Below are 57,671 nucleotides of genomic sequence, written 5' to 3'. Positions count from 1 at the left end.
ATGCAGCACACCGGGACTGTTCCCGCCATCACTCGTGTCATCCACGCCGCGGAGAAAGTGTCCCGGCATGTGGAAGGAACGATCCGACACGGCGTTCGCGCGGTGTGCGAATGCTCCCGTTTCCGGGGAGAAGCCCCAGCTGAGGTTTTGGATGGGCTCGACTCCCGGCTGCCGCAGACCGATCAATCCGCCATCACGCGTGAAGTTCAGCACACGATTGGATAACGTCAACGAGAGGGAGTTTGTCGTTGCAGCGTCATCGCAGCCTGCGCAGCTGCCTAGATAAGACTGTGTGATGCCTAACACTCCTTCCAGGCGGCTGTCGACACCTGGTGTCACGCTGTTGTTGTCCACTTCCTGACGTCCGCCGTTCGTCCAGACGATGGCAGGGCCGGCTGGGAAATGCGGATGAAACGAGCCGCTCTTGAACGTGGCGATGTAGCTGAGTTGCGCCACTCCCTGAGCGGAGGCCGTGAGTGTGATGTTTCCGTCGAAGCCGTCGATCGCCTGATAATAGCCATCGTTCGCTCGTTTGATCGCAAGCGATGCGGAAGCGAGGGAATTGCTGGCCGTCCGAAGGAATCCCTCATCCAGGGCACGCGTCCCCAGGACGGGCAGGCCTGCGCTGGGCGTGAGGGTGAATCGATGTGTGGTCCGGCTCCACGACAAACGCTCCCCCACGATCAGCATGGGTTTGGATTCGCTACTTGCGACGAAAGAGCCCGCATGGACGAGGTTCGTGCGAGGTTCGAGCGCGTCATTCAATCCCACATCCTGAAAGACGAACTGCGATTCCAAGGTCCGGGTCGCACCGTAGTTGGTAGAGAGACCGAATCCTGCGGGTAGAAAGAAGCGCAGGTCTGCGGTGGCACCGCTCGGACTTACCGTGACGGTGTGGCGTCGAATCCTGAAGTTGCCGTTGGTGAAGTAGTCCCCTCCCGATTGGGCGGGCACTATAAGACTGCCACCAGCCAGGCTGGCATCGCCATCAGCACGAAGGAGGAAGAGGCGAGGCCCCGACAGATCAAAGTCGCGTTCTGGCGCCCCGTTCAGCACCGCCCGCCCGTCAAGGTTGACGTTCAGGTAGTCTGCCGCGGACGGGGTGGGAAGGGCGACCGGTTCGCCGATCAGATTCGTGAGGGTCGCGGTCACATCCCCGAACCGCAGCGTGCCACTAAGATGGCGCAGCCGGGTGGCGGAGGTCGTCCATGCGGGAAACTCCGTCGCCGCCTGTCCCGCCACATTCGTCAGGGACAACGTGACTTCCAACCGGTAGCGGTTGCTCACCGAGTCCAGCTGCTGTCTCGGTCGGAACGAAATGGTCCTTCCGAATGTCTGGTCGTGAGGCTCCCGGGGAGAAGAACTCTGAAAGTTCAACATGCTAACCGTGAAATTGGTGGAGGATGGAGTTGTCGCGACCGCAGCGCCATTGGTGTCCAGCAGTCGCCATGAGAGACGGACTGGAACGTTCCCCGCGACCTGGGACGCATTGAAGTCGTCATACCTCACCAACTGGAACCTGTTCGTGACTTGGAATGTTTGCTCCCCACCGATCGAATCGATCGCGTAGGTCTTCTTCCACGCAGTGCTCTCCACGGCGCCCAGTACGTTCAGGGCGGCATCGCCGCTGACGAGATTTGTGAAGTGCCAGAACTGACGCGGAGGGGTGTTGCTGGAGTTGTTGCGTGAGATGCCCCCGACACCCACTTGGAGGCGAACCCGGTAGTCTGTGAGCGGCTGCAGGGCCTCGGCCGGTCTGAGGGAAAAGACGTTGGTCCGGCTCAGCCGACCACCGCTTAGCGCTCCGGGTACGGAGACCGAGTTGGTGAAGCGATAAACAGTTCCTGGAACGCCAGCTTCGTTGAAAAGGCTGACCGGCGTTGACCCATCCAGCAGCTGCAACTGGTACTCGGTAACCCGGGGCGATGGGAGGACGGCGTCGTTGCTCCATTGAACCACTGATCGAACCTGCACCGCGTCCCGGTCCGTTCCTGCAGCATTCGTAAGGGCATCAGAGGCAATGAGGTATGGACTCGTCTGGGGGATGGACAGGGAAGTGATTCCCTCCGAGACCGCGGCAAACAATGGCGTTACGGCCCCCAACCCCATGAGGACAATAACACATAACTTCATCCTGACAGGATTTTGCTTTTTCAAAGCGTAACAACCATAGCGGTCCGGAGAGGGTGGGGCAATGAGAATCCTCCCCAGCCCGGCCAGACAGAGCACGGCACTTTGCTCGGATTGGGGATTATTCGTTACAGACTGTCACAACCCCTTTTTAATCCGTGTCATCCGTGAAATCCGTGGTTGGTCCATTCCCGCTTTTTGGCTAAACCTAACTCTCGAAGTATTGTCACGAGCGTCATTCGGCGCGACGACGTGACCTCAGCCCTGTCCGCCAGCGAGCTCGATCCGAACTCGGAACAGGATGAGTCCATCCGATCGGACGGGATGCACAGAGCGAGCCGCCAGCCCGTCGCCGGTCCGCTCGGATTCGGGGCGCCATTCGCTGCCTGGCAGTAGACTACGGGTCTCGATGAGATATCTCCTCCCGATCGCGGTCGCGAATTCAAAGGACAGCATCCCGCCCTCGAGTCCAAGGGCTACCAGCCTGAACCTCGACGCCGGGTCACGCGGATCGGTGTCGGCCACATACTCGGCCCAAGCCGTGGCGTTGTCCCCGTCAAGATCGGAGTCGGCGTCAGAAGCATCATTGGGGTTGAGTCCGGTGGCTCTTTCCCAATCGTCTGGCATGAGGTCCCCGTCCGTGTCCGCACTCAGCGGTGCAGCCGGTAAGGCCTCGAAGGCACCAACGGATGGGACATCGGCATAGCAGGCCATCAGGAGATCGCTCTTCAGAAAACCAAGCTTCAGACCCTTGGCTGCGGCGGGGCTATTCGTCGGCACCGAATAGTCCTGGGCTGTAGCATCTCGAAAACGAGGGTCCGCCCCATAAATCCCATTCCGTTCACCGACGGGAAGTGCGGGTCGTGATTGAGAGGGCTGGTTGAACGCATACCAGAGATTGTTCTCGAAGGTGAATGTGGCGGGTGCCGTGTTGCCCCCGACGTTCACATGCGTGCTGATGACGGAGCGATCATAGAAGATGAGGTTGTTGACCACACGGTTGCTGGCGGAAGGCAGGAAGGTGTATCCGCCTGATGAGACCGTCTCCTGCAGGATCCGGACAACCCATCGGCTCGGCGAGACAACTGTGTTATTGGCCGCGACGCAGTCCACCGCTCCCACGAAGGCGAGTGGGGCATCCGATCCGATGAACAGATTGGCCAGGACACGAATATTCCGGGCCTCAACATTGGCGCCCGGCTGCACAAGCGGCGGGCGAAAGAACTGAAATCCGGTCGAGCCCCCAATGTTCACTGCCCTGCCCCCTCCATTCAGAATTCGGTTGCCTCGGATCTCGATATCCTCGCTCCCACCCTTGCATTGAATCGCATTGCTCCCCATATCGACGAAGGAACAACCGACAATCAGACCGCGGTGGCAACCCACATGATCGATGCCGCTGCCTCCCGCGCTCATTCTCTGAAACGCGCACCCAACGACAAAATAGTCATTGATGCCGGACAGCTTCAGACCGTCATGGTTGCCGCCGGTTCCGATATCTTGAATCTGCAGGTTCCTGAACAGGAGATGGCGGCTGGCATCCGGGTTGCCATAATCGCCCCCATCATCACAGTTTATCCCATTCGCCGTCGCACCAATGACGGAAAGGTTCTCGAGCACCAAGTAGCTCACCCGGGACATTTGCAGCCCGGTCGTTCCCCCGCGGAGGACAGGAAGCGCTTCCCCCGGGACACCACCGATCCAGATGGGTGCAGCCGGTGTGCCACGGACATTGCTAAGCGACAAGCCGCCGTTGTAATTGCCGGGCAGCAATCGGATCGCATCGCCCGGCCGCCATCCCTGCAATGCGCGCGTGAGGGTCTGAAACGGCTTCGTTCGACTGCCGTCGCCAGTGGTGTTACTCCCAGAAGGCGCTACGAAGAGCTCACGAAGCGGCAGTCGGTCGTCAGCGAAGGTGCGGATCGGGTCACAGGGGACAGCGCCTTCAACGGTTGCCGCCCCCAGGAAGGCAGCCAGCAGCCAAGCCATCTGCCGCCAGCTAGTCTGCCGCCGGGCAGTCCCACCCTCGGCAATCCAGAGGCGCTTACTTCGTTCAGAGCTTGGTTGCAATTCCTTTTGAGAGCTCCTGACTTTGGGGTTCGGGGTCATTCTAAACCATGGGCTGCACAGCATCGGGTGTCAAAATAGATCTTGGTGCACTCGCTCGCTGGGGTGTGATTAGAAGCGGGTGAGATTTAGTTTGAACTCAGCGGGCACTGCCGTGCGATGGTGCGGACTTTCAACCCTCAGCGTGTGTGGGGTGACGAAACCTGGGGTTGTCAGCCCAGGTAACGACCCCCTCCCATCAAGTGCTGAAAGCCCAGCATAAGGCCGTCGAGTCCGTCAGGACTTCACCACCTTTTTGTCTCTTGACACAATGCACCAATGGGCGACCCCAACGGCTTTACACCAGGGTGGCAAAGGGATTTCGCGAAAGAGTGCGCCGGCGAGGACGCAACCGTTTTACGGGCTTGTTGTCCACACCGACGCGGCACGGGAGCAAACAACACTCCAATGCAAGAGGGGCACACCAGTCAATCTTGATGGGCATCGTTTGTGTGATAACCTCATGCTATCCCACGGGTGGAAGTGGCGGCTATTGGCAGGACTGCCATTCGAGCCTCAGTGAAACGACTAGCCGAGGATTGCCAGCGATGGAGGAGAGCGGCTACAACTCCGTGGTAATTGGCGCGGCGACCGCATTCCGGCGATGCGACCGCGCCAATCCTGATGAACAATATCGAGATCATCATCTGTCTGGTCCTGCTCTTCATGGCGGTGCCGGACGCGTGCAAGAAGCTGGGTCGCCCGGCGCTGGCGTTAGTTCACGCTTCGGTTCATGATGGGAAACGTCTGGAAGAGTACGTGGCGCCCATCAGCCATCGCTTTCTCATCCCGGTGTTCTTCGTGGCCTTGGGGTTGGAAATCAACTGGCGCTTGTTCCTGGACGAACCTGTGCTTCTGGCGGTCGCCACCGCGTTTGTGCTGCTCGCCGCGCGCGAGGTGTTGCATCGCCGCTGGCTCAAGACCGACGGCGACGGGCGTGCGTTCCTCCTACTCTGTCCAAACCTGACGATTGTGGCGCTCGCCGCCAAAGCCATGCTCGACCATGGCACCGATGCGCGCCTCACGGCGTGGCTGGTAATCACTGGATTGTTCATGACGATCTCGGCAATCCTGGTGCTGCCAATGGGGACGGAGGCAAGAACTGCCAGCGACGATCCGCATCAGGAAGGCCCCGTCATCAACTCTGTGGCATCGGGCGCCGCCTCCACTGCTTCGGTGAGAGAACTCAAGGGTAATGGCTAAATCTACGCCCCAAGCCACTTCAACCCCAGCGCCGCCAGCCCGAGGAAAAAGAAGAACCCGGCCACATCCGTCACGGTCGTGAGGAAGATGCTGGAGGCGAGGGCGGGATCGAGCTTCACGGATTTCAATCCCAACGGAATCATCACGCCGGCGACCACGGCGGCGAGTTGGTTTAGCACCATCGCCACACCCGCCACGAGGCCGAGCGTCGTGCTTCCTTTCCAAAGCCATCCGATGAGGCCGACGACCAGACCGATGGCCACCCCGTTGACCAGGCCGAGGATGATTTCTTTGGTCAGCGCCTTGCGACCGTCGCCGGGTGCGAGTTCGCCCAGCGCCAGGTCACGGATGATGATGGTGAGGGTTTGCATCCCTGCGTTGCCGCCTTGTCCAGCGACAATCGGCAGAAAAACAACCAGTGCGGTCCATTGGGCAATGGTGCTCTCGAACAGGCCGACGGTGAAGGCCGCGAGAAACGCTGTGCCAAGATTGATGTAGAGCCACGGGAGGCGCCGCTTCACGGACACTTGCCACGGCGTAAGCGCGCGTTCCTCGCCGGAGAGACCGACCATCAACTGCATGTCTTCGGTCGCTTCCTTGCGCGCGATCTCCAGCGCGTCACTCGCCTTCACGACACCAACGAGTTTGCCTTCCTCGTCGAGCACGGGCAGGCCGAGGTAATGGTAATGCTCGAAGGTGCGCGCCAGTTCCTCTTGGTCGTCCGTCACGCGGACGAACTTCACTTCGCGGTTCATGATTTCGATCATACGCCGCTCGGCTCGACGGAAAACTAGGTCACGTAAGCTCACGATGCCTACAAGGCGCTGCGTGGTATCGGACACGTACAGGTAGGCGATGTCCTCCGTGCGCTCCTCCTGCGCGCGGGCGCGGAGCAGTTCACGCACTTGTTCCACCGTCATGTAATCTCGCAGCATGATGAAGCGGTTCGACATGATGCCGCCGGCGGTGTCCTCGGGATACTTGAGCAACGTTCGGATGGCGGCGGCCGCATCCGCGGAAAAGGCGGCGAGGGTCTCGCGGCGCTGCGCCGGCGCCAGGTGTTGGAGCACATCTGCCGCGTCCGACGCTGCGACATGTTGGAGCAGGTTGGCAAGTGATGGCGGTGCCATCGCGCCGAGCAGATCAGGCAACCGTTCCTCCTCCAGATCGGCCAGGGCGGCGGCGGCTGTCTCCGGCGGCAGTTGCTGGAGCAAGGCACGGGCCTCGCGGGGATCGAGGCGTTGCAACCGGTCCGCCAGATCCGCGGCGTGCAGGCTTACGTATTCGTCGAGGAAGACAGGTGTAGTCTCAGGCATGGCGGTGCGAAGTTTAGGATGTATGTATCCGCGAGGAAGGCGGCGTTCTGCCGCCGTAAAAAGTTATTCACCGTCCGCCAGCCGTTCTGAGGAAAAGTCCAGCTGGTCGCCCAACGGGCCGTCCTCGCGCGACGGCGGCGCGGCCACTGCTGGCTGGAAGCTGGTGACGAATTGGAACAGATCCGGCCGGCGATCCAGCCGGGGGGTGACGGTACCGCTGCTGCGCGAATCGTGCAGGCTGTCGAGATCTAGGTCACAGATCAGGACCGTCTCCTCGTTCGAGTCGGCAAATCTTCAATGACGGCGACAACCGTGTGAAAGTTAGCGAGCTGGCTGCTCAGGTCGGGCCACGCTAGTAGGGTGCCAGGCCGCGCCGGCTGAGGCTTGGCCGCTTGCTTCACCCCATTCGAGCGCCGCGCACTCGGCAGCTTTGCCAGCATGTCCAGTATTCGTGGCACGCAAGAAGCGTAGAATGGAGCAAAAATAAATGCAGCAACGAAATGCTGGCTTCTAATCGTTTCACTGAGGCCGGCGTGGGAGTGCAGCGAATTGCCAGGGGCTGGACAGGGGAGGGTATTTTCTCAGACCATGGCACCCGCACTGTCTCAATTGAAGGGTTGGCTTCCCAGACGCTTGATTCTGGAACAAACCGATGAACATTCACTGCGGACACACCTGCGCGAGCGTGGACTCAAAACAGTACTGGAAGACGGCTTGGCCAAAGTCTTCGAGGGCGTGACCTCGCTGAGCGAGATCCAACAAATGGGCGCGCATGCCGGGTTTCAGCCCGCGAACCGAGAATCAACCAAGCGCAGACGGGAGAAACGCCAAAGACCGCGTAACGAAGGAAGGCAACACTGAGTTTATGGTTACCAAAGACAACCTGCGAGTCTATCTCGCCATCAAGAAGGCCGACGAGCGCTCGCACATCGAGGACACAATGGTGCTCGACGGCATCGAGGTGCGAACATTCGGCAGCGCCGGCGACCTCTGGCTGGCGTTTCAGGAGAAACCCGCGCGGCTCATCATCAGCGACCGACGGTTCATTGATGGCTTCAGCGGCCTGGACCTCGCTCAACAGATTCGCAAACACCACATGCTGCCCTATGTCTATGTCGTGGTGTTGAGCAGCCTGAGCCATCTCAAAGAAATCAAGGATGGGCTGGTTGCAGGCGTCGATGACTACCTGGTCAAGCCCTACAACCGCTTTCAACTCCGGACGCGCGTGCTCGTCGGCATGCGCTGGCTCAACTACATCGACTCGCTCTACGAAAGCAAACCTTCAAAGCAGTGAACAGGACAGCAGACAATCAAAGTAACGGCGGAACTGCACGAATCCGCGCCCACTTGGAGTCGCTTTACGGCGCACACGCGGCCAGTGGCGTCACGGCGCAGGTCTTGCAGTTGCTTGATGAATTCCGGCCTCGTCTGCCGCAGCTTGTCGCACGGATTGGACAGTCGTTCGACCTGATGTTCGACGCGGTCTTCAACCACATGTCCGCGCAGGGCGAGTGGTTCTTAAAATTCCCCGCGGACACTTCGGTTTACCGAAACTTCTTTGTGACGGACGAAGGCAGCCCGGATTTCTCGCAAGCCGTCCGCACTCGCGCACTGCCATTGCTTGCCGCGTTTCAGAGTGCCACCGGACTGCGCAAGGTTTGGACGACGTTCAACGCGGACCAGGTTAACTTGAATTTCAAGAACCCGGAGGGGCTGTTGGCCACACTCCGCGCGCTGCTGTGCTACGTGGAGGAAGGCGCACGGTTCATCCGGCTCGATGCGATTGCCTATCTATGTAAGAGCATCGGCACCTCGTGCATTCATTTGCCGCAAACACACTACGTCGTCCAACTATGGCGCGCGGTGCTTGATGAAATCGCCCCGCACGTCCTGCTGATCACGGAAACGAACGTGCCGCACACCGACAACATTTCCTACTTCGGCAACGGCACGAACGAGGCGCAGTTGGTTTACAACTTCGCGCTGCCGCCACTGGTGCTCCATGCGCTCCTGCGCGCGCGACGCCAACACCCCGCATTTCATCCGAGTGGAGCCCAGCAAGTGCTGTCTGGCGACCCGAGTATGTTCGCCGTGTTTCGGATTTCACTCGACCGTAGCGAGCGCGTGTTATGCTTGCACAATCTTGCGAACGAAACGCTCGAAATCTCGCTGCCTTCGGAAGAATTGGGGGGAGAGCGATTGTGGGTGAACCTGATTAGCGAACGTGTTCATCGAGCCACTTACCGAGGCGATTTGTCGTTTACACTGCGTCCTTATGATGTCCTCTGGCTCAACGCAGGCTGCATCGGCACCACAGACCGTGACCAGTTTTTTCTTTGCGCATGAAACTCACCATAGAACATCTAATGGCCCGCAGCGGCGTGAAGTTCGGCACCAGCGGCGCCCGTGGGCTTGTCGCTCAGATGACGGACCTGGTCTGCTATGCCTATACGCGCGGCTTCATCCAATACCTCGAAAGCTGTGGCGAACTAAAGAAACAGCGCGAAACCGTGGCCGTGGCCGGCGACTTGCGTCCGAGCACCAGCCGGATCATGGAGGCGGTGCTTCGCGCCGCGGAAGACGCCGGCTATACTCCCGTCAATTGCGGCGAGATCCCGTCGCCAGCAGTAGCGTATTACGGCCTGCGCCGAGGCGTTCCCGCCGTGATGGTCACCGGAAGTCACATTCCCGCCGACCGCAACGGCATTAAGTTCAACAAATGCTCCGGCGAAGTTCTCAAAGACGATGAAGCCGGAATCACCGGCCAGGCCGTCGAAGTGGACGACGCTCTATTCGACGCATCCGGCGCGTTCCGGGAACCCGCAGTCCGTCCGCGCCCGATGCAAGCCGAAGCCGAGAACGCGTACCTCGCACGTTACTTGGATTTTTTCCCCGCCGATGCCCTGAATGGATTGCGCCTGGGCATTTACGAGCACTCGGCCGTCGGACGCGATCTGCTGGCGAAGATTTTTGGCCGACTCGGCGCAAAGCTCTGGGCACTGCATCGCTCGGACGAATTCGTCCCCGTTGACACCGAGGCCATTCGCGACAAGGACGCCCGCCTGGCCCGCGATTGGGCGAAGGAATTTCAGTTCGATGCCATCGTCTCGACGGATGGCGACAGCGACCGGCCACTGCTTGCCGACGAGCATGGCGAATGGCTGCGAGGTGACATCCTCGGAATTCTCGCGGCGAAGTTCGTCGGGGCCGATTCGGTGTCCACTCCCGTCAGTTCCAACACCGCCGTCGAAAGGTGCGGCTTCTTCAAACAAGTCCTGCGCACGCGCATCGGTTCGCCCTACGTGATCGCCTCCATGTTGGAGGAGACGGCCAGGGGGGCGAAATGCGTCGTGGGCTACGAGGCCAACGGTGGCTTCCTGCTCGGGAGTGCTGTCACGTGGCCGGATTCCGGAGCTCCGCTTCTGCCGTTGCCGACGCGCGACGCCGTCCTGCCCATTCTCGCGTGCCTCGTCGAGGCGCGACGCCAGGGGAAAACTCTCTCCACGCTGGTGGGATCGCTTCCACGCCGCTTCACCGCCAGCGGGCTGCTTCGCGGTTTTCCGGTCGAGCAGAGCCGGGCGGTCATCGGTTTGTTTGAGGCCGGGCATGAACGCGCCGCCGCCAGACACTTCGGCGCGAAGTTCGGCGAAGTGGCATCGCTGGACCTCACCGACGGCACGCGCATCACCTTCGCGAGCGGCGACATCGTGCATCTGCGTCCGTCCGGCAACGCGCCCGAGTTCCGGTGTTACACCGAGGCTGCGTCGCCGGAACAAGCGAAGGAGCACAACGAAACGGCGCTGCACATCGTCCGCTCCTCCCTCCTGACCGAAGCCCGGTCGAGCGCCAGTCACAAACCGAAACCCTGATTCCTATGTCCGACTTTTTTCAAACCGGCGCCATCGCCACGCTGCACCACCTCGGCAAGCCCGATGTCTTCCGGCTCGAACGGGAGCTAGAGGAGTTCAAACAAGGAGACGCCCATTGCGCTCATCCTGCCGTGCCACATCGAGGAACTGGGGACGACCGCGCTCCGTTTCATCAAAAAGCACGGGCTGAACGACGAATTCATCGACAGCCATTATCAGATGGCCGATTATTATCGCGCCGCCGACTTGTTCGTCCTCTCCAGCTGTTACGAGCCGTTTGGAATGACAGCCATCGAAGCGATGGCGTCGGGCACTCCGACGGTGGTGACCGTCCACGGCGGATTGTATCGCGCGCTGACCTTTGGTCGGCACGCGCTCTTTACCGATCCGTTAGACAAAGAGGATCTGGGCATCACCATGATCAACGCGTTCCGGCACCCGCGGCTGCGCAACCGCATGGCCCGGATGGGCGCTCACAAGGCCCGCAGTCTTTTCACGTGGACGGGCATTGCGCAGCAACTCATCGCGACCGTGGAGCAGCGCCCCGGCGCAGCGCTCGTGCTCGCCTGCAATGAATGGGATGAACCCTGGAATGACGCCGATTAAACTCTTCTGTTCGGACCTCGACGGCACGCTGCTCGGCAATCCCGAGTCCACGCGCCGATTCAAGGATGCGTGGGATTCCCTGCCGAAAACCACGCGCCCACGTTTGTGCTACGCCACGGGGCGGCTGGTGCAGGATGTGATCGACTTGTTGGCGACGCGCGTTCTGCCGTGGCCGGATTACATCATCGGCGGTGTCGGCACGCAGATTTACGACGGCCAGCGCAAACGTTCGCTGAACGAGTTCAACCAGCGATTCCGGCAAGGATGGGATTTGCAGAAGATCGAGGTGATCGTCGGCAACTTCCCCGGCGTCTCACGCCAGCCGCCGCAATTCCTGCACCCTTACAAGTCGAGCTGGTATCTACATCAGGCGACACCTCAAGTCCTCGCCACGCTGGAAAAGCAACTGGCCGAAACCGGGCTGCACGTCACCGTGGTCTATTCCAGCGCGCGCGATCTGGACGTGCTGCCGATGGATACAAACAAGGGCGCGGCCCTGGCCTGGCTGTGCGAACGAATCGCGGTGGATCCCGCAACGGCGCTCGTCGCCGGCGACACGGGAAACGACGCCAGCATGTTCCTCCTGCCCGGCGTGAAGGGCATCATTGTTGAGAACGCCCAACCGGAGTTGATTGAGGCCGTCGTCAAAATTCAGACCTTTAATGCCACGCGGGTCATGGCGGAAGGGGTGCTCGAAGGTCTGCAACACTTCGGAGTCATTCCCGAAACGCCGCGAGCGCAGTCGTCCTCGCTGGCCGCCGGGGAAATGGACCCGACACTGCGCATGTTGTTCACCGACGCCGCGCTCGGCTCACTCACGTCGGAGGAGCGCGACCTCATCGCCACGGGTTATCGCCACGCGCTCCTCACCGTCCGGAAAAACATCACGCCGCTCGGATTCTCCGCCTGCTCGCTCGCGGACAACGAAGTTACCGGCACCGATGTGAACTATCGCAGCGTATGGGCGCGCGACGGCGCCATCACCATCGTCGGCACGATTGAACTGGATGATCCCGACATCCGCGGCGCGCAAAGGGACACCCTGCGCACCCTTTTCACCCATCTCGCCGCCAACGGGCAGATGCCGGCCAATGTCCGCATCGACGACGGCACGCCGGATTACAGCGGCGTGGGCGGCATCTGCTCCATCGACAGCGCGCTGTGGGCCATCGTTGCCTTTCACGCCTACGTGCGGAAGACCGGCGACCTCGGCTTTCTGGCTGAATACAGCGAGCGGCTCCGGCGCGTGATGAACTGGCTCGGCGCGCTCGACAGCAATAACGACGGCCTGCTCGAAATCCCCGAGGCCGGCGACTGGACCGATCTCTTCGGACGCAGCTATCACGTCCTCTATGACGAAGTCCTGTGGTATCGCGCCACGGTGGCCTACAGCCGGTTGCTCGAACTGGGGAGATGCTTCGATGAGGCGACTGATTATCTGCGACGCTCGCAGGCGCTGCGCTCAAAGATTCTCGAAGTCTTCTGGCCTTCGACCAAGTCTGTGACCAGCCCACACGCCTTTAGTTTCGCGCAATCACAATTCTCCGTCGGCGACGCCAGTTACTTGCTGGCCGAAATTACGCCCTTCGGCTTCAACTGGCGTTGCGACGTGCTAGGCAACGTGCAGGGCTTCATCTCCAACGTGCTTGATGTGGATCGCGCGCGCACCGCGTTCAAGTTCATGTGGGGCGTGGGCGTGAACGAACCATACCCGGTGGTGAACCTCTATCCGCCCGTGCAGTCCGGCGATCCAGACTGGCGTTCTTACTACACGGTGAATTTGTTGAACCTGCCCGGCCATTACCATAACGGCGGCATTTGGCCGTTCATCGGCGGCATGTGGGTGCGGTTCATTCACAGGCTTGGCCTCTACGAAGTGGCCTGCCGCGAGTTGCTCAAACTCGCGAAGCTCAACCAGCTTGGGAAAAGCCAGGAATGGGAATTCAATGAATGGATTCACAGCCGGACAGGCCGTCCGATGGGCAAGTGCTTCCAAGCCTGGTCCGCTTCTTCCTACATCCACGCCTGCCAGGAATTGCAGATCAACCCGGACCAGTTGCCGCGAGAGTAACGTCGGCACTGAAATGGTTTGCGTGTCACATCAGCGCAAGCCATCGCCCCGACTCCGTCCAGTTCCCGGTTGCCTCGGAGGCAACCCGCATCCAGCTCGGCAGTTTAGACTTCGGCTGGCTTGGGCGTCGCGGCCCGCGTGGGAAACCGTACCGAGCAGCCAGTCCAGCGCCTCCTGGCCGTCCTTTACGTGAACGATGGAATTGGCCAGGTGGCGCTTGTGCAGCGTGCGCAACGTCATCTCCGCGTCGCACGGGCTATCTTCGACCAGTAGAACTTCGACCTCAGTATGATTGCTCATTAGTTAGTTGTTTTCGTTTCGGCAGGGTGAAATAGAAAGTAGCTCCCTGATTCAGTTTTCCTTCGGCCCAGACCTTACCTCCGTGGCGATGGATGACGCGTTGGACCAGCGCCAGACCCACCCCCGTGCCCTCAAATTCCTCCTCGGTGTGCAGCCGGTGGAAGACACCGAAGAGCTTGTGGGCGTATTTCTCGTCGAAGCCGACAGTTGTCCTTGACGTAGCGGGGCGAATAGGGGTCACGGGGCGAATAGGGGTCAGATCTAATTAATTGACATTTGAAACGTTCTGCGAGGAGATAGCGAACATGGCCAGACCATTGCGGATTGAAGTGAGTGGAGGATTGTATCACCTGACCGCCCGAGGTAACGAACGGAAGCCTATCTATCGGGATACTCGAGACCGGGAACATTTTCTAGAACTGTTGTCCGAGCTTCCGAGTCGGTTTGGCACTCTGCTGCACGCGTGCGTACTCATGAACAATCACTACCATCTGGTGATCGAGACGCCTGAACCAAACCTGAGTCGAGTGGGACAATGGCTCAACGTCAGTTACGGGATGTGGTTCAACTGTCGACACGATCGATCCGGGCATCTGTTCCAAGGGCGGTTCAAGGCGGAGCTGATTGAAGACGACGCTGGCCTGATGGAGGTGGTGAGGTATGTACACTTGAACCCAGCTCGGGTTGGCCGGTTGGGTCTGTCTCAGCAGGATCGCGCCCGACAAAGGACCGCCGCCGCCATCGCCCGCGATGAACGGCTCGTTGAAGAACGGCTGAAGGTTCTTCGGGAGCATACCTGGAGCAGCTATCCGGCTTATCTGGGCAAGGTGAAACCGATGGACTGGCTTAACCTGGAACGCGTCATGAGTTGCTACAGCGGTAGATCCCTATCCCAGCAACGAGAAGCGTTACGAAAGTATACCGAGGATCCAGTGCGGGAAGGGATGGTGGAATCCCCGTGGGAACGGTTGATCGGCGGGGTGATATTGGGGAGCGAAGATTTTGCGGCACAACTGCGCAATCAGGTGAAGGGGAGTCGACGGGAGCAGAAGAGCTTGAAGGTTTACGATGAGCGAGTCACATGGGATCGGATCGTCAAAGCGGTGGAGTCGGTCAAAGGGGAGGATTGGGAGGCGTTTAGGGATCGATATGGAGACTGGGGACGCGATGCGGCATTGTACCTGGGGCGGCGGCAGGGACGGATGAAGTTGACCGAGTTGTCTGAAATGGCGGGTGGGATCGACTATGCGGCAGTGGCAGGAGCCATCAGTCGCTTGGGCAAAAGGCTGGCAAAGGGCGACCTACGAACCGAAATGATGAGGATTCTGTCCCAATTGTCGAAGAGTTAGGCCTGACTCCTGTTTTGATTCTGTCAGGAAAACAAGGGGAGACGCGGAATCCTTAGGAAAAGTGGTCGGGGCGGTGAGATTCGAACTCACGACCTCTTGTACCCGAAACAAGCGCGCTACCAGCCTACGCTACGCCCCGTACCGGCCATTATGAATGCCCGTATCTGGACTGAATTGCAATGGCGATTTTCAAGCTTCTACAAACATCGTTTACACCCCCACGAAGCCAGCCTATCATGTACACTCGTGAACGTGACGGCTGACAAAAAACCACGGGTGGTGCTCGGCATGAGCGGGGGGGTGGATTCTTCCGCCGCTGCCGCCCTGCTGATCGAGCAGGGCTATGACGTGGTCGGCATCACTCTCAAACTCTGGCCTCAGGACTGCGTGTCCCGCGCCGAGGACAAGTGCTGCGGACCCCAAGCCGTTACCGACGCCCGCTCGGTCGCCCACAGCCTCGGTATCCCGTATTATCTCATCGACGAAGCCCAAGAGTTTCAGGCTCAGGTGATTGGCTACTTCGCCGAGGAATATAAGGCCGGCCGCACCCCTAATCCGTGCGTGATGTGCAATGAGAAGCTGAAATTCGGCTCCCTCATCGGCCGGGCTCGTAAATTAGGGGCCGACCTCATCGCGACCGGACACTACGCGCGTGTGGAACGCGATCTCCAAAGTGGCCGGATGCTGCTCAAACGAGGGAGAGATCTGCGCAAGGATCAAAGCTATTTCCTCTTCAGCCTGCGCCAGGAACAGCTGTCCCATGTTCTCTTCCCCTTGGGCGACCTCACCAAGAGCGAGACCCGTGAGGTCGCACGTGACTGCCAGCTGAAAACCGCCGACAAGGAAGAAAGCATGGAGATCTGCTTTGTTCCCGATAACGATTACGGACGCTTTTTGCAGCAGGCCCAGCTCGTGTCCAAGCATCGGGGTGACATTGTCGACACGACCGGACGCAAGATCGGGGAACACGAGGGGATTGAGTTCTACACGATTGGCCAGCGCAAAGGACTGGGACTATCCTCCCCCACCCCGCTCTATGTCATCGAGTTGGATGCCGTCAACAACCGGGTCGTGGTAGGGAGCGAGACCCTTCTTGACCGAGCCGAACTGGTGGTCGAGCGTTGTAATTGGATCCCATTCGCGACTCCCCCGACCAGTCTCGAGGCCCTGGTCAAGATCCGCTACAATCACCCAGGCACTCCGGCCACCATCGTCCCGCTGCCCGGCGATCGAGCCTCCATTCGTTTGCACACCCCGCAACGGGCTATCACCCCCGGACAGGCCTGCGTGTTCTACCAGGACGACTTGGTCGTGGGGGGAGGCTGGATCACCCGGCAAGGAATGCCGAGCAGCCTCCCTGCTGGCGGCTCGTAAAAGCCGTTGTGTCCCAAGAAAAGGATGGGTAACCTCTTCGCCATGTCAGAAATTGTAGATTTTGTGAAGCACGGTGCGGCCGCCATTACGCCGCTGGTCGTCGAGAAAGTTCTCCGTCAGCTGCCGATCTGGAAAATCGAGTTCACGCAGATCAATGCGCCGCTGTTCCCGCATCTCGTGGATCAGCTTGAGTTCTTGGCCGACGTCGTAGAGGACTCAGCTGAAGGGGCCTATAAAGACCTGCCCTATGTCGCTTTCGCCGAAGCCGTGTTCGCTCTCACTTACTCCAACAAACAGGTCGGCATCATTCCTAATTTCACCCCGTTCATGAGCCGAGCCGACGATTCCAGCGTCGTCCGAGCCGTGCTCCTCCAAAATGAGAAGGCGTTCGCCGGGTATGCCCACAAGCACGGCGTCGACTGGAGCAAGGTGACCAACAACCCTTGAAGCGACCGACGCGGACCTCAACGAGAGTATCAGGTCCGGATGCTCTAGGTTCCGACGGTAGCCGCTGCGAACGAGCAGACAGCATCGCTCAACGGAGACACGGACGAAAGGGTCCCATTCAGATCCCATCAGCCTGCTTTTGCAGCGGGGCTGGCGTACAAAAAAAGCGGGCATCGCAAAATGCCCGCTTCAACCCAAACAACCAAACGTACCCCCTTTTCCTCTCCGAAAGTCTCGGTCTAGGCTTTCGCCGGCCTCTCGAGGCGTGCATTGCTGCCCCGATTCGCAGGAAGAAACCAGCTACTAATAATCAGGACGCGGGCACGCTCTGATTTGTTCAAAATTCTTTTTCGATTCCGCTTTCAGAAAAGGAGGTCATAGTAGGGGCCGGTCACATATCCATGCGCATCACGAATTTAAATCCAGACACCGAAATCGGAGCCAGTTCTTGGTTCCTGGACATCGAGGGGCATCGAATCCTTCTCGATGCAGGAATGCACCCGGGACGAGACGGTCGGGAGGGGCTGCCGCTGTACTCCCTGATCAAGGACGAACCGCTCGATGCGATCGCTCTTTCTCACTGCCATCATGACCATGTGGGATCACTGCCAGTCGCGCTGCGTCAGTTCCCCAAAGCTCATGTGCTGATGACCGAGCTCAGCTATTTTTTAATCGAGCGGGTGCTGCACAACTCTGTCAATGTCATGGCGCGTCAGCGGGATGAGCTGGGCATCAAGGAGTACCCGCTGTTCTCCCACGACGAGGTGGATGAGATAGCGTCGGTTTTTCAGGGCTTCCGCTACAACCGCGAGATCGAGTGGATCTCTCACCAAAAACGCCAGGCGGGATGTATCTCGCCCACCATCGAATTCTACGATGCCGGCCACGCGCTGGGCTCGGCCGGCATGATGGTGCGCGGCGGAAAGCAGACGCTCTTCTTCACGGGGGATGTGAACTTTAAGGATCAAACGATCCTGAAAGCGGCTCGTTTTGAGGATGTGAAGGCCGATGTCTTGATCATGGAGACCACTCGCGGCAACCGGGCAGTGCCCGAAGGATTCACCCGCGAAGCCGAAGTGGAACGTTTGTGCCAGGCTATCGAACACGCTCAAAAAGGCCGGGGATGCATTCTCATCCCCACTTTCGCGCTCGGACGAACCCAGGAAATCCTGGCGCTGCTCGGAGTGCTGATGAAATCAGGCCGGGTACGGCGACAACCGATCTACATCGGGGGCCTCGGCCGCGTGTTCACGGAGATCTATGATATCGAGGCGCATCGAACCCATCGCCAGCTCAGCCAGATGAAGCTGACTGAGGCGTTGAACTTGGTGGTCTTGGAGAAAGGCCAAGCGGAAAAGATGAAGCTCAGCGGCAGCCGGATCTTCGTGGTCACCGCCGGCATGATGACCGAACATACCGCCGCGCACGACTTGGCGCTGCGGATGATCGGAGACGAGCGACAATCCATCTTCTTCGTGGGCTACGCAGAACCCTCCACACCCGGAGGCCGACTGAAACAATCAAAGCCCGGCGAAACCTTCATCCTCAGCCCCAGCGGCGGCGAGGTCACTCACCGCTGCAATGTCCAGGAATTCGATTTAACGGCGCATGCCAACCGGGATGAATTGCTGGATTTCGTGGACCAAGTCTCACCCCGTGTCGTCGTGCTCGGGCATGGCAACACAGACTCGCGTGCTTGGTTCGCCGAACAGATCAACCGGAAGCACCCCAAGATCAAGGTCCTGCAGCCGAAACCAGGCGAATGCCTGGAAGTTTGATCCGCACAGGACCGTCGCGCGCTGGAGCTCCCCATGGCCGACATCGTCCTAGCCACTCTCAACGCGAAATACATTCACGCCTCGTTTGGCCTGCGTTACCTGCTGGCTAACCTGGGTGATTACCGCGACCGAGCCCAGCTGCAGGAGTTCGATATTAATCAACGCCCGTTGGAGATCGCCGAGTCATTGCTCCAAAACGGTCCGAAGATCATCGGGTTAGGTGTCTATATTTGGAACGTCACCCAGACGACCCAGCTGGTCTCCGTTCTCAAACGTCTCCAGCCCGAGGTGTTCATCGTCCTGGGAGGGCCCGAGGTGAGCTACGAAACGGAGGGCCAGCCGATCGTCGAACTTGCGGACTTCGTCATCACCGGCGAGGCCGACCTAGCCTTCAGAGAACTCTGTGGACGCCTTCTCGCGCTCGACCTACCCGCAACGAAGACCATCGTTCCCTCGCTTCCGCAGCTGGGGGATCTGCGGTTGCCCTACTCGGAATACACCCCCGAGGACTTAGCGCATCGCATCGTCTATCTTGAGGCCTCGCGTGGATGTCCGTTCACCTGCGAGTTCTGCCTCTCCTCGTTGGATATCCCGGTTCGACAAGTGCCGCTCGACCGCTTCCTTCAGGAACTCCAGCTCCTGATCGACCGGGGGCTGCGACAGTTCAAATTCGTGGATCGCACCTTCAATCTCAACCTGAATGTCAGCAAAGCCATTCTCCTCTTCCTGCTCGAACGGCATCAGCCCGGACGGTTCTACCACTTCGAAATGATTCCTGATCGACTCCCCTCCGCGCTGCGCGAGATCATCAGTCGCTTCCCTGCCGGGTCCATCCAGTTCGAAGTGGGGATCCAAACCTTTAACCCCGCCGTGTCGGATCGCATTAGCCGACGTCAAAACCTGGATGCGCTGACCGACAACTTCCGATTCCTGCGGGAGCAAACCGGCGTTCATATCCATGCCGACCTCATTGTTGGCCTTCCCGGGGAGGATCTCAGCAGTTTCGGTCAAGGGTTCGATCGCTTGGTGGCGCTGCGTCCCCAGGAGATTCAAGTCGGGATCCTGAAGCGACTGCGCGGCACGCCGATCGTGAGACATGATGTCGAATGGGGCATGATCTATGCCGAGCACCCGCCATACGAAGTACTCCAGACCGCTCACCTGAGCTTTGCCGACCTGCAACGCATGAGGCGCTTCGCGCGCTACTGGGATCTCGTGGGGAACAGCGGGAATTTTTTGGAGGCCGTGCAGCTTCTTTGGACACTCTCCCCCTCGCCGTTCGCGCAATTTCTGCGCACATCCGACTGGCTCTATTCGAGACTGCGCCGCACCGACCAAATCGCTTTGGTGCGACTTTACGAACTCCTCTTCGAATGGCTAACCCGAGAATTAAAGAGTCCTGAAGATCAAGTGGCGAAGGTCATTTGGGCGGACTTTTCTCGGGGGCGCCGGGTGGACGTCCCACGCTTCCTTAGCCCCTATCTACCTCACTCTGAGTCCATTAAATTCCGGGTGACAGCGAGCGATTCCGCTCCCAAGCGTCAATCGCGTCATTGGGCTAAGCCCGACGCGTCTCCGGCGGAACCAGCGGAGACGCCCCGTACCGATCTGGGACAATCAACGAGCTCGTGATGTCCCGCTTCGAGCGTGGTCCAAAGTGTAGGAAGTCATGATAAGCGATGTGTGCACGCCGACGGTTCCAACGACCTTCGCGTGAACGGACTTGAGTGGTCGACCAGCACGGACTAGATTGTAGGGAATATCCAACTGGAAGAACCTGAGGAGGGCTTGGCGTCGTCGTCCCTCCACTGGTTGCTTTTGGGCTGGTGGCTCAACACACATTGTTCCGAAGTAGGATCTGGATGAGGCAAAACGCAAGGCGTGGTCGACAAGGGAAGCTGCACTTTCCCAGAGGGCTGCTTTTGCCGACCCAAGCCTTGATGAGCCCCTTGTGTTTGACGCTCTGGGTTCTCGCCTTATGGTCAGCTGGCGCTGCGGGAGCGCAGCCAGCGAACGACCGGTTTTCGAGTGCGCAGACCATCTCTGGTCTAGGCGGCAGTGTGTCCGGATCCACGGTGTCAGCCACCAACCAAGTCAACGAACCTTCCCATGCTGGATACGATGCCAATCATTCTATCTGGTTTCGGTGGACGGCCCCCACTCCAGGCGTTCGAGTTTACTTCTCAACAGAGGACAGCGATTTCAACACGGTGCTCGCGATCTATAGCGGGAAGCTGCTCGATTCGCTAGTTCCCGTGGCCAGCAACGACGATGCCTCCGCGGGGGTGAGATACAGTCAAACTCAGTTCCAAGCGCGGGCCGGAGAAACGTATTGGATTGCCATCGACGGTGTTGCAGACGAGACCGGGAACACCCTGTTGCGGTGGATCACCAATCCTTTCAATGACTCGTTTTCCAACTTTAGAACCCTCTCCGAGCCGCAGGGAACGTTTCTCGGGAACTCCACAGGTGCTACGCTGGAAAACACCGAAGAACCCCCCGTGTCGGGCGACGTCACCAACACGGTCTGGTTCGCCTGGGCTCCCAACGACTCAGGCGAGGTCACCTTCGACACCATCGGGAGCGAGTTCAACACGATCCTGGCGATTTACAAAGGCAACGAATTGGATGAGTTGACTTTGGTCGCCAGCGATGATGATGGGGGCGGCGACGATGGAACGAGTCAGCTCACCTTCGAAGCCGCGGCGGGAGACCGGTATCGGGTGGTGATCGGCGGAAGAGAGGGTGCGAGCGGGGCTTATCGAATCCACTGGTCTCAGCAAGTGCCAGCCCCCCTCAACGATCCGTTCGGAGGCTCTGAGAGGTTGAGGGGATTCACCGGGCAGTCTCAGGGAGCGAATTTCGGAGGAACAGAAGAACCTGATGAGCCGGTTCACGGGGAGGAATCTACTCGTTCGTCCGTGTGGTATTCTTGGGAAGCAGATCGATCGGGACGTGTCTGCTTTTGGCTCCACGAAACCTCGGCAGCCCTGATACTGGCCATCTATGAGGGAGAGGAAATAACCGACCTGGCCCGTGTAGCGAGTGGGGAGACTGGTCCGGAAGGTCAGGCGCCTTCCGCCTGTTTTGATGTTGTCCAAGGTAGGCGCTACCAGATCGCAGTCGATGGCAAGCGAGGCACGACCAGTTCCTTCCGACTCCAATGGACCTTCGACGATCTCCGATCACCTCACAACCTGTTCGCCAACGCGAAGGAGATGTCCGGCTTCAACTGCACTTTTGTTACGGAAAACTATTATGCAGACCTCCAGCCCGGAGAACCCCTGCACGCAGGCGACTCGGGCGGAAAGTCAGTCTGGTTCAAGTGGAAGGCACCCGCTCGTTACCGGGTACTCGTAGAAACCGAAGGCAGCAATTTCGACACACTGCTCGGGGTCTACATCGGAAAGGATCCGGAGACGGGGTTGGTGCGCATCGCGTCGAATGACGATGTGGATGGGAAAACCACCAGCGAAGTCGTCTTCGAGGCCGAACTCGGAGAGACCTATTACTTTGCGGTCGATGGCTCGACGCTTCAGGACACGGAACCACCTGGATTTGGAATGGTGGTGTTGACCCTGACTCAGGCGACACCCCAACTGGTACTGGTCGCTCCCAACCACGGCAGAGTCGGAAGCCAATTTCGAATAGGAACCCTGAACTTTCCGAATGTGGTTTCGGTTTCGATCGGCCAAACTGCCTGCGAATTCAGCCTGGTCGGAGAGGAAATTCTCGCCACGGTACCTCCCGGCGCGACCACTGGACCTATTGTCCTCAGAAATGAAGAGGGAGCCCTGCGATTGACGGAGGAAGATTTTGTAGTTCTACCCGGCACCCAGCCCACACTGGCTATCCAGTCGGGCGGTGGCAATACCATCAAGCTGTCTTGGCCTTCGCAGTACTCGGACTTCCAGTTGGAGTGGAACAGCTCCATCGATGGTCAAGGCGCAGCGTGGGTGGTAGTGACATCTCCGCCTCTCAAGGTAGGTCAGGAATGGGTGGTCGTGCACCCCATCCACTCGCCAGCGCTAGGTCTATACTTCCGGCTGCGGCTGCCTTAGGGACCTTCTACTTGACGGGGAGCTTGAGTAACTCCTCAGCCGACCAAGGCAGCTCACGCTTGGCTTCGGCGGTCCTGATCTTCGTCACTTCCTCGGCGGTCACAGCGGACGCCTTATTGCCCCACTCAGCCCGGATATAGGTGACCACAGCGGCAATCTGATCGTCCTGCAGCACAGCACCCCAGGGAGGCATGGCATTATTGAACGCCTGGCCATTGACCGTAATAGGACCTTGGATGCCATGAAGGATCAGCCGAATGATACGATTGGGACCTTCGGTTAGGACCCAATCACTTCCGGCCAGCGGAGGAAAGCTTCCAGCCGTTCCCAAACCGTTGGCTTGATGACAGGCGGCACACACCGAATCGTAGACCTTCTTGCCCTTCTTGCGTTCCTCGATGACCGGATCCAGCGGCCACTCGGCTTGGATTTCCTCCAAACTCGCATGAGGCTGATAAACCACAGGATTGAACTCTCCACGATTCTCCATCAGGTGCATGTCCGAGACAAACACCAACAAGGTGAGAATGACGACCAGAGCCATCGGTATCGAAACCTGCTCGGCGCGGGGTTCAGCCCCCTCGGAAAGCAGGTTCACCTGACCCGAGGTCTTAGACGAGGGCTCTGCCGATTCAGGCGAGGAAGCAGCTGACTGTTTCTTCTTCTTGCTCATTTCACAGAGGATGCCGCGGCGGTCTTGGCAGGAGCATTGGTCTTAGTCGCGGGGAACGGTGCGCTGAACAAGGGTGCCTCCGAGTTCAAGCTTAACAAATAGGCAGCGAGAGCGATGGCCTCCGGTTTAGGAACGACCTCAAACCCAGGTTCGGTGTTGGCCGGCAGCGCCTGCGCAGACGGCTTCTCGTTGGGAGCGAGTTTGCGCTTCGAAAAAAGGTAGGGATACCGCGGCATCGTGGACCGGGGCACGGTGAGCTGCGGGTTGTAGAGATGCTGCAACTGAACAGTGGCGTTCGGCTGACGACGACCGGCATTGGCGAGGTCCGGTCCCAAGCGCAAACTGCCGAGCAGAGCAGGCTGATCGAGCAAGTAGTCCTGGGCAATGGTTCGGCGTTTGCCCCATCCACGCTCATAGTCGCTGCCCAACCCTTTCGGACGGACCTGCTGAGTGTGACATTCCACACAGCCGTTGGCGCGATAGACATCAGCCCCGCGTGTCGCCTCGCCGGTGCGCGTCACCGGATAATAGGACCCGGTGTCCTCGATTTTGGCCAGACCCGATTGCCCCAACTGCATCTGGGGCACAAAGATGACTCCCCAAAAAGAAGAGGCCACCGCCGCGAAAATACCTAGAAACAAGATCGGGATGCGGTTCATACCCCTGCCCTCACTTTCTTGGAAGATCCGATATCACCACAGCACCAGGCACACAAACCGGCCCGCTCTTCCGCGGTGGTTGCGATCAGGGTGCGAACCAAGTTTAGCGCCAGGACCAGCTGCCCCAGCAGCAACAGGAGGTAGCCAGCGCTGGCTGCACCCATGAAGGGGATCATCGCGCGGGCTGCATCCACAAACGCGCCGCTGCTTTGATTGAGCGCAGTCCCTGTGAATAACCCACCAAAAATATACCCAGCAGAGACGAAGAGGAGCCCCAGCAAGCTCAATCCTAGGTGAACACGAATCAAGCCTCGACTGGCCCACTCACCATCCAAAACCCGTTCGCTCACATAGTAGACTCCTGCCATCAGCACCAGAGTGAGGAACCCAAAAAAGAGCACATGAGTGACTCCCACCGCGTAGGTCGTAAAGGCCACGCTGGAGAGCAAGGATTTAGTGGCACCAAACACATCAAGGACCAAGCCCGCCATAAGAGCCCAAGCGGCACACACGAGGAAAGACCAGGAAGGCTCCGAAGTAGAAACCTTCTTACCGAGGTGCAGCGTCATGAACCAGTTGGCGGCAAAGCAGGCAACCACCATCAAGAGCATAAACTTGCAAGAAGCACCGGTTGCCAGCATCCAACGAGGAAACGGCCCCTGCGGAATCATGCTGAGCGCGGTCCACCCCCCGAACAGGATCAACATCCAGAACCCCAGAGCCGCCGCCTGCCCCGAGTAAACGGGCTTTCCACTCAACTTGGGTAGAAGATAATAGGCAACCGCCAATCCAAACGGAATCAGCACCAGATACTGCATCCCGCTGACAAACCAAGCCCCAACAACGGCCTGCATCGCGCCCCTCACCGGGCTGAGCACACCGAGATAATATCCCAGGCTCATCACCCACAGGAAGCACAGCAGAGCGGCGATCATAAACCAATGGCTGATGTAGAGTTCCTTCTCCTCCCGATACCGCAGAGTGGAGAACGCCGAAAGCGCGATCAGAAAAAAGCCGCCGCAAAGCAAGGAAGCAGCCTCGCGGGGCATCTCCATCCAAGTGAAACCGGTCGATTGTCCGCCCATGATCTGGAGCACCCCCAGGAGTAGGCCAGCATTCCAGATTACCCCCCCGAGCAGCGCCAACCCTCCCGCGACCAATCGAGTCCGCCCCAACCGAGCCAACATCCACAGGCTCAGGCCCAAAGAAGCTTGGATGGCAAACCCGTAAATAAAAGCGCTGAAGAAAGCCGGTCGGATACGCCCATAACTCACCCAACCGCAGCTCGATAAGAAGTCCGGGGCATGCATCTTAATCGACGATACCAGGCCCAAAACCAGACTGAGCACCAACCAGAAGGTGCCCTTGGTCAAGAGAAGCAGAACGGGCCAACGGCACGAACGATCGATGTCGTGATACGGCACCGGACTCGCGTCGCAAACTGATTGTTTATTGGAACCCATCTGGTGATTCCCTTATTCGAAGGTCGGAGGAGGAGGCACAAAGTTAGCCTTCTCGGCGCGCGCAATGAGGTTCGTCCGCGCGGCCTCCGGGTTTTTGTAGAGTGTCTCGGTCAGCGCCATGGCATGTTGCACCTTGAGCCGATAGAGGCCTTTGCCGGCATCCAGAGTACCAAAGCTATGGAGCTCCTGGAGCTCAGCAGCCCGAACCTCAGCCAGGGCCTTGTGACGTTCGGCCACTCGAGCTTGGTTGACGGGAGGCGGCGCGGTAACGGTCACCATCTGGTGAACCAGGAGGGCGTAGATGCCGTAAGCACCGACGATTCCCACCACATAAAATCCCAACGTTTTTAGCTTCTCCATGCGCATGGTCGTCTTACTTGGTTGCTTTGGCGGCGCTGCCGTCGGTTGCGACGCTATCGTAGAAGTGGATGCCGAGAGCCTCACCCAGCCGAGGGTCCTTCACCGGATAAGCCGCATTCTTGGCATAGCCCTTCAGCCAGATCGTGGAGAGCGCCCCAGCCAGGAACAGCCAGCAGCCGATGTCGCCCAGCGTCAATTGGAATCCCCCCGGACGGTGGATGGGCATGACATTGTAGCTCATATCGCAGAAATGCATGAGCCACGCCCAGACACAGATCGGAATCATCACAGGCAAGGTTACCTTCGCATCGATGCGGAGGAGGCCCAGGAACGGGATCACAAAGTGTCCAAACACGATCAACATGCCGATCCCCCACCACGAACCAACCTCACGCTTCACATAATAGAACGTCTCCTCAGGCATGCCGCCGTTCCAAATAATGAAATACTGTGAGAAGTGAATGTAGGCGTAGAAAACGGTGAAGGCGAAAAACAGCTTCCCGATATCGTGGAACTGGTTTCTTCCCACCACATGAGCCAATGGACCGGAGCGCTTCAGCACCAAGGTGAGCAAATAGACGGTCGCCAAAGTGGTCCACACGCTGCCTGCAAAGTAGTAAACACCATACATCGTCGAAAACCACTGATGCTCCAATCCCTTCATCCAGAGGATCGCTCCCATGGTGAGCGTGAAGCCGAAGGCCACGACACCCCAGGCTGCGTAGAAGCGAAGTTTGCGGGTATGAGAGGCGGCACCATCCGCATCCTGCGCCACCGAGTTCCGCCGAAGCTGAAAGCTGAGGAAGGTCCACAGCAGGAAAAGCCCGATCGAAATGCCATACCAACCGCCCGGAGTAAACAGCGGGTCCTTGGCGAGCAAGGCCGGATCCGAAGACGGGGGATGAATCTGCATCCAAGGATAGATCGTCGGGGCTAGGACCAGAATCGGGATGAATAGAACACCCAGATAGGGGGCCAAACAAGCGAGGTTCTCATTCACACGACGCACGGGAACGGACCAGCTGGCATCAAACAAGTGGTGGACGATCGTCAGAAACAAGCCTCCGAGGCAGAGACTCAGGAAAAACATGAAGGACTGCAGATAGGAGAATCCGAGTTGCTTGCCAAAAGAGGCATCCCCTTTCGCGCTCAGGAAACTTCCGAGCAGAGCCAAGATCGCACCGACAACCGCCAAGGGCACGGTCTTCTTGGTCCACTTGGCAGCAAAGCCGGCCGGGTCAAGCGAGGGAGCTGAAGCGTGTGCTGGAGCAGAATGTGAGTCCATACGGTTACTTGATCGAAGCGCGTTCGGCAGACGGAATATCATCCAGGGTCCCCAACTTAGAAAGTTGGAGCGCCCGCACATAGGCCACCACGGCCCATCGATCCCGGATATCCAGAACCGAACCATAGGCCCCCATCAGGTTCTTGCCATTCGTGATGGTGTCGAACAGCTGACCGTCAGTGGCAGTGATCAGCTTGCGAGTCTTGTGGTCGTGGAGGTCCGCGATCACACCCATACCCAACTTAGTGGTGATGCCTTTGCCATCCCCGGCAGCACCGTGGCAGGGCGCACAATAGATCACGTAGCGCTCCTGACCCCGGGCCATCAGCTCCGCGTTCACCGGAATCGGGATCGTCGCCACGAAGTTGGTGGTGCCCGGGATCCGCCCCGTGCTTTCCGCCGTCTCTTCGTAATGAGAGCCGCGGGCTACCGTTCCTTGAGGGGCGATCTGCGAACTGAGCCCATCCTTAAAAAAGCCATTCCCAGCCTGCGGACGAAGCTTAGGCTGCCGATCCATGTCCGGAATCAGCTCGATCGGTGTCCGACGTGTCTTGCTGCCCTGACAGCCGCCAATGCCAAGCACGACCGCAAAGCACACAACAAAAACCAGAACGATGTAGCGCATTAGTCCCTCACTTCCTCGATTTGCTTGATCCCGGTCGACTCAAGCAGCTTGCGTGTTTCGGTGTCGGAATACTTGGGATCAGCGGTCTCCACAAACAGGAAAAACGCGTCATGCGTCGCCTTCGAAAACCTCTCCTTCTTGAACAGCGGATTGTAATGCCGGGGCAGCTTGTTCAGGATGAACATGCCTCCCAAGGATCCAAACGCCCCCAAGAGAATCGTGCATTCGTATGCCACCGGGAATGAGAAGATGGGACTAAACAGGGGCTTGCCGCCAACGCCGATCGGATAGTCGTAAGCGTTCATCCACCAGATCATGATCATTCCCAACGTGTAGCCGCTCAACCCTCCGATGAAGGTAAACCAGCCCACCTTGGAGTTCCCCAAACCCATGGCGTCGTCCATCCCGTGAACCGGGTAGGGCGAGAAGACATCCCAGCGACGATAACCCGCGTCGCGAAACTTCTCGGCTGCATGCATCAGCGCTGCAGGAGAATCGTACTCGGCCAACAAGCCGAGCTTCACCGTATAATCGATATTCGAATCAGCCATGGGTTCAAATATGGTTTAGTGTCCCTTTGCCCCACCCAACGGATGGTGAGGATCAGCCTGCGGAGTCACGCCTTTCACTTCAGAAATCGCAATCACCGGCAGGAACCGCATGAAGAGTAGGAATAGCGACATGAACAACCCGAAGGACCCGACAAACGTCCAGATGTCCACCCAGGTTGGGCTGAAGTAAGCCCAGCTGGAAGGCAGGTAGTCCCGATGCAGCGACGTGACGATGATCACGAACCGCTCGAACCACATTCCGATGTTCACGAAGATGGAGACGACGAAAACAAACCAGATCTTGGTTCGGCACCACTTGGACCAGAACAACTGTGGGGAGATCACATTGCAGGAGATCATGCTCCAGTAAGCCCACCAATAGGGAGCGGGCTTAACCCCGAACATCGGCCCAAAGATGTATGGGTCGGCCGCCCGGTTGTTGATGAACACGAAGCGCTCGTATGGATTCCCGCTATACCAGGCGATGAAGAACTCCATCCCGTAGGCGTAACCGACGATCGAGCCCGTCGCCAAGATGACTTTGCACATCAGCTCGATGTGGCGAACCGTGATAACGTCTTCCAACTTGCAGATCGTCCGCAACGGGATCAGCAAGGTCAGCACCATGCCGAAACCGGAGAAAACAGCGCCGGCCACGAAGTAAGGCGGGAAGATCGTCGTGTGCCATCCGGGCAACTGCGACACCGCGAAGTCAAAGGAGACGATCGAGTGCACGGAGAGCACCAGCGGCGTGGACAGACCAGCCAGCAGCAGATAGGCCTTCTCGTAATTGCGCCAGTGGCGGTTCGAACCGCACCATCCCATCGCAAACAGACCGTACCAAAACTTGCGAAGGCGGCTCTTCGCCCGGTCGCGCATGGTGCCCAAGTCGGGGATCAGCCCCATGTACCAGAAGAGTAGCGAAACCGTGAAGTAGGTCGATACGGCGAACACGTCCCAGAGCAAGGGGGAGCGGAACTGGGGCCAAATGGAGTTCGCATTAGGTAGAGGCAACAACCACCAACCCAGCCAGATACGCCCGATGTGAATGAGCGGGTAAATACCGGCGCACATCACCGCGAAGATGGTCATGGCTTCGGCCGCACGATTGATCGAAGTTCGCCATTTCTGACGCAGCAAGAATAGAATGGCCGAGATCAGCGTGCCCGCGTGGCCAATGCCGATCCAGAAGACGAAGTTCGTGATGTCCCACGCCCACGCCACCGGAACCTGCAGTCCCCAGACACCAACGCCCGTAAACATCAGGTAGCCAATGAGCGAGAACATGAACGTCGCGAGCAGGACGCTCGGGATGAACAAGGCCCACCACCATTTGGGGGTTTTACCCTCACCAATGCCGGCAACAGCATCCGAGATCCAGCCGAGACTCCGCTGGTTGAGCACCAATGGCTCCCGCTCCAGCTCCTTCGGGGTGCGTGGCACCGCCGAGGCCGGCAAGGTTGTCGCATCGTGACCCATTAGTGCGCTCCTTTCTTCTCGCCCTGGGCGGAAGCAGGCTGGCCATGACCGCCAGCTGGCTGGTGTCCGTGTCCTCCCTCGGCGTGGTCCGCAAACGGATCCGAGTGCGAGGTCTCAGTGTACTCCTTCAGGGTCAAAGGCTGCTTGATTCGATCGTAATCAGGCATGGCAGGATTCGGATTGCGAACCTTGGCGAGATACGTGGTTCGAGGACGGGTGTCCAAGAAGCCCAGCACGCTGTAATCTCGTTCGTGTTTTTTCAGTTTCGAGACCCGGCTGTTCGGGTCGAGCAGATTGCCGAAAACGATGGCGTCGGCAGGACAAGCCTGCTGGCAGGCGGTCTGGAAGGTCCCTTCCGGAACTTGCACGTCGCCAGAAGCGCGCGCCTTGACCTTCTGGGAGATCTTCGCCTCCTCGATGCGCTGCACACAATAGGTGCACTTCTCCATAACTCCGCGCATCCGAACCGATACGTTCGGGTTCTTGGCAAGCTTCAACAGCTCCCACTCCTGCTCTGGCCGATAACCCTTCTCCGGGCTCTTCAACCAGCGCAACACATCCCACTCGCCGTCGGTGGAATCCAGGGCCGGTGTCTTGTAGAACGGGCCTTTGAGCTGCTCAAGCGGACGCTTGTTGTAATCGAAAAAGTTGAAGCGTCGGACCTTATACGGACAGTTGTTGGAGCAATAACGCGTGCCGACGCAACGGTTGTAGGCCATGACATTGAGGCCCTCCTCGTCATGAACTGTCGCATTCACCGGGCAAACGCTCTCACACGGGGCGTTCTCGCAATGCAGGCAGAACATTGGTTGCGTGACCGCCTGAGGCTCATCGATCATCTCGGGAGCAGACTGCTCCATCGCGCCGCTGTAATAGCGGTCGATGCGAATCCAATGCATCTCGCGGTTGCGAGTAACCTGATCCTTACCCACGATGGGGATATTGTTCTCGCTCTGGCACGCAACCACACAAGTTGCGCATCCGACGCAGGAGCTCAGGTCTACCGACATCCCCCACTGATGCACATCGCTGTGAAGCATCGGCCCGGGAGGCTTGGCCCCACCCGGGCCTTTTTTATCGTCATACTCAGCGTAAGCATTCTTGTAGAGACGCTTAGCCAAGCGGCCGTCGGTTCCCTCTTCCTTCTCGATGTGCGCCGAGTGATGCGGAGAATCGAGGTCGAAGTTCCGGGCGAACGTCGGATGCTTGATGGCATCCTCCAGATTCGCTTCGCGGATGATCGGACGCCCCTCCATCGATCCGTGCTCCTGGGTGATCGCCAGCACGAAGGTCGAACCCAAAGCGGTTATCTTAGCACCGGAGGCGGCATGGGGAGCGGCACTCGGACGGATGGCGTAGGCGTTGAAACCAACCGAATTGCCCTTGCCGTTACCACCCACGCGACCGCTTTTCTCACGCCCATAACCCAAGGCCAAAGCCACGGTGTTGTCGGCCAGGCCGGGCTGGACGAGTATCGGACCGGTGACCTTGCGGCCTCCGAGCGCAATTTCCACAACATCCCGATTGGCCACCTTCAACGCCGTCGCAGTCTTGCGGCTGATCAGAATTGCGTTGTCCCAAGTGAGCTTGGTGATGGGATCAGGCAGCTCCTGCAGCCACCCGTTGTTGTTGTAACGACCGTCATCCAGACTGTAGTCGCGATAGAAAACCACCTCGAGGCTCTGTTCGCTCGGAGCGGGTGAAAGCGTGAGGGAACTTACCAACCCGGCAGCCGCCGTAAAATTCACCGCGAGCGATGAAGAACTGGCCGCGCTGCCCGCCAAGAAACCGTCGTGCAGCAACTTCTTCCAGGCACCATCCAGATTGGAAGCACCGGAGACCGTTCGGAAGGTCTCGCGCACGATGTCATGCGGACGGACAACCGAGGAACCAGCCAGGCGAGCCAGCACTTCGATTTCGGTCAGCCCACCGAACATGGGTTCGATCAGCGGCTGCACCGGCACATAAGTTCCATCCGAGGTCCGGGCGTCGCCCCAAGACTCGAGATAGTGAGCCGCCGGCAAATGCCAGTCTGCACCGGCGAAAGATTCGTCCTCGTAATAGCCCAGGCGCACCACATTCTTGGCCTTGCGCTGAGTCGTGCTCCACTCCAGATCGGCCGGCGCGGTATACGCCGGATTCACTCCCAAGACGACCAGAGTGTCGACCGATCCCGCGTTTAAGGACTGAGCCAATTCGGTCAGCGATCCAGCGGGCGCAGCAGGCACGGGCTTAAATTCAACGGCCGAACCGACGCTGCCCAAGGCGGAGTTGATGGCCTGAGCGATGACATGAACGGCCAGCGGTTGACGATGTCCAGCAACCACGACCGTCTTGCCCTTGTTCTCGGCCTTGGCCAGGTCTTTCGCGCATTCCTGAACCCACTTGGGATTAACCCCTGCAGGCAAGGCGATCTTGGCCAAGGCGTCGGCGAGCGGCTGAGCTGCCGAGTTGCCTGAAGCCTTAAGCACTTCGGCGCCCAGGGCTGCGGCGACGGCAACCACCTGGCTGGTAGCAACCCGAAGGCGGTGATCGGCGTTGACGCCCGTCAAGGTCATCAGACCTTCCACTGCGTACAGCCGATTCATCGAGGACTCTTTGGTCTCGAGCTTGCGCCCCTTCGAAAATCCACGAATGAGACGATACTGATCCTCTTCGGATCCCAGAATGTCAGCATCGAGAGTCACCACCACATTGGCCTTGTCGAGGCGGTAATAGGGAGCAACCGATTGACCGAATGTCTGGGAGGCAGCACGCCGTGCCGTGTCTACATCCAAGGGATCATGCGCGTAGAAACGGGCTTGAGGCAGCGCTTTCTGAAGGTCCTGCAGCACGCGATCCCGCGACGGGGAAGCGCTCGGTTCCATCAGGATTGCCAAGCCGGCTCCGCCATTGGCACGAAACTTCCGGCTCACCAATCCGAGAAAATCCAGCCCCTCTTCGCGAGTAGCAGTGTTTCCACCCTTCGCGAAGCGCTGGGCGCGGTCCGGATCATATAGGTTGAGAATCGAGGCCTGGGTGAAGAGATCGGTAGATCCGTTGTGTTCAGGATGCTCAGGATTGCCCTCGACCTTCGTGGGGCGACCTTCGTGAGACTTAACGACCAACGGAACCGCCCCAGTGCGGGTCGGACGCGCAGTCGCATAATACTGCGCAACACCGTGAACGTAACCTTCAGGCAGCTTGGAAAACGGCAGGATTTTCTCCTCGGGACGCCGACAACCGGTCAAACCCAGGCCTCCCAATAGGAAGGAAGCACCCATGATCTTGACGAAATGACGCCGGCCAACCGGATCCGTAAACTCGCTGGCACCAGCAGGGAACTCGCGCTCCACCCACTGACGAAACTCCGGAGTCTCCGCGAGTTGATCAAGGCTGCGCCAATACTTCAGGCCGGTCTCCGGCTCAGGACAGGGAGGCGGGATCGTTTTCATCGATGACAGGCAGAGCAGTTTTGAGAAGCGTTCACTTTCCAATCATGCGCAAACTGTTCTCCCTGAGATTTTTGAGTATCAGGAGTCTGCGCTTTCCAGGTTAAATCCGTAATCTTGTCCAGCGGCCGGAGGTTCGGGCCCGGGTTGCGATGGCAATCGAGACAGAAGGTCATGCTAAGCGGCTTGGCATGATAGACTTCGTCCATTTTATTGATCTCACCATGGCAGTGGAGACAGCTCACACCACGGTTCACGTGGACTGAGTGATTGAAGTAAACATAGTCAGGCACCTTGTGAACCTGAACCCAGGGAATAGGAGTGCCAGTCTGGGCGCTATCCCGAACAATGGCCAACCGGGGATCTTCCTTCAGAATCTGGTTGTGACAGTTCATGCAGGTCGAGGAAGAGGGGATGTTGGAATACCAACTCTTCTCAACTTGGGAATGGCAGTAACGGCAATCCAAGCCCACTTGATCCACATGAACACTGTGCGGGAAAGGAACCGGCTGAACGGGCTGGTAACCCACGCGCGTGTACTTCGGCGTAAAGTAATACCAGATGCCGGTTACCGCTCCACCACCGAATAGCAGCACGAAAAGAATCGCCATCGCAGGCAATCGGTTCGTCCACTTAGGAAAAATATCGGACATGTCAGCAAGTCGTCTTCAGACGGCCATTGGTTGTTTGGTTAAGGGGTAAAACAAGTGCCCGGATGGGCGAACGACCGGCCCAAAGAATAGAAATCACTCCGTCCCGTCAATGCTATTCTAAGAACCGCAGACCCTTCGCACCCACTCTTCGCAGCAAAATCACAGGCAGTTTGCTAAACCCAGGCAGGTGTTTAGCCGAGGCGTCCCCTGCGTCGCAAGAAAGTTTGTGAAATTTTTCACGAATTAGGTCCGATTAATGATCCCGATAAGAATGAATATGATTGTGGAATGGAATTGATGCGGAGCCCAGCCATCAACAGTTACACAACTTTCTGGTGTAAAGATACTTAAGCAAACTAACCGCGGGCGCTACTAGCGGCGAGCGCAATGGCAGCCGCCCATCCCGGAGGCGTCGTCTTAGCCCCTTTCATCTCTTGGTGAACCCGTGAAAACTCCCCCTCATCGAGCCAGATTCCCCCGCAGGTGGGACACTGATCGATCTCCACCACTTTGGACTCGGTGAAGAAGCGGCGGGCCAGGATTTGGTCGGGGCACCGCGGACAGATCCGAGGCTCGGTCAGCATGACTTCCTTGTTGGGGTCGCGCCAAACCGTGTGCAAAGAATTCGCGGACCGTGCGTCAACGCGATCAATCTCGCGGCGATCAAACCAGATGCCTCCACATCCCCCATAACAGATGTCGACGACCATGTCTCCGGCACTCTTTTCACGAAGCGGACCTTTGCAAGCTGGGCATTTCATAAGCCGAAAGGAAGGTAGTAAGCTCCCCCACCTCTGACAAGCCGCTTTCCAACCGCGGGGGAGTTCGGGTTAAAGGCAGGTAAGACGTGCCGGAGAATCGTCACACGGTAGGGCGTCCGACGATTCCCCGTCTCAAAACGTGAAATAGATAAAATCCACCCGGGCACCCGCGTACGCCAGAATGAAATAGAGGCAGGCCCAAGCCAGGGGCCATTGGTAACGAAGCCGCATCTCCACAAAACGGCGGTCCTTCAAAGTCCAGGCCAAGGGCCATTGAGCCAGAGCAAACACGACGAGCCACGCGCTCAACACCGATGGAACCGACGAGAAGGTGAAGGGCGGCAGCAGCAAACGACTGTAATACGCTCTCGCGACGGTTAAGTCCGGTGACCGGAAGAGCACCCAGAGCAGGCAGACGCCGTGAAAAACCAACAGTGTCTTCAGCCATCGCCACCCAGGACCGCTCGGCACCGTCGCCGGGCGCCCCCAGCGACGCTCGCCGATCAACCACAGGCCATGAGCCACCCCCCAGAGAAGGAAGGGCCAGCCCGCCCCATGCCACAGGCCGGCCAGAGCCATCGTCAGCAGCAGGTTGAAGTCACGGCGACGACGATTTCCCCCAAAAGGAATGTAGACATAATCGCGAAACCAGACCGACAAGGTGATATGCCATCGTCGCCAAAACTCTTGCAGGCTCGACGAGAGATACGGGGTGTCGAAGTTCAGCGGCAACGTGAGTCCGAATAAAGCCGCCAACCCAACGGCCATGGTGGAATAACCCCAAAAATCAGCATACAGCTGAAAGCCGAAGGCATAAAGGCCTGTCCAAGCGCCGGAGGTGGACAAGGTGGCAGGAGAGCGAAAAGCCTCATTGGCAAACTGCGCCAACACGTCCGCAACCCCAATTTTAAGCCCCATGCCCGCTAACAAGAGCCACAGTCCCTGATGGAAGTCTGCCGGCTTAAAGCGAAGAGGCTCCCTCAGTTGAGGAAGAAAATCGACCGCCCGCACAATCGGCCCTGCGATCAACTGCGGAAAGAAGGATTTAAATACCGCAAAACGGAGGAGGGAGGATTCCGCCTCGATCTCCCGCCGATAAATGTCGACCTGATACGCCACCACCTGAAAGGTGAAAAACGAGATGCCCAGAGGGAGGAACGCCGGCACTCGGGGCACGTGCAACGAGGCTCCGAACCAACCCAGCACCGCGTTGGCGTTCTCCGCAACGAACGAGGCGTATTTGAACCAAAAGATGAGGGACAAGTTGATGGCGATAGCCAACGCCAGGAGCCGACCCGATCGTGCGCGCGCCTGCCATTTCCCGAGCTGGTAATTGAACCCGATGGTGAACAACAGCAGAAACACGCTGGGCCAATGGTGGTATCCGTAAAAAACCAGCGATCCCACAAACAGGAGGCCCAGGCGAACGGTCTGGCTTCGCGAGAGCCAGTAGCACCCAAGCAGCGGGAGAAGCAGAGCAAAAAAGACGAGCGAGTTGAACAGCATTCAAGTTCCCTTGATCCGTTGGGCGATCTGAAGCGCCAAAGCCTGAGAGTAATGGGCGCGTCCTTCCCGACCCAGATGGGACGGATCTCGAAACAGGAGGTCTGGCAGCACCAAGGGGGCGAAATTCCACACCTCACATCCGGCGCGACGCGCCAACTCCGCGAAGAATGGCCGCAGCTGATCCCGCTCCGGAGCAGGCTGATGTCCCCGGGCCAGCGGCGGCACCGCAAAAACGACCGGCGTGCCGCGCTCTCGAAAAAGTCCCACCAGCTCCGTGAGTCTTTCGGCAGCTTCCTCCAACACCGGATCCAGCGGAACCGCCGTCGCCTCCGGAAGAACGATCTCCGGATTCCAAAGAGTCGCTTCAAAACCTTGGGCCGGCACCTCCTTCTTGCCCAGCCAGGCGGCCAGTTGATCCGATCCCTTGGTCTCCCACCCGCCCAGCGATGCTGAGAACACCAGCAGGGCAGGAAGCCGGCCCAGGTTTTCCGGAAGGAACGCAGTACGGTACCGAACGAGCGCTGACTTCCTGACGAAGTCAGCAATCTGAGCCTCCCAGGTCGGGAGTGCGTCGTTCGCGCGCTCCTGATCCCACGGCGCCGGTCGGTTGTGAATCTGCGGGGCCGAAAGCTCGATGATCACGGCTCGCAGGCCTGCCCTCCGGCTGAACCGCTTGCCAAGCGCCGTCAATTCTCCCAAGCTGGAACCGGTAAATGAGGCATTGAAACCGGCCCACTGACCTCGCTCCGAGGCCACTTCGCCTAGGGCCCGCGTCACCAGCCCGGGCGATATTCCATCCTGGGCACGCGAGGTTCCCAGGAACAGCAGATCGACCCGGGGACGCAACTCATACATGGCGGCCTTGGCCAGCCCGCGATGCGAGGCCCCTTCGAATAAGGTCGCATTCCGCCGGACGAGGGATTCCAACGCCAGGACCGAGACTGCAAGGCCCAGCACAAATAGCACCAGGCGCCGTCTCGGGCTGGAAGTGGCCTCGTTCCTCTTCATCCTATTTGCTGCCCGGCTTCACCGCCGGAGTAGCCGCGAGGTCCGGCGGGAGCTGCTGTGGGTCATACGTCTCAACTTGCAGCTTGATGAGGCTGATCGCCGGAGCCCCTAGCGGCAGCGCCTCCGTAGATCGGTCCACCAACATCGCTACCCCAGCGACCACTCCCTGATGCTGCTTGACGATGTCGATCGTCTCCTGCACCCGCCCCCCCTTGGTGACCACATCCTCCACCACCAGCAGTTTCTCACCCGGGGAGATCTGGAACCCGCGTCGCAGCACCAGCTTGCCCTCCTCCTTCTCCACGAAGATGAAACGGAGCTTGAGTTGCCGCGCCACTTCCTGGCCGATGACCAAGCCGCCCATGGCGGGGGCAATCACCGTGGTTGCCCCCAAGGCGCGCACTCGATCGGCGAGAGCCGCCCCGAATTTTTCTACAATGGGCATCTGTTGAAGAGCCAGCGCACATTGGAAAAACTGGCGGCTGTGCAGCCCGCTGCGAAGAATGAAATGCCCCTCGAGCAGGGCTCCGGTTTCCCGAAAGAGTTGAAAAGCTTCAGAGTTCGTCATTCGCGCGAGCCTAAGCCTCCAGGTCGAAAATTCAACCCCCAGCTCGTGATGACTTGCTCTGCGACTCGGAATCGGGGTGGTGACCACTCCGACAGGCTGCTAATCGCGATCCAAAACCACTCGATAGAACCGACTGGCGCTGTCAGCGGGGGCCTCGATGATCCGTTCCTCCTTGGATGCCACCGCAACGATTCGATCAAGAAGCACGGTCCAGGGAGCTCCAGTCAAAGTTTGGGTGGACTCCACTCGATAGGTTTCACCGACAATCGCATCCCAACCTAAATCAACACGGATGTGGTGGGCAATGGGTGGGAGGGGAGCGATGGTGCAGACCGGGTGCGGATCCGGATCGAAGAACAGCCCGCTCAACACCGGACGGACGGATGGGGTCTTGCTGGCGATCCGGAAACGAACGCTCCCACGGACAAGCCATGAAAGGTAGGTGCCATTGCAAAAGTTTGAGCCCCCCTCCGCCACCGACCGAAGATCGAACCGAGCCCCTGAAACAGGATTGATCACCTCCACCGTCTGCTGCCTCGATGGAAAACTCCCGCTGCATCCGTCCCAGTCCAAGAAGTACAAGGAAACCTGGTGCGGCTTGTCATCGTTGAACGCCACATCCACTGAGAAGCTGGTGCGAGGACTGTTCCAGCTGGCCGCGATGCGAGTTCCCATGGGCCGGCCCCCTGAGTCCACCATGCGCAAACCTCGCGCAGGCATCGCAGCAAACTTCCAGCGACTGGTGGAGACACCGATGGGATTTAACTCCAGAGAAGCAGGATGCTGATAGGGCCCATCCACCAGATGATAGCCTTCCCGTCCGTATCGCCTGACCCCAGCACCGGTGATCCAATCACCCCCAGTTCCGGAGCTCTCCGTGCCGATATCAGCCCGGTGAAACCACGCCGACCCGCCGGTCCCAAGAAACGCCCCGCTCACCACCGCAACACTATCGGGAGAGGGGGAGGTGTTAGTGATTCTGAAGCCCTTGCGGCCTTGAATGCTCCACACGAGGTAAGCTCCGTTGGTAGGCACCTGAAAATCGCGCACATCCAAAACCACCAATGGGTCTGCCGGATCATACATTTCAACTCGCTGCGACCACCCCGCCCCCAACCAATCGACGCAATAGAGGCTGAAGAGTCGCGTCGTCGAGTCAGGAAATCCAGCTTCGATGGTGAAGCTCTGCCGGGCGGCGAACGCGGCGGCGACCCGATCCCGCGAACGCTCGGGCCGCAGGAGCGCGCGGCGATCAACCGAATCGGAACTCCAGAGCAACGGAGTGGATCCCTCGATCCGGATCGGGGAGGACCACGCAGTCTCGTTATGATCCAGGGGAGCCCCAGCGGCAACACAGGAGCCATCGATCCCATACCTCCACCTCCAATCTCCGCCGGTAGTGGTGTCCGCGTTGACAAAGGCGATTCGTCGGGGGGAGTTGGTAGGGGCCACAAAGCGGCTCAGCACATTATAGGTCATTTGCTGGGCAGGCGGACTTAAGCGAGATTCCCTACCAGCGACCGCGAACGCATTGTAGTCATCCAATCCCCAGGACCATTGCATGGATCCAGAGGCGAATACCTGCGCGCCGCTCGGGGCCTCATAGTAGGTCGCATAGGACTTTCCAGTGATGTTGAGAGTCTTGTTCGTAAACACGGTCGACATCAGACGCAGCGTTCCTGCGGGAGGAACGGGGCGCGTGGTCTCAAGGCGGTTCGGATACACGTCCAGTTCCCCGTCGAGTTCATAACCCAGCAACCCGGGGAGCCGGTCAAGCGGCTTTAACCCGGTGTGATCATAGATCCAATGCTGAGGGAGTGTCTCCGGCAACATCATGTCGACATCGAGTGTATTGTAAATGTAAGAGACCCCCGTCAGGGAGACCTCCGGGGCTTTGCTGTGCGGACCTCTCCAAAGGTCGAAGTTCAAAGGGCTCTCTTTGCGCACGGTCATCCGGCGAGACGTCGGATCGAAGTGAGCCCTCCAATAGCAGACATTCGCCGAGAAGAAGCCCAGGTGCACGCCCCGATCCCGAGCAGCCTCCACATTGGATCGCATCTCGGCAGACCAATATTCGTCGTGTCCCACAGAAAGGAAGGCTTTGAATTGCTTTCTGGACCAACGCAAGCCGGCTCGGGTGTGGGTATCGATGCTGGTGCAGTAAGTCACATCAAACCCTTGACGCTCCAGCCAGCGGACCATGTTGTACTCCCATCCTGGCCTGGGGTTCGCACCGATGGTGGCAAAGAACTCCCCGGCACCGGTGCCAAACCGCAAGTCCTGCCGCGGAACCGAGTTGGAGTCCGCCGGAAAGCCGAATGGATAGCACGCGCCAGCGTAGGGCCGATTGAAGGACACCTGAAGAGCCTTGGTGCTGGGATACGGATACAACGATTTACCTCCCCAGGGATTGTAGGCCTGAAAAGTCGTCACACTGGACTGAAACAGTAAATCGGAGGACCGGGCGTCCTGCCGAACCACAAAGATAATGTAACTCTGCTTGCCGCTCCCGGTTGTCGTCAATTTCCCCACATAGACCCCGCTCACCCAGGAGGAGGGCACCTGAAGGGTGTAGCTGGAAACCCAATCACATTCTACCAAGCCACTCACGGGGTCGGGAGCTGGAATCACCTGCTTGCGGCTCGTCAAAGCCACACGATCCACCGGCCTCGATTGGTCCTCCCACCATACTCTCCGCGCCCCACGGCCGTCGTACCATCCCATGCGGAAGATCTCGAGGCTGTAACTTGGGTCCCTCGATGGATCGCGAACATCCACAAAGAACTCGATGGTTTGATTGGTGTTCACGCTGGTCGCCGAGGCATACCCTTCGATCTCGGGAAACAGCGCGTCCTGGTTGGTAGGCCAGCCCGGGGTGGCCGGATTGGTCAGCTGCCACTCGAGTGTGCCCAGCAGTAGGTTCTCGGACTGAACCGGATTGTCGGCCCAGGCTGGGACGCAGCACCCCAGGATGACCAGTCCGCAAACGAGGAAGACGAAGGGAGATAACATCTGGGGGACAGAAGCCTTCTTGTGTTTCATCGGTTTCTCGGGTTGAAGAGTAGGTTGTTTCTAGCTCACCTATCGTCACATGCGCCGAAACCTAAACCACCTTGGCTGACCGCATCTGACGGCAGGAGCCAAGAAGAGCTCCCCGAACCTCCGATCTCAGGCTTGTAGAGTCGCCGAAGATGCACTATGGTTTTGACGGCTGTAGCGGAAAACCAGCCCTAATGTCCCGTGGCACACGCCGTGGAGCACCAAAACCGCATGTCATTCTACCGACCATTCGAGCCAGTTGTGACGCGCCTCCGCGAGTTCATTCGAACTGCAGGGGCGAGCGTGGGTCTCGAAGCCGCTCCGGGAGCAAGATCGTCCGATCACTTCGAGACGCTCACGCGCGAACTATTCGAGCTGCAAAACCAACACAACCCCGCTTATGCCCGCATCTGCGCCCATTTGGGCAAGACGCCGGACCGCATGTCGCGCTGGCATGATCTGCCCTTCGTCCCCACTCAGAGCTTCAAGGATCTCGAGCTAACGTCCTTGCCTCCCGGGCTTCGCAGCCACGTCTTCCACTCCAGTGGAACGACCGGGCAAACGCCCAGCCGACATTTCCATTCCAGCGAGTCCCTATCGATCTATGAGTTGTCGCTGCTGACCTGGTTCAAAGCCCATCTGTCCCCGGGGCAGACGTGCCTGCGACTCCTGCCGCTGACGCCGGCTCCGGATGAGGCTCCGCATTCCTCACTGGTCCACATGTTCGACACCCTCGGACGGGAACTGTCCGCATCCCCTGCTCCGTTCCACTTCCTGGGCAGGGTGGACGAAGCGGGGGGATGGCAACTGGATCTGCCCTCCATCGACACGGCTCTGGCCGCCGCTTGCGATGCCGGTGAACCGGTGTGGCTGATGGGGACCGCGTTTAATTTCGTCCACTGGGTAGACATCCTCACGCACGGTCAGCGGCGATTCCAGCTTCCGCCCGGATCCAAGGTCCTGGAGACCGGGGGCTACAAAGGCCGTTCACGAAGCCTCCCCAAGGAGGAACTTCACGGGCTGCTGGCCGATCGACTCGGTGTTGGATCGCACGACATCCTCTGTGAATACGGCATGAGCGAGCTGAGCTCGCAGGCTTATGACTGGCCCGTAAAGGAGGGCAAATCGATGCGCCGCGAGTTCCGCTTTCCGCCCTGGGCTCGCTGCCGCGTGATTTCACCAGAGACCGGCCGGGAGGCGGACCCGGGCGGCGTCGGAATCCTTCAAATCCTCGACCTGGCCAATGTCTTCTCCGTGATGGCTATTCAAACCGAGGATCTCGTCCGCCGTAACGGGGATGCGTTTCAGTGGGTCGGGCGTGCGTCCGACGCCGAATCGCGAGGATGCAGCCTGATGTCCACCGCCTCATGATCGAAAGACTCCCACAGTACTTCTTGGCGGATCTCCCTAGCGACGCGCCTCTCACGCCCCGCATGGTTACCGAGGCCTGTCAAAATCTGCGCCGCAATCAGGAGCGCTACCTGCAGAGCCGAACAACCGCGGCGATGATCCGACTGCTCAGCGAACTAGGGGAGCAATGGCTGCAACCGGACTATCCCTTCCGCCAATGCGCCCTCGAGTATGGCCCGGCCGCGACGGGATTCACCGTCGAGACCCTACGCGACGGCTTGGACCACTTTTTCAAACAGCTGAACGCAGAGACCCTTCAATCGCTCCTCATACAGGACCTGGGCTCCCCCCAACGCCTGGATGGCTTCACCCAGACACATGGAGAGATTCAAGAGCGTCGGTACGGCTTTGCTCAAGGGCCCATGCTCATCGGACACATCGCCGCGGGCAACCTTCCTAGCCCCGTGCTGAGCAGCATGATACTGGGGCTGCTGGTGCGATCCGCCCAATTCATCAAGTGCGCCCGAGGCCAGTCCCTGCTTCCCAGACTGCTCGCCCACTCGATTTACGACACCGAGCCCAAAATCGCCTCCTGCCTGGAAATCGCGGAATGGCGCGGCGGAACCGAGGACATCGAGCAGGCGCTCTTCGCTGAAGTCGACTTGGTAACCGCTACCGGCAGCGACCAGACTGTAGAGTCCGTTCATCAGCGCGTGCCAAAAAAGGTCCGGTTCTTGGGATACGGCCAGCGCGTCAGCTTCAGCTACCTCACCGGAAGATCACTGGCTGGATTTGCCCTTAAGCGAAGCGTCCAAAGCGTGGGCGCTGACGTCGTCGCCTGGGATCAACAAGGCTGCCTGTCACCCCACGTGATCTTTGTGGAGTCCCGGGGTGGGATAGCTCCTGAGGCATTCGCTGAGTTGCTCGCTGCGGAGCTGGAACGGCGCGAAGCCCAAACTCCGCGCGGCCCCATCAGCCCGGAGGAATCCGCGGCCATTACTCTGCGCCGCTCGGTCTATGAAATCAGGGCCGCCCACTCTCCCGATACCCGAATGTGGGCCAGCCAGGGTTCGACGGCGTGGACCGTGGTGTTCGAGAACGAACCCAGGTTTCAAACCTCGTGCCTGAACCGGTTTATCCTCGTCAAAGCGGCCCAGGATCTCGGCGAGATCTTGCGCCATGCCGAGGAGGTCCGAACCAAGGTCAGCACCATCGGAATCGGCGCGGCCCCCGAAGAACTCCAGGATCTGGCGAACACGCTCGCACGGTGGGGGGCCAGTCGCATCTGTCCGATCGGGCGCATGCAACTGCCTCCGCTCACCTGGCGGCATGACGGGCGCCCGGCCTTGGCTGATTTAGTGAAATGGACCGATTGGGAACAATGAAACTCGAGCTACGAAAATCGTTTCAGTTTGAAGCCGCGCATCGGCTTCCTCAACTGCCGCCTGACCACAAATGCCATCGTCTGCACGGACACAGCTTCCAGATGGAAGTGGTCGTCGAGGGAGAATGCGACCCTCGAATGGGCTGGGTCATGGACTATGCCGAGATCTCCGCCGCGGTGAAGCCTCTCTGGGAACGTCTGGACCACTATTATCTCAATGACGTGCCTGGCCTGGAGAACCCCACCAGCGAGAACATTGCCAAGTGGCTCTGGGACCACCTCAAGCCGGTGCTGCCGCTCCTCAAGGAAATCGTAGTGGCAGAGACGTGCACCGCCAAATGCGTTTACCGCGGCTAGCAGCCTGTCGGACTTGTCCCCACCGGACGTGTGTCCGGCTTTGAACCTCAGGTCCGTCCTCGGACGTTCCTCACCCCATGGGCCGAGACGGCCCACACTACAACTGTAGGGTCGTCCGTGTCGGACGATTTCCCAGCCTGAGCGCAGCGGGACCCGATGCTCTCATACCACGGAGCAACATGCAGGTTTCATTCCCTTCCCCCACACCCCGAAGTCTGGCCAGACTCAGTCCCAGCCCGGCTCCACCTGAAAAGACTGTTCCGAAGTTGCCGCCGCCGGAGGAGGGGCCAAGTCTGGTAACCTGGTCGGGCGCGGCAAACGCGGCTTCACGGGGGGCTGAGTCGACCGAAACGGAGAGGTAGAAGCAGACGCTGCCGGCGCACGATCGGCAAAGGCCAACGAGTTGCGCAGGGTGTTTCGACTTCCCATGGACAGCCGTGCGGCGATCCAGGTCAGCGGGAGAGTCGTTTCCTTGCGAATCTCGCGAGCAATGAAAACTTTCTCCCGATCGGTCTTGGCCCGCTGGGTCAAATCCGACTCCTGCCAGCCCAAGTGCTGAAGGGTCCGCTGGATCACTTTTTCCGCTTGTTGTTCGGCCGAAGCTCGCCAGACCAAGCCCGTCGACTTGTCATCGCGAAGCCCGCCCAGATGATCGAGAAGCTGACGGCGAAAGGAATCGCATCCGAGATACCATCCCCGCCGAAAGATTGCCCACCGTTCTGCGCGAGCCTCAGCGCGCAACGCCTCCGTGCGGGCCTCCAAACTCTTCCAGCCATCAGAATCATCTGGCTCTTGCAGATGGGCCAACACGTGGGAAACCTCCAGCCAGCCGGGACGAGAGCCACCACCAGCCAGGTAGCTCGGGAAACTGCTCCAGCGGAACGAGGCCAGCGGGTTCCCCTCGCTGACATCACCGGTCCGGACCGGATTCAGATGCAGATAGTCAATCGCCTGCATACGCAGCGCCAGATCCCCGGAATCCAACACCTGGGACTTGTATCGGCCATTGAAAAGATGCCCGCCCGTGGCATGTCGACGGTTGAACCGGGCAGTGTAAGTACCCAGGAACCACTTCATGCCATCCACTAAATTGGGTTCCGGAGTCTGCACCACCAAATGAAAGTGGTCGGTGAGAAGGCAATAGGCGTCAACGCGCCATCCCGTTTTCTGGCAGGCCTGCGCCAAAGTCTCAATGAAGCGCTCCCGATCCGTGTCGTCGCGAACAATGGGCTCGGACCGGTCTCCTCGGTTCACGATGTGATAGAGAGCCCCCGGAAACTGAATTCTGAGCTTGCGCGCCACGTAGAATAGGGTGCTCGGAGTGCGACGCGGATGTCAATCCCCAGCGCGCTTCTTCAGTGTGAGTCGCGACACCAAGCGCCCGTCCGCATCCTCCACCTGAATATCGTATGCCCCCAAGCGAACCACGTCGCCCCGACGGGGGAACCCACCCAATTTCTGAGTGATCCACCCGCTGGTGGTCGTCACGTCCTCCCCCTCCACCGGCTCGCCCACCAGATCGGAAAAGTCGTGCAACGGAAGCTGGCCTTGAATCTCCCAGGCGTTGACCCCGAGCTGCACGACCAGCGGCTTCTCGACGTCGAACTCATCCTGAATTTGGCCGACCAACTCTTCCAAAATATTCTCCAGGGTCACCATACCCACCGACCCGCCGTACTCATCCACCACGATTGCCAGATGCAGCTTTCGCTCCAGAAAGATCTGCAGGAGGCTCTCCAGCCGGGCGGTCTCGGGAATGTAGACAATCTTACGGACCACCTTCTTCAACTCCCAGCCGGTGCCCTCCTGGGTGCGGAGGCTGTACAGATCCTTGATATGCACCACTCCAAGCGTGCGATCGAGATCCCCTTCCTCGCAGAGCGGAAACCGGGAAAACCGGGTTGTGTCGGCCAATTCAAAGCACTGGGCCAGATTTAGATCCGTGCTCAGCCCGACGATCTCGGACCGGGGTCTCATCACCTCGCGCGCCACGCGGTGCCGCAGGTCGAGGGCATTCATCACAATGGTCCGTCCCAGGGCTGAGGTGCCGCGATGCTTCTGCGCCTCCGCAAAAAGTAGCCGCAGTTCGTCGTCGGAATGCGCCATCTCCGACTCCGACACCGGCTGAAGCCCCAAACGCCCCAACAGCCACAGCGAGGCATGATTCAATAGCCAAATGAAAGGGTAGGAGATGCGATGAAACAGCTGAAGCGGCTGCACCACCCACAGGGAGGTGGGCAGTGGGCGCTGGATGGCCAGCCACTTCGGAGCCTGCTCGCCGGCCACGATATGCAGAAACGTCAGCGCACTGAACCCCACCGCAACGGAGGTCCAATGCCGCACCCGCTCCGACTCCATCCCCACGAGATCCAAGATCGGGTGAAGCAAGGCAGCGAACACAGGCTCCCCTACCCATCCCAGAGCCAGACTGGCCAGCGTGATGCCGAGTTGGCAGGCACTCAGGGAGGCATCCAGATTCTCCAGAATCTTCCGGGCGATCTTCGCGCGGCGGTTCCCCTTGGCAATCAGCGGATCCAACTGCGAGTCACGGATTTTGACCAGCGCGAATTCCGCCGCGACAAAAAATCCATTCAGGAAGACAAGAACCGCCACCAACAGCATCTTCCAGAGAAGCGGGATCAAACTGGGTTCCACGGAGTCCATCAAAGCCGCACCTCCCCAAAAATGGTTTGCAGGATGTCTGTCAGGCTCACGATGCCCAACTCCTGTTGCTCGGGCCCCAACACGATCGCCAAGCGCTGCCCGCTGCGCTGCATCTGACGCATGGCGACATCCAGCCGCAGAACGCCGTCGAGGAACAGAGACGGCTTCAGGAACTCCCCCAGCGGGCGGGCCGGATTGAGGTCCACCTCATAAAGGACACGCTTGCAGTTTACGAATCCCACAACGCTGCGTTTTCCACCGCTCTCACGAAAGATGGGATATCGACTGAATCCCCGCTCCCGGCGCAAAGCCAACAACTGTCCAACGGTGGCATCCAGCGGCAACATCGACACCCTGTCGAAGGGCACTACGATCTCCGAGAGCGAGCGATTCTGCAGATCCAACACTCGGTTAATCATAGTCCGCTCTTCGGAACTCAAGGCCTGGCCAGTCTCCTGCATCAGCATCCGCAGCTCATCCCGGTTTCCAAACAAGTGCCCCGTAAAGCGTGCGCCGCCTGTCCACCGCAGAAGAATCCTGGAGAACAGCCCCACCGCCCACACCAGCGGGCTCATGAACCAGTCGATGATATGAAAAGGGACGGCCAGGCGCATGCACAGCCGGTTGGGGTAGGTGCGGAACAACATCTTGGGCAACAGATCGCACAGGCTGTAGAAGAGCAACGCGACGATCGCGATGGTGGTCCAAAAAAGAACCGGACGGGCGGCCAGCCAGGCCCACTCGTGCAAACTCAGAACCACCAGCGACACGGCAGCCAGATTGGCAACGGTATTGCCCACCAAAATGGTCCACAAAAAGTGCTCCGGATGTTCCAGATAACGAAGCAACGCCGCCGCGCGGGGGTTTCCGGAGCGAACTTGCTGCCGGATCCGCAGCCGGCTCATCGCAAACACCCCCGCCTCCATGCCGGACATCAAAAAGGAAATGGACAGGCTCGCCACCAGTGAAAAGAGAACAAAGGGAGTATTCATGCGCCCTTCCTCACTTCCTCAACCAGCAGCTCCTTGACTCGCCTTTCATCCGCCATGCGCACGGTCAGTTTCAAACCTCGAAAGCGGACGCTCTGTCCCATGACTGGCACAACCTCCATCAAACGAACCACCAACCCTCCCATCGTGTCTACTTCATCCACTTCGCCCAAGTCGGGGTACTCCCGCCGAAAATCATCCAGCCGCATCGTGCCGTTCACCCGCCATTGGCCGCGCCCCAGCTTCTCCATGACGAAACCCTGCGCATCGCCCTCCGCTCGAATCGGACCGACCACTTCGCTCAGAATATCCTCCAGCCGGACGATACCCGCCGTCCCGCCAAACTCATCCAGCACAACGGCCAGTCCGCGCTGCTGCCGTTGCAGGCTCTGCAGGAGCTTCAACAGGTTCATGCTTTCGGGGACGAAGGAGGGAAACTCGATGGCCTCCGCCAAGTCAGCCTCCGGATCCAAAAGCAGCTTTTGCGTATCAAGGATGCCTACGATGGTGTCGGGAGTCTGGTCGTAGATGGGCAGTCGCCTCCTCTTGGAAACCCGGGCCGCCTCAATCATTTCCGCCACGCTGAGATCATCCGGAATGGCAGCCATTCCGGTACGGGGGCGCATCACATCGCGAGCCGTCTTTTGATCCAGCCCAATGATTTGCAGGATGATCTCCTTCTCCCGCTGAGCGAGCGCACCCTGCTGGAAGGCCATATCCAGCAACTCGTGGTAATCCTCGTCTGTAAGCGTATTCTGTGGCTTGATGGATTTCGGAACCGCTAATGCCAGAATTCTTTCGTTGATCCCCTGGAAGACGCGTTGGATCGAGAGACTTCCCGCCTCCAGCCAGATCATCGGCCGACCAACCCACACCGCCCACCGTTCCGGAGCCCGGATGGCCAGGGTCTTGGGAAAGACTTCACAAAGGAAAACAATCGTCAACAGAACGCCAAGCAGGGTTTGCCCCAAAGGCCAATCCCCTCGGAGAACCGGCGCCAAGGCCAAAGCAACGATGGCGGCGTTAGCAATGGTGTTCCCCAGAACGATGGTCGCCAGAAGATCGACCGGGCGCTCCAGCAGTCGGACAAGTCGATCGGCCCCGGGACGTTGCGCATCGGCCATTTGACGGGCGCGCGATTTGCCCAGGGCAAAGATAGCGGTCTCGGCGAGTGCAAAGAAGAAGCTCGCCGCGGCGCAAACCGAAATGCCAAGGATGATGAAATAGGCCAATAGCCCCATCGCGGGGAGTATTGAGAAGGAAGCGCCTTCAAAAAAAGGGAAAAATCAGGGAAAACCTAACTCGAGCACTCCGGATGCCGACGCCCATCCCCCTTTCGTTGCCCCCATGGACCGGCACGGCCCACACCACACTGTAGCGACGTCCGTCCTCGGACGTTCCAAACCCGATGGACCGGCACGGCCCACACTACACTGTAGCGACGTCCGTCCTCGGACGTTCCAAACCCGATGGGCCGACACGGCCCTTTGCTCCTTTCTAGCGGACATTGATTTCCAATGCCTTAGCACTCAAATCTGCCTGTAAAATCAGGCATTTCGGACCTGTCAGCAAGACTAATCGGCGATACTCGCGAGCTATCGAACCGTACTCCGCCACTACTCTTCTACTGGCATAATCGCTGGCAGTGAGTTCCTTGGTAGGTTTTTATCATAGGTGTTAAGCGCCGGAGTGCCGTCGTAGGAAGTGCCGTTTTCCGGCCGGAGTGAAGTCGTAAGAACCTGGGCAATTGTGACACGAACTCGGCTAAATCGCCGTCAGTGCCGTCCTCCCTCTCCTCATAATCCTTTCCCAACCGAGTTCCGCCGTTCCAAGGGCCGTCGGCAGCTGAAAAGTCTCGACGTTCGCTTGGGGTGTGGGCACCAAGTCGGACATGTCTCCCCCGATTCCTAGATTCGTGTCCGACGTTGAGTCCCTTCAGCATCGGCTCAGCGTGGCCGGACAAAGATCATGCTGAAGAGCAAATCGTCGGACCGATAGTCCGGATGCCGTGAACTCTTGGAGCAGGCTTTCAATTTGATGTTGGGGATACCGGGTGCGTCGGTCGCGCTTGGTTTTGGTTCTCATGCGCGCCATCCTCCCACCCGGCCGCTTCACCCGCTAGATGGGGTTGCTCAGACGGTTACCGTTAATCAACATTCCAACAGTCAGCGCAAAGTCGCCTGACCCGTCCTTCCCTCGGCCTGCCCCCCCCTGGGAAGCCCCTCTACTCCCAAGAGGGGGGACGCTCTCGCGACGAGCCGCAGCTTCGAGAATGCGCCAGGAGAGAGTTGGTTTCGTTCATCCCCCAGCATGTAGCATGTTTCCGGAATCACGAATAGTGGGTCGCCAAATTACCGCTTACTATTGATCCCGCCTCTGTTGCCTCCTCGGAAAGGAAATCGCTCCTCCTGTCACCGGGTTATCAGTTCTCGTGCGCGCTAACGCTTAAGCGACGTACCTTCGGTGAAATCTATTTGCTCAGTCGCCGTCCTCGATGTCACCGACACAACTTTCCCGGACCTATCAAAAATAACACGATAAGCAGGCAGGCCGAAGTTTTCGAAATAATCGAAGCTCACCATCCTGTCCAAGTGTGCAGTGTGAATGTTAGCCGTTACTTCCAGCCTGGCAATCTCGATCGTTTTGTGGATGGCGACCAACTGGCCATCCGCCCTCACACGAAGTCCCTCGACGGCAAACCAATTTGTCGCCCCTTGAACGTTTACAACTGTAGGGGATACGCGCTCGGGTTTAGGAGACTGCACAGCGTAAAGGCTGAAAACAACTCCAGCTACGGCGCAGATGGGAAGGTAGACGATCGGTTTCATGGCATGCGTAAACATATAGCGATCTCTTTAGTCAACTGGCTCTGAAGGGACTGGACAACGGGAACTAACGCATCTCGTTCTCGACAGCGTTTTTGTTGCAGAGCATTACCCTGGGGATAATCCGTGCAGTCCCACTCCGCCGCTTTCAAGTCGCCACGCTTCCGATACAGTAGGCTCATCGTCCCTCGAATTGCACCGGCGAGACAGTCAGCCTGGGCCTTTTTGCAAAAGCACCGATTCTCAAAAGAGAGCGCATGTGTCTTATAGTCGTTCCAGAGCGAGGTGCGATCGGTGACGTGAACGCCTTCGTGCTGCTTAACCTTCGGGCCTGAGTAGTGCCACGCGAGCTTGCCTAAACCGCCTGTATCAATCGCCCAGCCTGCACAGCCGGGAAGGATCTGGCTTCCAGGCTCCACTGTAGCACTCCCTTGCCAAAACAACACTCTCGTTCCCCCATTATCGACGTCAGACGGCTGCAAAACCCCATCACCACCGTCATCCCAACTCCAGCCGGAGGCGGACTTGCCGAGGTAGTCAGAATAGTTTTGTGCGTCGTTAAGGGTGAACCCGTAAAGGTTCAGCCCACCTTCTTCCTCAATCGGATCCCTTGATAGCCAACGCCCGGTGGAAGAGTTGTAAAATCTGTAGCCATAGTAAAGGAGATCAGTTTCCTCATCTTGGCACTTGGTCGAGAACCGCATCGGATTGGATTTGGCAATGGTGCCCGACGCTCGAACGACTTCGCCAAATGGCCCATACTCGTAATGCGCCGTCTTCGATGAATCCGAGGTCTTAGCCATCGCTGAGACATTCCCGTTGCCATCGTAGGCATAGAAGTGGCTCGTACTCGTGGCGGCATCCGTGAGTATCAAAAGGCCACCGATTCCCCCGGCCCCCTCAAGAGAACCGCTCAAATCCAGGCCCCAGACATACCCCCGAATCACGTTGTTGTTCGCTGCATTGATTTCCGCCAGGCAACGCCAGCCGTCATTCAGGTATTTCGTGTCGCTTTTGATCTGGTAGCTCCCGTTGTTGGTGTAGCTCTTCCGAGCAATTAGCCGACTCTGGTAATCGTACGTGTAGGTGATCTTCCGTTTCGAGGCCGAGGGGGCCGTGGACTGGCTCTCTAACTGGGTGAGCCGGTTCTCCCCATCCCAGGTATACACCCACCTACCATCGTTGGTCAGGTTCCCGTCGGCATCATAGGAGAACGTTTCCGGAGTCTTCGGAACGAACACATACCCGTTGGTGCTGGTGTTCGTGGGACCGAAGGTCGCCAGGCTCGTAATCGATAGAAAATCGGCAGCCGAGGCGTTGTTGGCAGTGGCTTCTCCCCAGTAGTATTCACCCTTTCGCGAGGTGGCTAGGGAGTTCACCGTCATGGTCGAAGCCGGAAGAGCAATTCCCGAAACATTCACCTGCGCAGGCACCGTTCGGCTCGTGTATTGATTCAGATTGTTGGCTGAGTAGGTGGCACTCCGCTGATTCAGGCCATTGCTGTCGCCACCTACTTTGGTGCTGCTGCGATTGCCGATGTCGTCGAAGGCATGATCAAACTGTTGTCCTGCCACCACAGTCCCATCCGCCCAATAGCGCTTGCCGCTCGTCACCTGACCCAGCTTGTCATACTCGTAGATCCAATAGGATCCATCAACCAAATCTACTCGTGTTCGCTGGTTGGCGTCGTTGTAGAGGTAACCGTGACTGGAGATCACTGAAGATCCAGCGGTCGAGGAGATCGACAGCAACCGATTGAGATAATCGTAGGACTTGGCGGTGGTCATCCGAGTCGTCGTGTTTTCTCTGAACAGGATCTGACTGACCAGGGGGGAATTCCCCAAATACGAATAGTTGGCGGAAAAGGTTCCATTGGTCACCCCTTGTAGGCGTCCGCTGGGATCATACCCGTAGGTGGCACTGCTCAGGGTTGTGGCTGGTGAGGTAACCATGGCTTTGACGACACTTCTCCTCATTAAGCTGTCGTATTGGTTGGTGATTGTCAATCCATTCAGCGTTCCGGCAGTCCCCTTCTCGGAAATGGGCAGGCCCGATTCGGTGAAGAGAAACGCGGTCGTGTCACTTCCTTGCGAAATGGTGGTCTTTCGGCCTAGCCGATCCAGAGTGTAAGTGACGTCCGGCGTGGAATCTGAATAGTCCACCGAAACGATATCTCCCAAAGAATTGGTGGTATAGGTCGTTGTGATGCCCCGAGCCCATTTTCGGGTTTTAAGTTTCCCCCCAGCGGTGTAGGTATAGCTGGGACCGATCCCGTCTGGATAGACCTTGTTGGTGAGGAACCCTCGATAGCCGTCATACTTCCAGGTGTTGGTCGCCGTGCCGGTGTTCCCCACAAAGTCTTTCCACGTTTTCATGGTCAGCATCCGACCCTGCGAATCATAGGTGTATTCCACTGGATAAGTCCGTGAACCAAATGTTTTCTTAAGCTCACCGGTGAGGAAATACTCGTTGGTGACAATGGTCGAGTCAGGGAAAGTCGTTTTGAAAACTCTTCCTCGGTTATCGTATTCAGTGCTGGTTGTCTGAGCCGCTTGGCCGTTGCCTGGTGCAGGAGTCGTAACAGAAATGACTTGATCGGCACTGTTGAACGTCTGAGTGGTCGTTCCATTCCGAGCATCCGTGACCTGATGCTGCCTGCCATGGCTATCGTAGCCGTATGTCGTTTTGGCGATTTGAACGTTGTTCGAATCATACCGCGTGACAGATGCTAACCGACCCGTTGAGTAGAGCGTAATGGAATACGTGTTATCAGGTTCCGTCGTCGTGACGGTCCATGAGGCGTTGATAGGCGTGGTTCGAACTGAACTGCGGGTCAGGCCGAAACTGGTTTCCCAGGTTCTCAGCCCACTTGTGCTTTGTTCCGAAATTGATACGAGATTGGAGACCGCCGAATTATTTGTGGCCCAGAGGTATGATTTAGTTTGGACCACGTTGTAGCCATGAGCTGTGGTGACCGTTCTTTTGGAACTATGAATTCGATCTAGACCTGCGAAATCGATGACACCATCACGATCTTGGTCCACAGCAGTGTACTCGACCTCGCCTTCGCCGTTGTATTCCATAAGCTGGACCACACCGTCGGCATCGATCGTCTTAACTTGCTGGCCCTTAACATTCCAAAAGGATTGGAGCGTTGATCCGTCAGAACGAACTGTCTTATAGACTCTTCCCGCCAGATCCGAATACCGTTTACTCCACTCTGAAGTGTCGCTTCCACTGGCAGTGAGCTTAATTTCCTTCTCGAAATAGCGCTGCACGCCGCCCTCAGACTCAACGCCATATTCATACCTAATGGGGTGAGCAGCGGTTCCTGTGACCTTCTCCAGAAGACCATCCCGATAGTACTTATTGGTGAGCGTAGAACCGTCTGCGAAGGTATTGGTTGCGGTGCGCTGATAACTACTGAGTGTCTCGCCCGAGAGCGTCACTTGAGAAAGGGCGTTAGTTTCGTTAGTTACTTCGCCACGGCTGTTAAACTTGCGACTGCCCAACTGGACAAACACGCCAGCCGAGGACCAGCGCCCCTCCGCGAATCTGCGACCGGCCGAATCCAGCAGATTGGTCATAACGATCCCGTTAGCTTTCGTTGAAGTCGTGCGCGAAAGGGCGTCCTTCTCGAACGTGATTACGACGCCATCACGGTTGGTCGAATTGATCGGACCGCAACACCCGTAGTCAGTCCATGAAATTGTGCCGTCCAGATAAGTTGTCTTCTTGGGTCTGAATTGGGAGTCGAACTCCGAATAAACCTCTGAATCCACTGTGATCCCAGATTCCATATCAATGACCGTCTTACTGAGCCGCTCACTGCACGGGCCGGCCACCGTAATGGTCTTCCTTCCCCTCACTATGTTTGTTCCAGCGGCGTCCGGCTCCCCGGAGAGCACTGTGTTGGTCAGGTAACCGGTGGAATTCGTGGTGTACTGATAGATTTCCATTGTACCATCAGGATGTTTCCGACTCTGGGTCCAGCCGAAGAAGGCATCCGGACCTGTCATTGTCCTGGTGATTGTGACCATGTTGCTTGCGTTGTCCCAAGCGGCACCGGGAGTTACACAGACAATCTCCCGAGTTTCGTTAGAAACGACCACTCGGTAACGTCGGCCTACCTCCTGGCCGAGGATACGTTCGATCTCGCGCCGCGGAATGGCTGTGTCTTGGTCTAGGTGATCGCCGGAGCCTGAGATTACATTCGTAGTATAGTCCCTTTCCCAGGAGCGAGTAAGACTGACGCTGTTGGTTGGTGCTTGATTGAGGAACCCCGAGAACTCATTGGTTACTCGGCCCATGGCATCGTTCTGGAATATCGTCCATCCTCCATCAGCGCGTAATACCTTTTCCCGAAATCCGTTCGTTGAGTAACTAACATAATTGGTCAGAGCCTCAGCTCCCTGCCCAATCACTTCCTCCGTCATGAGCTCGCGCGAACCAATTGGCTTCAGAGTTAACATCTGGCAGGATAGTAAAGTATTGGTGTCTCCCGCGAAAACCTCGGTGCAGATTGTTCTGGTCCCCGCGGTCGTGTTGGTGGTCTCGCAACGACGGACGATTCGTGTTCCTCCTGCTGAACTGAGTTGCCAGCCAGTTCCCAGCCAATCGTAGCGATTTGTCAGTCCGACACCATCAACGATCTGGACGGAATTGCTCGTGTTCCCAGTGGCATCTGGGTTACTTATGGTGACAGTTTGGGCCGGAGAACCGCTGAAGGTATAGAGACCCCCACTCATCGCCCCCACGCTGCCGATCGAGTAAAAGTCCACGGAATATTTGCTCGAACTCAGGGTGACAACATTCATAAGACCCTGTGCCAGCTTGAGTTGACGGATTTGATTGCCCCCATCGCGAATCAGCACACGTTCGTTGTTGGTGAAGTAGTTGAACTGGAGACATGCTGGTGTGTAAACCGCCTTTGTTGGTAGAGATTCACGGATGGTGAGACCTCCCGCCACCTGCCCGAACGCCCGCATTCCACCGGAAAGCTCTACGGAGACTCCCAAGTTCTTCTCGACCGCGGCCGAGAATCCGAGAAGAGGCGATTGTGACTTCGCCGTCACCGGAGGTACTGGCTCAACTGAGTCAAAAAAATTGAAGCTTCGAGTCCATCCATCATCGAAAGTCGTAGAAGGGGGTCCGAACAAGAGTTTGTCGTTCTCTTCCTTCGTGCAGCCAACGCAGAATGGGATACGCTCATCGCGGATCAAAATGGTAATGGATCGGCTGCATGACCCTCCTTCGATGCACTCTCCGTTAACGGTGATCTTGAATTCTCCAGGCTTAATGGAACCCGGATCTTCGGATTTCTTCTGAAGCCTGATCATCCATTTTTTTCCGAAGACCGCAGGCGGCCCAGGATCCTCTTGAAAAGTATTGGTTTCCGAAGTAACGACTACCTCTAAGCCGAGAGTATCACCGGTGATGATGGGTTCCTGGAGGTTGATACACATCGAGTCCCCGTTTGCTTCCACCCATCCGTAGGATGTAAAGCTGAGTAGCTGTGCCTCCCAACCGCAAGCTTGCTGAATCTCCTGCATAGTCCAGGTCGCAGGAGTCGATGGGGCTGAGATTCCGCAAGGAAACCACTCAGCCTCAAGTCTCGACTCGGCACCGAAAACCAGAGCTACCACGAGTCCCAAGCCGATGCCGGTACGACGCCCAATCTGACTCCGATGAAGAATGGGCCATTCCAATAAGGCCGCCTCACCCAGTCTCCTTCGGCACGACGCATCCCACGAACCGAAGCACCAATCCTTCAAAAAGCTGAGCATTTCCATAACATTGTCAAATAGCGAGAATGGCGTATGTCAAAAGAGGTATGTGGCTCACTTCATCAACGTAAACACCACCAGTCCAGGGGCTGGTGATCCGATTCCGAGCTTGGAATTGTAGGAGCCCACTCCCTGAAAAAGGGTTTCCCCAGCGTCCAAGGCTCCGTCTCCGTCCACGTCTTCGAAAAGGTCCGGCACGCCGTCTCCGTCGGAATCCAGTGCGCTCGTACTAGTGAGTCCTGAGGTCGCCGGATAGTGCAGCCCGATATCCGCCATCGTGTTTGTCTCCTTCACCTGATTGGTCGTTGTGGTGAAGTGATAGAGCCCTATCAGGTTGGCGTTGGTGGTGCCCACATTGATCAACGGGCTCGACGTCGGCTGATAGAAATTCCCCAGCGGTCCTGATAAAAAGGAAATCGAGTTGGTGACATCTAGCCCAACGTTGGCGAATTGGTTGGAGCACGTTGAGCACCCATTGGTGTACCATCCGTTCCATCCTTTGTCCCAATTGTCACCGTTTTGAGCAGTGACCGCCCGGTAGAAAACCGTATCCCGAACACTGAAGAGCTTCGTGCCGGTGTCGTAAGTGCCCAGTGAGCCTCCATAGAACATCGAGCCACGAACATTAGCCTTGCGATTGGCATCGCTGGCATCCAGCCACACCGTGGTGGCCACCCGATCCATCAGACAGTTGGTCAGATTGAACTTACTTCCTGACAACCAGAGCATCCCCCCGTGAAATGAACTGTCCCGAATCACGGTCGGCGAGGCGGTGCTATCCTCTGCTCCAGAGATGTGTGGGTAGGTGTCAGTACCGAGCACCACCCAATCGGTAAAACGAAAGGAAAGCTCGGTTGACGGTGCGCTCGTATAAAATGTCCCTCGCGCCACCAAAGCACCCACATCTCCCTGCCAGGCGGTATTGGCCTGCTCCTGAACTGAATTATACCAAAGGAACCGACAAGGTTGCTCCTCGGTCCCCGTAGCACGGATCTTGCCCCCATAATCGATTCCAAAGATGTAGCTATCCCCCGACATGGATCGGTATCCGGCAAACACCACTCCCGGTTGAATGGTGATGGTGGTCCCGTTGACCGCGTAAAGACCCGACGCGGCGTAATCGATCGGATCGTAATGGTAACCAATAGCGTTCCCGACCGTCGCGCGCGGAACCGTCCGCGTGTAGTTGACCGTGGTTGCCATCAGCTGGGAGGGGGACAGCACCACCGGCGGGTAGGTCGTCAGTTTTTTGAGCTCCGCCGCCAGCTGGGAATCGATGGTCGCATTGCCGCTCGTGCGATAAGGGCTGCCAGCAGCCAGATAATGAGATCCGGCTCCTACCGTCTGATACACCCCAGCTGCGCTGGATAGTACTGTCACATTGGCCCCGATATAACCCGATGTCGTCGTCACGGCTGTGATCAGGCTGTTCGTCAAGAGGAGCTGCACCCCATTCGTGTTCCCGTTCAGGATCGCTCCGGCATTGAAAGTCACTTGCTCGCATCGCGCTGTGCTGGTGTTGGCTCCCGTGAACCCAATGCCCACGTTGTAGAGCAAGGCATTTCTGACCCGCGCCGAAGCGTTGGTTAAGGTGATGGCGTTACTGCAATTGACGAATTGAGCATGAGAAATCGTGTGCCCCGTC

At 58.3% G+C, this 57,671-nt stretch carries 43 protein-coding genes and 1 tRNA gene (1 of these 44 running past the window's edge); 15 read left to right on the top strand and 29 right to left on the bottom strand.

Annotation, left to right across the window (positions count from 1 at the left end; translation table 11 throughout):
- Positions 1–2,133: the beginning of a hypothetical protein gene (locus tag JNN07_23140; GenBank protein ID MBL9170646.1), read on the bottom strand. It extends 3,210 nt beyond the left edge of the window; 2,133 of the gene's 5,343 nt are visible here — the first part of the coding sequence; the start codon lies at positions 2,131–2,133; the stop codon falls past the left edge of the window.
- Positions 2,134–2,388: 255 nt separating this feature from the next.
- Positions 2,389–4,119: a right-handed parallel beta-helix repeat-containing protein gene (locus JNN07_23135; protein ID MBL9170645.1), complete on the bottom strand. Its 1,731-nt coding sequence runs from the start codon at positions 4,117–4,119 to the stop codon at positions 2,389–2,391.
- 741 nt (positions 4,120–4,860) lie between these two features.
- Here JNN07_23135 and JNN07_23130 point away from each other — a divergent pair.
- A complete protein-coding gene (locus tag JNN07_23130; GenBank protein ID MBL9170644.1) occupies positions 4,861–5,439 on the top strand; it encodes a hypothetical protein in 579 nt (192 codons plus the stop codon).
- A 2-nt stretch (positions 5,440–5,441) separates the two neighbouring features.
- Here JNN07_23130 and mgtE read toward each other — a convergent pair whose 3' ends face one another.
- Positions 5,442–6,755 (bottom strand): magnesium transporter, encoded by a 1,314-nt coding sequence (mgtE, locus tag JNN07_23125; GenBank protein ID MBL9170643.1) that lies wholly within the window; start codon positions 6,753–6,755, stop codon positions 5,442–5,444.
- Positions 6,756–7,620: 865 nt separating this feature from the next.
- Between mgtE and JNN07_23120 the strand changes: the two genes are divergently transcribed.
- The 5 genes from JNN07_23120 to JNN07_23100 all read left to right on the top strand — a co-directional run bounded on the left by JNN07_23120 (position 7,621) and on the right by JNN07_23100 (position 13,301).
- On the top strand, positions 7,621–8,049 hold the full coding sequence (locus tag JNN07_23120; GenBank protein MBL9170642.1) for a response regulator: 429 nt from the start codon (positions 7,621–7,623) through the stop codon (positions 8,047–8,049).
- Positions 8,046–9,101: a hypothetical protein gene (locus JNN07_23115; GenBank protein MBL9170641.1), complete on the top strand. Its 1,056-nt coding sequence runs from the start codon at positions 8,046–8,048 to the stop codon at positions 9,099–9,101. The genes JNN07_23120 and JNN07_23115 overlap by 4 nt, the downstream gene beginning before the upstream one ends.
- Positions 9,098–10,624, top strand: coding sequence for a phosphomannomutase (locus tag JNN07_23110; protein MBL9170640.1), 1,527 nt, complete (start codon positions 9,098–9,100; stop codon positions 10,622–10,624). Before JNN07_23115 ends, JNN07_23110 begins: the two co-directional genes overlap by 4 nt.
- A 219-nt stretch (positions 10,625–10,843) precedes the next feature.
- A complete protein-coding gene (locus JNN07_23105) occupies positions 10,844–11,230 on the top strand; it encodes a glycosyltransferase (GenBank protein ID MBL9170639.1) in 387 nt (128 codons plus the stop codon).
- Positions 11,196–13,301, top strand: a complete 2,106-nt coding sequence (locus JNN07_23100) for an HAD-IIB family hydrolase (protein ID MBL9170638.1) — start codon at positions 11,196–11,198, stop codon at positions 13,299–13,301. Before JNN07_23105 ends, JNN07_23100 begins: the two co-directional genes overlap by 35 nt.
- Before the next feature lie 30 nt (positions 13,302–13,331).
- Here the strand turns inward: JNN07_23100 and JNN07_23095 are convergent, their stop codons facing one another.
- Positions 13,332–13,601 (bottom strand): hypothetical protein, encoded by a 270-nt coding sequence (locus tag JNN07_23095; protein ID MBL9170637.1) that lies wholly within the window; start codon positions 13,599–13,601, stop codon positions 13,332–13,334.
- Positions 13,585–13,842 carry a hypothetical protein gene (locus JNN07_23090; protein ID MBL9170636.1) on the bottom strand — a complete coding sequence of 86 codons (258 nt, stop codon included), beginning with the start codon at positions 13,840–13,842 and terminating at the stop codon, positions 13,585–13,587. The genes JNN07_23095 and JNN07_23090 overlap by 17 nt, the downstream gene beginning before the upstream one ends.
- Before the next feature lie 64 nt (positions 13,843–13,906).
- On the opposite strand from JNN07_23090, the gene JNN07_23085 reads away from it, so the two are divergent.
- Positions 13,907–14,950 (top strand): transposase, encoded by a 1,044-nt coding sequence (locus tag JNN07_23085; protein ID MBL9170635.1) that lies wholly within the window; start codon positions 13,907–13,909, stop codon positions 14,948–14,950.
- A 62-nt stretch (positions 14,951–15,012) separates the two neighbouring features.
- Here JNN07_23085 and JNN07_23080 read toward each other — a convergent pair.
- Positions 15,013–15,089: transfer RNA gene (locus tag JNN07_23080), tRNA-Pro, on the bottom strand.
- Between the two features lie 149 nt (positions 15,090–15,238).
- On the opposite strand from JNN07_23080, the gene mnmA reads away from it, so the two are divergent.
- The 5 genes from mnmA (at position 15,239) to JNN07_23055 (ending at position 22,610) form a co-directional block, all read left to right on the top strand.
- Entirely contained in the window at positions 15,239–16,324 is a 1,086-nt protein-coding gene (gene mnmA, locus JNN07_23075) for a tRNA 2-thiouridine(34) synthase MnmA (protein ID MBL9170634.1), read from the top strand.
- A 42-nt stretch (positions 16,325–16,366) separates the two neighbouring features.
- Entirely contained in the window at positions 16,367–16,771 is a 405-nt protein-coding gene (locus JNN07_23070; protein ID MBL9170633.1) for a hypothetical protein, read from the top strand.
- 401 nt (positions 16,772–17,172) lie between these two features.
- On the top strand, positions 17,173–18,549 hold the full coding sequence (locus JNN07_23065; protein ID MBL9170632.1) for an MBL fold metallo-hydrolase: 1,377 nt from the start codon (positions 17,173–17,175) through the stop codon (positions 18,547–18,549).
- A 33-nt stretch (positions 18,550–18,582) separates the two neighbouring features.
- On the top strand, positions 18,583–20,181 hold the full coding sequence (locus JNN07_23060) for a DUF4080 domain-containing protein (protein ID MBL9170631.1): 1,599 nt from the start codon (positions 18,583–18,585) through the stop codon (positions 20,179–20,181).
- Positions 20,182–20,489: 308 nt separating this feature from the next.
- On the top strand, positions 20,490–22,610 hold the full coding sequence (locus JNN07_23055; GenBank protein MBL9170630.1) for a hypothetical protein: 2,121 nt from the start codon (positions 20,490–20,492) through the stop codon (positions 22,608–22,610).
- A gap of 7 nt (positions 22,611–22,617) precedes the next feature.
- On the opposite strand, the gene JNN07_23050 is transcribed toward JNN07_23055, so the two are convergent.
- From JNN07_23050 to JNN07_22980, 15 genes are all read right to left on the bottom strand, one after another.
- The gene (locus tag JNN07_23050) at positions 22,618–23,283 is read right to left on the bottom strand and encodes a cytochrome c (GenBank protein MBL9170629.1); all 666 of its coding nucleotides are present in this window, start codon (positions 23,281–23,283) and stop codon (positions 22,618–22,620) included.
- Positions 23,280–23,942 carry a cbb3-type cytochrome c oxidase subunit II gene (locus JNN07_23045; protein MBL9170628.1) on the bottom strand — a complete coding sequence of 221 codons (663 nt, stop codon included), beginning with the start codon at positions 23,940–23,942 and terminating at the stop codon, positions 23,280–23,282. Before JNN07_23045 ends, JNN07_23050 begins: the two co-directional genes overlap by 4 nt.
- Positions 23,939–25,405, bottom strand: a complete 1,467-nt coding sequence (locus JNN07_23040; GenBank protein MBL9170627.1) for a cbb3-type cytochrome c oxidase subunit I — start codon at positions 25,403–25,405, stop codon at positions 23,939–23,941. The genes JNN07_23045 and JNN07_23040 overlap by 4 nt, the downstream gene beginning before the upstream one ends.
- A 12-nt stretch (positions 25,406–25,417) precedes the next feature.
- Positions 25,418–25,765, bottom strand: coding sequence for a hypothetical protein (locus JNN07_23035; GenBank protein ID MBL9170626.1), 348 nt, complete (start codon positions 25,763–25,765; stop codon positions 25,418–25,420).
- Positions 25,766–25,778: 13 nt separating this feature from the next.
- Positions 25,779–27,050 (bottom strand): hypothetical protein, encoded by a 1,272-nt coding sequence (locus tag JNN07_23030; GenBank protein ID MBL9170625.1) that lies wholly within the window; start codon positions 27,048–27,050, stop codon positions 25,779–25,781.
- 4 nt (positions 27,051–27,054) lie between these two features.
- A complete protein-coding gene (locus JNN07_23025) occupies positions 27,055–27,675 on the bottom strand; it encodes a cytochrome c (GenBank protein MBL9170624.1) in 621 nt (206 codons plus the stop codon).
- Positions 27,675–28,226 (bottom strand): DUF3341 domain-containing protein, encoded by a 552-nt coding sequence (locus tag JNN07_23020; GenBank protein ID MBL9170623.1) that lies wholly within the window; start codon positions 28,224–28,226, stop codon positions 27,675–27,677. Before JNN07_23020 ends, JNN07_23025 begins: the two co-directional genes overlap by 1 nt.
- Before the next feature lie 15 nt (positions 28,227–28,241).
- The gene (nrfD, locus tag JNN07_23015; GenBank protein ID MBL9170622.1) at positions 28,242–29,705 is read right to left on the bottom strand and encodes a polysulfide reductase NrfD; all 1,464 of its coding nucleotides are present in this window, start codon (positions 29,703–29,705) and stop codon (positions 28,242–28,244) included.
- Positions 29,705–33,139 (bottom strand): TAT-variant-translocated molybdopterin oxidoreductase, encoded by a 3,435-nt coding sequence (locus JNN07_23010; GenBank protein MBL9170621.1) that lies wholly within the window; start codon positions 33,137–33,139, stop codon positions 29,705–29,707. Before JNN07_23010 ends, nrfD begins: the two co-directional genes overlap by 1 nt.
- A complete protein-coding gene (locus tag JNN07_23005) occupies positions 33,136–33,789 on the bottom strand; it encodes a cytochrome c3 family protein (GenBank protein ID MBL9170620.1) in 654 nt (217 codons plus the stop codon). Before JNN07_23005 ends, JNN07_23010 begins: the two co-directional genes overlap by 4 nt.
- A gap of 356 nt (positions 33,790–34,145) precedes the next feature.
- Positions 34,146–34,550 carry a zf-TFIIB domain-containing protein gene (locus JNN07_23000; protein MBL9170619.1) on the bottom strand — a complete coding sequence of 135 codons (405 nt, stop codon included), beginning with the start codon at positions 34,548–34,550 and terminating at the stop codon, positions 34,146–34,148.
- A 132-nt stretch (positions 34,551–34,682) separates the two neighbouring features.
- On the bottom strand, positions 34,683–36,056 hold the full coding sequence (locus JNN07_22995) for an MBOAT family protein (protein ID MBL9170618.1): 1,374 nt from the start codon (positions 36,054–36,056) through the stop codon (positions 34,683–34,685).
- Positions 36,057–37,064, bottom strand: a complete 1,008-nt coding sequence (locus JNN07_22990; protein ID MBL9170617.1) for a hypothetical protein — start codon at positions 37,062–37,064, stop codon at positions 36,057–36,059.
- Between the two features lies 1 nt (position 37,065).
- Complete coding sequence (locus JNN07_22985; protein MBL9170616.1) at positions 37,066–37,632, bottom strand: orotate phosphoribosyltransferase; 567 nt, start codon at positions 37,630–37,632, stop codon at positions 37,066–37,068.
- A gap of 99 nt (positions 37,633–37,731) precedes the next feature.
- Positions 37,732–40,674 carry a hypothetical protein gene (locus tag JNN07_22980; GenBank protein ID MBL9170615.1) on the bottom strand — a complete coding sequence of 981 codons (2,943 nt, stop codon included), beginning with the start codon at positions 40,672–40,674 and terminating at the stop codon, positions 37,732–37,734.
- A gap of 228 nt (positions 40,675–40,902) precedes the next feature.
- Here JNN07_22980 and JNN07_22975 point away from each other — a divergent pair, with 228 nt between their 5' ends.
- From JNN07_22975 to queD, 3 genes are read left to right on the top strand one after another with little or no spacing between them, the layout of a single operon-like run.
- On the top strand, positions 40,903–42,042 hold the full coding sequence (locus JNN07_22975) for a hypothetical protein (protein ID MBL9170614.1): 1,140 nt from the start codon (positions 40,903–40,905) through the stop codon (positions 42,040–42,042).
- Positions 42,039–43,406 carry a hypothetical protein gene (locus JNN07_22970; GenBank protein MBL9170613.1) on the top strand — a complete coding sequence of 456 codons (1,368 nt, stop codon included), beginning with the start codon at positions 42,039–42,041 and terminating at the stop codon, positions 43,404–43,406. Before JNN07_22975 ends, JNN07_22970 begins: the two co-directional genes overlap by 4 nt.
- Positions 43,403–43,762, top strand: coding sequence for a 6-carboxytetrahydropterin synthase QueD (gene queD, locus JNN07_22965; protein ID MBL9170612.1), 360 nt, complete (start codon positions 43,403–43,405; stop codon positions 43,760–43,762). The genes JNN07_22970 and queD overlap by 4 nt, the downstream gene beginning before the upstream one ends.
- 225 nt (positions 43,763–43,987) lie before the next feature.
- On the opposite strand, the gene JNN07_22960 is transcribed toward queD, so the two are convergent.
- From JNN07_22960 to JNN07_22925, 8 genes are all read right to left on the bottom strand, one after another.
- On the bottom strand, positions 43,988–45,064 hold the full coding sequence (locus JNN07_22960) for a transposase (GenBank protein ID MBL9170611.1): 1,077 nt from the start codon (positions 45,062–45,064) through the stop codon (positions 43,988–43,990).
- Positions 45,065–45,097: 33 nt separating this feature from the next.
- Positions 45,098–46,426, bottom strand: coding sequence for an HlyC/CorC family transporter (locus JNN07_22955; GenBank protein MBL9170610.1), 1,329 nt, complete (start codon positions 46,424–46,426; stop codon positions 45,098–45,100).
- Positions 46,426–47,418 (bottom strand): DUF21 domain-containing protein, encoded by a 993-nt coding sequence (locus JNN07_22950; GenBank protein ID MBL9170609.1) that lies wholly within the window; start codon positions 47,416–47,418, stop codon positions 46,426–46,428. Before JNN07_22950 ends, JNN07_22955 begins: the two co-directional genes overlap by 1 nt.
- Positions 47,415–48,656, bottom strand: a complete 1,242-nt coding sequence (locus JNN07_22945) for an HlyC/CorC family transporter (GenBank protein MBL9170608.1) — start codon at positions 48,654–48,656, stop codon at positions 47,415–47,417. The genes JNN07_22950 and JNN07_22945 overlap by 4 nt, the downstream gene beginning before the upstream one ends.
- Before the next feature lie 694 nt (positions 48,657–49,350).
- Complete coding sequence (locus JNN07_22940; protein MBL9170607.1) at positions 49,351–49,500, bottom strand: transposase; 150 nt, start codon at positions 49,498–49,500, stop codon at positions 49,351–49,353.
- Between the two features lie 353 nt (positions 49,501–49,853).
- Positions 49,854–50,243 (bottom strand): hypothetical protein, encoded by a 390-nt coding sequence (locus tag JNN07_22935; protein MBL9170606.1) that lies wholly within the window; start codon positions 50,241–50,243, stop codon positions 49,854–49,856.
- On the bottom strand, positions 50,240–56,032 hold the full coding sequence (locus JNN07_22930) for an RHS repeat-associated core domain-containing protein (protein ID MBL9170605.1): 5,793 nt from the start codon (positions 56,030–56,032) through the stop codon (positions 50,240–50,242). The genes JNN07_22935 and JNN07_22930 overlap by 4 nt, the downstream gene beginning before the upstream one ends.
- A 48-nt stretch (positions 56,033–56,080) precedes the next feature.
- Positions 56,081–57,671 (bottom strand): hypothetical protein (locus tag JNN07_22925; protein MBL9170604.1); only part of this gene is annotated, 1,591 nt, incomplete at its 5' end.

The sequence above is a fragment of the Verrucomicrobiales bacterium genome, assembly GCA_016793885.1.
In the GTDB taxonomy this organism is placed as follows: Bacteria; Verrucomicrobiota; Verrucomicrobiia; order Limisphaerales; family UBA11320; genus UBA11320.
This window is presented reverse-complemented; position numbering and strand designations above follow the sequence as displayed.

Excerpts from the sequence above, each read along its gene's own strand:
- JNN07_23135 (MBL9170645.1), bottom strand. The coding sequence starts at position 4,119 with ATGGCTTGGCTGCTGGCTGCCTTCCTGGGGGCGGCAACCGTTGAAGGC.
- JNN07_22950 (MBL9170609.1), bottom strand. The coding sequence starts at position 47,418 with ATGAATACTCCCTTTGTTCTCTTTTCACTGGTGGCGAGCCTGTCCATT.
- JNN07_23020 (MBL9170623.1), bottom strand. The coding sequence starts at position 28,226 with ATGGCTGATTCGAATATCGATTATACGGTGAAGCTCGGCTTGTTGGCC.
- JNN07_23050 (MBL9170629.1), bottom strand. The coding sequence starts at position 23,283 with ATGAGCAAGAAGAAGAAACAGTCAGCTGCTTCCTCGCCTGAATCGGCA.
- JNN07_22940 (MBL9170607.1), bottom strand. The coding sequence starts at position 49,500 with ATGAGAACCAAAACCAAGCGCGACCGACGCACCCGGTATCCCCAACAT.
- JNN07_23005 (MBL9170620.1), bottom strand. The coding sequence starts at position 33,789 with ATGTCCGATATTTTTCCTAAGTGGACGAACCGATTGCCTGCGATGGCG.
- JNN07_23130 (MBL9170644.1), top strand. The coding sequence starts at position 4,861 with ATGAACAATATCGAGATCATCATCTGTCTGGTCCTGCTCTTCATGGCG.
- JNN07_22970 (MBL9170613.1), top strand. The coding sequence starts at position 42,039 with ATGATCGAAAGACTCCCACAGTACTTCTTGGCGGATCTCCCTAGCGAC.
- JNN07_22935 (MBL9170606.1), bottom strand. The coding sequence starts at position 50,243 with ATGAAACCGATCGTCTACCTTCCCATCTGCGCCGTAGCTGGAGTTGTT.
- JNN07_23120 (MBL9170642.1), top strand. The coding sequence starts at position 7,621 with ATGGTTACCAAAGACAACCTGCGAGTCTATCTCGCCATCAAGAAGGCC.
- queD (MBL9170612.1), top strand. The coding sequence starts at position 43,403 with ATGAAACTCGAGCTACGAAAATCGTTTCAGTTTGAAGCCGCGCATCGG.
- JNN07_23030 (MBL9170625.1), bottom strand. The coding sequence starts at position 27,050 with ATGGACTCACATTCTGCTCCAGCACACGCTTCAGCTCCCTCGCTTGAC.
- JNN07_23060 (MBL9170631.1), top strand. The coding sequence starts at position 18,583 with ATGGCCGACATCGTCCTAGCCACTCTCAACGCGAAATACATTCACGCC.
- JNN07_22990 (MBL9170617.1), bottom strand. The coding sequence starts at position 37,064 with ATGAAGAGGAACGAGGCCACTTCCAGCCCGAGACGGCGCCTGGTGCTA.
- JNN07_23110 (MBL9170640.1), top strand. The coding sequence starts at position 9,098 with ATGAAACTCACCATAGAACATCTAATGGCCCGCAGCGGCGTGAAGTTC.
- JNN07_23105 (MBL9170639.1), top strand. The coding sequence starts at position 10,844 with ATGGCCGATTATTATCGCGCCGCCGACTTGTTCGTCCTCTCCAGCTGT.
- mgtE (MBL9170643.1), bottom strand. The coding sequence starts at position 6,755 with ATGCCTGAGACTACACCTGTCTTCCTCGACGAATACGTAAGCCTGCAC.
- JNN07_22980 (MBL9170615.1), bottom strand. The coding sequence starts at position 40,674 with ATGAAACACAAGAAGGCTTCTGTCCCCCAGATGTTATCTCCCTTCGTC.
- JNN07_23000 (MBL9170619.1), bottom strand. The coding sequence starts at position 34,550 with ATGAAATGCCCAGCTTGCAAAGGTCCGCTTCGTGAAAAGAGTGCCGGA.
- nrfD (MBL9170622.1), bottom strand. The coding sequence starts at position 29,705 with ATGGGTCACGATGCGACAACCTTGCCGGCCTCGGCGGTGCCACGCACC.
- JNN07_22995 (MBL9170618.1), bottom strand. The coding sequence starts at position 36,056 with ATGCTGTTCAACTCGCTCGTCTTTTTTGCTCTGCTTCTCCCGCTGCTT.
- JNN07_22945 (MBL9170608.1), bottom strand. The coding sequence starts at position 48,656 with ATGGGGCTATTGGCCTATTTCATCATCCTTGGCATTTCGGTTTGCGCC.
- JNN07_22930 (MBL9170605.1), bottom strand. The coding sequence starts at position 56,032 with ATGGAAATGCTCAGCTTTTTGAAGGATTGGTGCTTCGGTTCGTGGGAT.
- JNN07_23065 (MBL9170632.1), top strand. The coding sequence starts at position 17,173 with ATGCGCATCACGAATTTAAATCCAGACACCGAAATCGGAGCCAGTTCT.
- JNN07_23040 (MBL9170627.1), bottom strand. The coding sequence starts at position 25,405 with ATGGGTTCCAATAAACAATCAGTTTGCGACGCGAGTCCGGTGCCGTAT.
- JNN07_23010 (MBL9170621.1), bottom strand. The coding sequence starts at position 33,139 with ATGAAAACGATCCCGCCTCCCTGTCCTGAGCCGGAGACCGGCCTGAAG.
- mnmA (MBL9170634.1), top strand. The coding sequence starts at position 15,239 with ATGAGCGGGGGGGTGGATTCTTCCGCCGCTGCCGCCCTGCTGATCGAG.
- JNN07_23085 (MBL9170635.1), top strand. The coding sequence starts at position 13,907 with ATGGCCAGACCATTGCGGATTGAAGTGAGTGGAGGATTGTATCACCTG.
- JNN07_23025 (MBL9170624.1), bottom strand. The coding sequence starts at position 27,675 with ATGCGCTACATCGTTCTGGTTTTTGTTGTGTGCTTTGCGGTCGTGCTT.
- JNN07_23100 (MBL9170638.1), top strand. The coding sequence starts at position 11,196 with ATGAATGGGATGAACCCTGGAATGACGCCGATTAAACTCTTCTGTTCG.
- JNN07_23035 (MBL9170626.1), bottom strand. The coding sequence starts at position 25,765 with ATGGAGAAGCTAAAAACGTTGGGATTTTATGTGGTGGGAATCGTCGGT.
- JNN07_22955 (MBL9170610.1), bottom strand. The coding sequence starts at position 46,426 with ATGGACTCCGTGGAACCCAGTTTGATCCCGCTTCTCTGGAAGATGCTG.
- JNN07_23095 (MBL9170637.1), bottom strand. The coding sequence starts at position 13,601 with ATGAGCAATCATACTGAGGTCGAAGTTCTACTGGTCGAAGATAGCCCG.
- JNN07_23045 (MBL9170628.1), bottom strand. The coding sequence starts at position 23,942 with ATGAACCGCATCCCGATCTTGTTTCTAGGTATTTTCGCGGCGGTGGCC.
- JNN07_22975 (MBL9170614.1), top strand. The coding sequence starts at position 40,903 with ATGTCATTCTACCGACCATTCGAGCCAGTTGTGACGCGCCTCCGCGAG.
- JNN07_23055 (MBL9170630.1), top strand. The coding sequence starts at position 20,490 with ATGAGCCCCTTGTGTTTGACGCTCTGGGTTCTCGCCTTATGGTCAGCT.
- JNN07_22985 (MBL9170616.1), bottom strand. The coding sequence starts at position 37,632 with ATGACGAACTCTGAAGCTTTTCAACTCTTTCGGGAAACCGGAGCCCTG.
- JNN07_23070 (MBL9170633.1), top strand. The coding sequence starts at position 16,367 with ATGTCAGAAATTGTAGATTTTGTGAAGCACGGTGCGGCCGCCATTACG.